This is a genomic window from Polaromonas sp. (assembly GCF_043778355.1).
Lineage (GTDB): Bacteria > Pseudomonadota > Gammaproteobacteria > Burkholderiales > Burkholderiaceae_C > Polaromonas.
Window position 1 is genome coordinate 1 of sequence record NZ_JAYWHI010000013.1, and the last position, 52,328, is coordinate 52,328.

The window sequence follows — 52,328 nt, forward strand, 5'->3', positions numbered from 1 at the left end:
ACGACACCCTGGCCGGCAAACTGCGGCAGTGGCGCCAGTCGCGCGGTGCGCTCAACGTCAACACCATTGCCGCCCGGCCAGTGTTCAAGGACGGTCTGCTGGTCGACCTGCAACCGGACAAGAAAAACCGCGCCAAGGACTTGATCGCCGACCTGATGATTGCGACCAATGGCGCGACGGCACGTTTTCTCGTTGAAAAAGGTTTCCCGTCGATACGCCGCTTTCTGCAATCACCGCGCCGCTGGGACCGCATCGTGGCGCTGGCTGCCAGCCACGGCGTGGAATTGCCCGCCCTGTCCGATGCCATCGCGCTGGATCACTTCCTGAGCGCGCAGCGCGCGGCCGACCCGGCCGGGTTTGCCGACCTGTCGCTGGCGGTGGTCAAGATGCTGGGTTCGGGCGAATACGCGGCGGCCCCGGCAGCAGCGGATGGCGCGAACGGGCTGGGCCATTTCGGCCTGGCCGTCAACGACTACGCGCATTCGACCGCGCCGAACCGCCGCTTCCCCGACCTGGTGACGCAGCGCCTGATCAAGGCAGCACTGGCCGGTGAGGCTTCGCCCTACTCCGCCGAGCAACTCACAGAGATCGCCAAACATTGCACGCTGCAGGAAGACAATGCCAGCAAGGTCGAGCGCCAGGTGCTCAAGGCCGCAGGAGCGTATTTGTTACACGGGCGTATCGGCGATGTGTTCGACGCCATCGTGACCGGCGCAGCGGCCAAGGGCACGTTTGTGCGCATCAGCAGCCCCTTGCTCGAAGGCCGGGTGGTGCGCGGTTTTGACGGGCTGGACGTGGGCGACGCGACGCGCGTCAGGCTGGTGGCGGTCGATGCCGAAAAGAGCTTTATCGACTTTGAGCGCGCCTGAGTCCTGACAGCCCTGCAAATGTAAAACCCTGTGAAAGCCCTTGTGCCAGTGGCAAGCACCGCCAAGTAGCAGTGTCATCGCGGGCAGAGCCTGTCCCGGACCCGATCCGGGAACCCGCAATCCAGGCCCGGCCGCCATGGATGCCGGATCAGGTCCGGCATGACAAAGATGAGCAGTTTTGTGCCCCGAGTCGAATCGGCCCTTCGTACTTGCCTCTTTCAAGGAGATTCCATGTTCAAACGCCTGACTCTGCTGTGGGTACTGCTTCGCGGCGATGCCCGGCAACTGTGGTTCGCCCTGCGTCACCCGCAAGCGCCAAGCTGGCTCAAACTGGGTACGGCGATGATTGCGCTGTATCTGTTCTCGCCCATCGACTTCATCCCGGACATGTTGCCTTTTTTTGGCATTGCCGACGATCTGGTGCTGGTGCCGCTGGCCATCCGCTGGCTGCTCAAGCGCCTCCCTCCCGAACTGGCCCAGGCAGCGGCCAAGCAACGCGCTGCCTGAGGGTCTGAGGGGAAAAACGGCAGGTGTGATCGCCGGCCCTCCGGGCGCACCTTAAACTGGTCAGACAGCCCCTCGCCGTAATAAGGATTCACGCCATGCCCCACCTCGCCCCCATTCCCCTCGCCGACGTCAAGGAAGACGATATCCGCGAGCGTTTCGAGCATTACAAAAAAACCCGCGGCTTCACGCCCAACAGCATCATGACCATGGTGCGCCGGCCCAACATCGTGCGCGCTTTCATGGCGCTGAACCAGGCGGTGTTGTACGAAGGTACCGTGCCCGAAGAAACCAAGATGCTGGTCAGCCTGGCCAGCAGTTATGCGGCCGGTTGCCTGTATTGCCAGTCGCACATGACCAACCTGTCCAGCATCTACAAGGCATCGGACGCCAAGATTGCTGCGCTGTGGGACTTTGAGAACAGCGACTTGTTCAGCCCGGCAGAACGCGCCGCAATCAATCTCGCGCTCAAGGCCGGCGCGGTGCCCAACGAGGCCTCGCACACCGACTTTGACGAACTCAAGAAGTATTACAACGACGAGCAGATCGTCGAGATCGTCGCAGCAATCTCGCTTTTTGGTTACCTCAATCGCTGGAACGACACCATGGCAACGGCGCTGGAGCCGCTGGCTGTGGAGGTGGCAGAGCGGGCGATTGGCGGCGTCGGCTGGGAAGTCGGCAAACACCGCTGACCGGCTCCGGGGACACGTCGCTGAATGACTCTTCTTCAGACCGCCCTCTTCCTGCTCTGCGTGGCGCTGGCCACCTGCGCGCAGTGCCTGACCGGTTTTGCGTTTGCGCTGATCCTGCTGGGCCTGGCCGGCTTGCTGGAGCTGGCGCCGCTGGCCGACCTGGCCAATGTGGCGATGGTGCTGGGGCTGGCCAATGCACTGGTGGCGTTGCGCGGCGCAGCCCGGACGCTGGATGTCCCGGCCTTTCGCGACATCACGCTGGGCGGCGTGGCCGGCATCCTGCTCGGGCTGCTGTTGCTGGGGTGGCTGAGCACCAACGTGACGCTGGCGCTGCGCGTCTTGCTGGGGCTGACGGTGATTGTCTGCGCCGTGGTGGTGTTGACGCAGACGGCGGCGCTGCGCGAGCGCTCGTCGAATAACGTCTTCCGGCTCTGGGGCGCCGCCTCTGGCCTGCTCACCGGCCTGTTTGGCACCGGTGGGCCGCCGTTGGTCTACCACTTTTACCGCCAGCCGATGGCGCTGCGGACTGTGCGCAACACGCTGGTGGCCACACTGGCCGCCAGTGCGTTGTTGCGCTTGTTGATGGTGCTGCCGACCGGCCAGTTCAGCGCCAACGCGCTCAAGCTGAGCCTGCTGGCGGCGCCGCTGGTGTTCGGGCTGAGCTGGTGGCTGGAGCGGCACCCGCCGGGCTGGTCGCGCCCAGCGGTGCTCAGGCTGGTCTGCACGCTGCTGTTGCTCACGGGCATCGGTCTGATTGTTCCGGCTGTGCTGCAAATCCTTCATCCTTGAGCCTGAAGGAAAAAACACAATGAACTACTGGCTGATGAAGTCTGAACCCGAAGAATGTTCGGTCGACGATGTGCTGGCCGCGCCCGACGCCACCGTGCCCTGGGTCGGCGTGCGCAACTACCAGGCGCGCAACTTCATGCGTGACGGCATGCGGGTGGGCGACGGTGTGTTGTTCTACCACTCCAGCTGCGCCGAGCCGGGCATTGTCGGCATGGCCCGTGTGGCGTCTGGCGCTTACCCGGACCCGACACAGTTCGACCCCGACTCGCCTTATTACGATGCCGGGTCAAAGCACGAAGCGCCGCGCTGGCTGCTGGTCGACGTGCAGGTCGTGAAGAAGATTCCCAACATCACCCTTCCGGCACTGCGTGAGCGGCCCGAACTGGCCGACATGCTGGTGCTCAAGAAGGGCAACCGCCTGTCCATCACACCGGTCGAGGCGCAGCACTGGAAGGCGATTTTTTCGACCAAATAGCCCCTTAACCCATGTCCCACGGTCGTTAGCAGCTATTGATTCAATAGCAACAAGCCTTGCCCCCGGCCGCCGCCCGGACGCCGCCATGCAACACGACAAACGGCGCTAACCTGACCCGCAGCGAGCGCGGTTTCCTACAGTTTGCGCGCGCGTTTGCAGCAACACTTGGCCCACAACTGCTGAAAGTTTTTATGGCCATTTCTCTCCTTCCCCCTCGCTCGCGCCTGGCCTCCCGCCTGCTGGCCATCAGCCTGTGCTGCTCCGCGCTCGGTCTGGCCGGCGGCTCGGTACTGGCGCAAACCGCCAAAGCCGGCGCCAAAACATCGGCCAGCACCGGCTTTGACATGGATGCCTTCAACAATGCCAGCGACAGCCCGCTGCTCAAAAGCGGCAGCAAGGGCCCCGCCGTGGCACGTGCACAGATCCTGCTGGACCGCGCCTGGTTCTCCTGCGGCGAGATCGACGGCCGTTATGCCGCCAACATGCAGCGCATGGTCAAGGCCTACCAGACCGCGCGTAATCTGAAGGTCACAGGCACGGTCACCGCCGAAACCTGGAAGTCGCTGCGTGAAGACAGCGCACCGCTCCTTGCCACTTACACAGTCACGGAAAAAGACACCGCCGGACCCTTCGAGAAAACGCCGGCCGACATGGCCGAACGCGCGAAGCTCAAGGCGCTGGTATTCGAGTCGGTCGACGAGGCATTGGCCGAAAAATTTCACACCAGCATGGCCTACCTCAAGCAACTCAATGGCGGCCGCAAGATCGAGGCCGGCAAGGACATCGTGGTGCCCAACGTGACCAGCGTTGCCGCGCCGGCCAAGGCGGCGTCGATCCAGATCGACAAGTCTGAACGCGTGTTGTATGTGCTGGACGCCGAGAAACGGCCGGTCGCTGGTTTCCCGATCAGCATCGGCAATGAAAAAAACGACCCCCTGCCCATCGGCATGATGGCGATCAAGAACGAGGTGAAAAACCCCAGCTTCACCTACAACCCCAAGCTGCTCAAGAACGCGCCCAAAAATGCCGAGAAGGCCGATATTGCGCCGGGCCCCAACAACCCGGTGGGCAGCATCTGGCTGGGCCTGACCAAGCCGCACTGGGGCATTCATGGCACCTCGAATCCGTCCAACGTCGGCCATTCTGAAACCAATGGCTGCATCCACCTGACCAACTGGGACGCCGAGCGGCTGTCCACCCTGGCCAAGGCTGGTTTCAAGGTTGACGTCAAGCTGTGACCAGGACGCACCACCCCCGCCGCTGGCGCCAGGCCCTGATACTGGGTGCGGTGCTGGCCGGGCTTGCGGGCGTGGTCATCGGCACCTGGTTCCGGCCCGCTGCCACCACCACCCCATCCCCTTCGAGTGTGAACACGCCAACGGCCGATGTGGTGGCGGTGATTGCCCCTTCCGGCGCGGCTGCCGCCGAGCCCGCGCCCAACACCGACGCCACCCCCGCGGTCCTCGCGGTGCCGGCGGATGCCTCCGACCTGTCCCGCCTGCGCGCGCGCGGCCTGATGATTCCGGTCAAAGGCTTCAGCGCGCCCCAACTCAGCGACAACTACACCCAGGGGCGCGCCGGTGGTGCGCTGCATGAAGCGCTGGACATCATGGCGCCGCGCGGCACCCCGGTGCTGGCGGTTGAGGATGGCCCCATCGCCAAGCTGTTCTTGAGCAAGCCCGGCGGCATCACGCTGTACCAGTTTGACCCCAGCGGCGAGTTTGCCTACTACTACGCCCACCTCGACGCCTATGCCGATGGCATCGCCGAAGGGGGCTCGGTGCGCAAGGGCCAGGTCATCGGCTACGTTGGCAGCACCGGCAACGCCTCGCTGGATGCACCGCATCTGCACTTCGCGATTTACAAACTGGGCGCAGAAAAGCAGTGGTGGCGCGGTACCCCGATCAACCCCTTCCTGGTCTGGCGCGACGCCAGGCCCTGAGCCGCGTCGCTGGCCTTTATTTCAAGCTAAATCGGCCTCCAGCCCATACCAGACAAGCGCAAGCAGCTATTTATTCAATAGCAAATCAAGGACTTCTTTGAGCGCTGACTTTATGCCGGAACGAACGACGAGTGGTGATCAACAATCAGCCAGTCACTGCCCACCTTGCAATAAGTAAAGCTGAACCGCGCCGGAAGTGCGCGCTGTCGTCCTTCGACCAGCGCGTGCAGGGTGTAACTGCCGCTGTTGATGGCTGTGCCTGCGTACACCCTAACCCGTTGCGCGTCCAGGCTGATGCTGGGCGGCGAGGCGGCTGCGCAATGGCCGTCAAAATACGCGCGCAGGCCTTGCGGCGTGGTGATCATCGAAGGCGCGGTGGTTCCCCACAGCACGGCCTCGGGGTGATACAGCGCACAGATGCCGGCCGGATCGCTGGCATTGAAGGCGCTGATCCAGCGTTGTGTGACCGCTGTCACGTCGTGCAGGTCTTCAGGCGGGGTGGGCATGGTTGTCTTTCTGTTGTCGGGCCGAGGTTCGGCGCTTCAGGCCATGGCCTTGCGCTCCAGCAGCTTGACCAGGGACCACAACACCCGGTTGGCCGGCGTCGCAATGCCCAGCGCTTCGCCGCGCCTGACGATCAGGCCATTGAGGTGGTCGATCTCTGTGGCTTTGCCGCGCGCCAGGTCTTGCGCGGTCGATGAAAACTGGCTGAGCATGCTGCCGGCCAGCTGGTCCACCGCCACATGCACATCTCCCGCCAGTTGCACACCTTCGGCCTGCGCCACCGCCAGGCATTCAGCCACCACGTCACGCATCAGGTCGCGCACGCCCTCGCCCGCCACGGTTTTGCCGTAGGGCAACTGGCTGATGGCCGAGACGGCGTTATAAGCGCAGTTCAAGATGAGCTTGGCCCAGAGCGCACCCGTCACGTTGGGCGAAACCTCGGTGGGCACGCCCGCCTCGATGAAGGCCTGCGCCACGGCGCCGCTGTGTGTCGATGGCTCCATCACCAGATCGCCCCGGCCGTGGTGCCTGACGTGGCCGGGGCCGGCCATCTCGGTCGCCACGTAGACCACGGCGGCGGCCACCGTATGCTGCGGCAACACGCTGCGCAGCCGCCCGGTGTTGTCAACACCGTTTTGCAGGCACAACACCAGCGCATCGGGGCGCAGGTGGGGTCGGATCAAGCTGCCAGCGGCTTCCGTATCCAGCGACTTGACACAGAACAACACCAACTGCGCGCCCTGCACCGCACTGGCCTCGCTGCTGGCGGCCAGTCGCACCTGTTCGTCACATTGGGTGGTCTGCAGGCGCAGTCCGCTGGAGGCAATGGCCGCCACATGTTGCGGCCGCGCAATCAGCGTCACGCGGTGGCCATGACGCGCCAGCATGCCGCCGAAATAACAACCGACGGCGCCAGCGCCCATGACGGCCACGGTGAGGGGTGAAAAACTCATGGCTGCATTGTAGAAAAGCCGCTGACGGTTTCGAAGCCAGCCGCTAAACTGCCAGGGCTGCAGTGGGCAGCATCCACCCGGAGTTTCCGAATGATCACCGGTCTAAAAATTGTTGTTGTGCTGGTCATGGGACTGCTGGTGATGCTGCTGGTGGCGGGCCAACTGGGTCTGCTCAGAGGGCGCATGCCCACCGACCTGGGGGTGAAGAACAGTCGGCTCAAGCCACCCGCCCAGAATCCGAACAGCGTCAGCAGCCAGGCCGCCCTTCACCCCGACCACCCGTTCAAGGCTTATGCCGAGATTGCGCCGCTGGCCTATACCGGCGACGGCGCCGCGGCTTTTGCCCGCGCCGCGGCGCTGGTCACCGCCACCCCCGGAACCACCGTGGTACAGGCAACACCGGGCTATCTGTACGCCCAGTGCAGCACACGCTGGCTCAGGTTCACGGATGACCTGGAGCTGTGGCTGGACGAGGCGGCCCAGGTGATCCACGTGCGTTCGTCAAGCCGCCTGGGTCGCAAGGATTTTGGCGTGAACCGCGCGCGTGTGGAGGCGCTGCGTGCGCGTTTTGTGGCAGGCGCCTGATCTGAAAAATTGAAGGAAATAGGCCCCTATCCCATGCCGGATAAGGGATGACAGCTATTAATTAGATAGCAAGTCCGGGCCGCTCACGGTCCCGCGGGCGGCAGGCCCTGGCGCCGCCGGTGCTGCGCAAAAAACGTCCACAGCATCAGCGTGGCGTCGGGGCCTTCCGGCGCGCTGAACTCCACACTGCCGTCGCCGCCGCTCCAGGCATGGCCCAGGTGGTCAACCGCGCAGGCCACCAGTTGCGGCTTGCGCCCGGCGTACCAGGTCGCGCTTTCATAGGCGTGGCGCGGGTGCCGGCCAGAGCTGCGCGCCGGATAAGACCTGAGCACTGCCGCGTCCCGCGTGATGAAGCCCGCATTGAGGATGGTGAACTGCTCGGTCAGCTGCGTCATGTTGATGCGCCGCACCACGCTGTCGCGCGCGCCGTGCAGCAAGATGGCCGGCATGCCGGGGAAGGCCTGCGCCGCGCTGCCGAAGACCTGCACGCTGTCGCGGTGCGCCGGTCCGGAGCCGTGTTGCATCGCGCGGTAGGCGCTCATCGGCGAATCTGTGGTGCCAAACACCGGCGCCGAATGCAGGCCCACAGCGGCCACCATGGCCGGGTAATGCAGCGCCAGGATGTTGGCGAGCCCGGCGCCGGCCGACAGGCCCGCGACGTAAGTGCGGGTGCGGTCCAGCCCATGTTTGGCCTGCACCTGCGCCACCATGTCTGCAATCAGCCGCACGTCGCCCAGGCCCTGCTGGGTCGAGCGTTTGTACCAGTGCCAGCAGCGATGGGCATCGGCAGCGGCCGACTGCTGCGGGTACAGCACCGCAAAACCCTTGCGCTCGGCCAGCGCATTCATGCGGGTGGACAGCGCGAAGTCAGTAGCGGTCTGCTGGCAGCCGTGCAGCATCACCACCAGCGGCAGCGGTGCGGCCGGTGCACCCGAGGGCAGGTAAAGCCAGTACAACATGCGCCGCGCGGAGGCCACCTGGCCGGCAGCCGGCACCGAGAACCATGACTTTTGCCACTGCCCCGGCAGGCCGGTCAGTGGATGTGCAGGCGAGATCGCGCTTTTTCGAACGGCAGCCGTGGGCCGTGCTTTCGCCACCTTCGCTGGTTTGGCTTTTCGCACGGCCGGCGCACGCGGCGGCTTGGGCACCAGGCTTTGCAGCAACCTGCGGCCCTGCGCCTGCTGGGCCCGGCCCATGCGGCGCACACTTTTGAGCCAGAGGCTGCTCAGGCTTTTCGCCATGGCACCCTGAATCGATCTGAATTACTAAGCATGCATCCATTTTGCTGCATTGCAGCAACTGCGTCCACGCGCCGCTCGCCCGTTTATGTCGTCCTGCGCGCCGCGTATCTGTCAGGACACTGACGGGGGGCAAGCGGCCGCGATAGCCGCCATTGGTCGCCCTTGTTACGATGGGAAGGCCCGCACTGCCTGCGGCCTTGTTTTTGAACGCTTTTCCGCCATCTCTTCCTGCCATGCCCCGCTTTCTGACCGCCGCCCTCTATAAATTTGTCACGCTGCCCGACTTTGCCGCGCTGCAGGCACCGCTGCAGGCTTTTTGCGAGGCCGAGGATGTGCGCGGCACCCTGCTGCTGGCCGAAGAAGGCATCAACGGCACGATCGCCGGGCCCGAGAACGGTGTGCGCGCCGTGCTGGCGCATTTGCGCAGCGACCCGCGTCTGGCCGAGCTGGCGCACAAGGAATCCTGGTCGCACAAGCTGCCGTTTTACCGCATGAAGGTGCGGCTCAAGCGCGAGATCGTCACGCTGGGCGTGCCCGGCATCAACCCGAACCAGATGGCCGGCCAGTATGTCAAGCCGCAGGACTGGAATGCGCTGATCGCCGAGCCTGGTGTGGTGGTGGTGGACACGCGCAATCACTATGAGGTGGGCATCGGCACGTTTGAAGGCGCGGTCGATCCGCACACCCAAAGTTTCTCGGAACTGCCCGCCTGGGTGGCCGAGCAGTCGGCACCTGGCGGCCTGCTGGCCGAAAAAGACGGCAAGAAACCCAAGGTCGCGATGTTCTGCACCGGCGGTATCCGCTGCGAAAAATCCACCGCCTTCATGCGCACCCAGGGCTTTGACGAGGTGTATCACCTTGAAGGCGGCATCCTCAAGTACCTGGAAACCGTGCCGGAAGACCAGAGCCGCTGGCAGGGCGAGTGTTTTGTGTTTGACGAACGCGTCTCTGTCGTGCACGGCCTGGCCACCGGCCACTACGACCTGTGCCGCGCCTGCCGCGACCCGATCAGCGAAGCCGACAAGGCCTCGCCGCTGTACGTGCCGGGGGTCAGTTGCCCTGGCTGCCACGACAAGAAGACCGACGAGCAGAAACGCGGCTTCATCGAGCGTCAGCGCCAGGTGGACTACGCGAATCGCCGGCGCCAGCCGCACATCGGCGCGAAGCTCGCTTCATCAGGCGGCGGCGAAGACCGGGAAGACAAGGCCTGATGGGCGCCCTGCCCGTCCTGTATTCGTTTCGCCGCTGTCCCTATGCCATGCGCGCGCGGCTGGCGCTCGCGGTCAGCGCTGAGCCGCATGAACACCGGGAAGTCGTGCTTCGCGCCAAACCCGCCGAGATGCTGACGGCCTCACCCAAGGGCACAGTGCCGGTGCTGTTGCTGCCTGATGGCGAAGTGATTGACGAGAGCCTGGACATCATGCGCTGGGCGCTGGGCCGCAACGATCCCGCGCAGTGGCTGACACCGACGGGTGTTTCAGCCGAGGAGATGGCCGCGCTGATCGCGAGCAACGACGGCGACTTCAAGCGCCACCTGGACCGCTACAAATACCCGAATCGCTACCCGCAGGAAGCTGCCGGTGATCACCCCGCCTTTGCGCTGAAGCACCGCAGCGAGGCGGCGAACTGGCTGGTACAACTCGATGCGCGTCTAGCAGGCGGCTGGCTGTGCGGCGGGAAGGCATGTCTCGCCGACATGGCCATCCTGCCTTTTATCCGCCAGTTTGCGCACTCCGATGCCGGCTGGTTTGCGGCCCAACCCTGGCCGCGTTTACAAGGCTGGCTCGCCGACTTCGAAGCCAGTACGCGGTACATCGGCGTGATGGAAAAACATGCGCCGTGGCGACCGGCCATGGCGACTACGCGGTCATTGCGGGCTTGACCCGCAATCCATGCTTCGCTTCCAACAAACGCGCAGGCGTGACAGGACACGCGCATGGATCCCGGATCAGGTCCGGGATGACAGCTAGGGCGCCTGAACTTATGCATCGCATCGGCTTCCAGCCCATGACCAACGGGCGCAAGCAGCTATCAAATAAGGAGTACGGAAGGCACCTCCGGCACAGTTTAAATCTCCGGTGCAACCATCTCCGCATACTCATACAGCGCCCCCAGCACCGCCTCGCCGCGCTCGTCTGCGGTTTCGGACAACACGTCAAGCTGGGCCAGGAAGGCATCGACATTGCGCGCGCCACCCTCACCCTCAAGCAGGCGCGCCGCACGGTGGATGTCCCAGCGTTCGGCATGTTCGGGGGACAGCGTCGCCTCGAAGTTGCGCGCGCGGTAGCGAAACACCAGTTCTTCCAGCCGCTCATCGTCGAAGCCGGTGCGGCTGTGCGCAAGTTCTGCGGGGGGCAAGGCGCGCAGCTTGTTGAGGCGGCGCCTGTCGTCGTTGTTGATGAAGCCGCCATAGAGGTCCTCATCGACATCAGGCACCCCGTCTTTGGGCCGCGCAAACACTTCTGGCCAGACCGCGCTCATGTCGGGCAGGCTGGCGGCCTTTTCGGCGTTACCCAGCGCCGCTTCGATGTCCACGCCCCATTTGGCCGCCATCGCGTCGCTGAGTGTCGCGAGCTTGCGCACCACCATCGGCGACTTGTTCAGGTGCACCGACTTGATCGGCAGCCGCGTCATACCTTCGGGCAGGTCGGCACTTTTGCTGAACAGGCGCTGGCGCAAGGTGGCGACATCCAGCAGCGGCAACTCGGCGGGATCATGCGCCAGGTCCCAGGCCAGCAGCTCGTTTTTGTTGGACGGGTGCATGGCCAGTGGCCACATCACGGCAAGGCAACCGCGCTCGGGCGCGAACATGCCCGACACATGCAAGAACGGCTGTGCCGTTTGCGGGCTGGTGGGCAGGCTCAGCTCGGCCGCCACCCGGTCTTTCTTGTGCAGCGACAGGCAGAAGTCGAACAGCCGCGGCTGCGCCGTGCGTATCAGCCGCGCCAGCGCAATCGTGGCGCGCACGTCGGACAGCGCATCGTGCGCTGATTCGTGCAGCAGCCCGTTGGCACGCGCCAGGTCTTCGAGCTTGAAACTGGGGCGCAGCGCGCCAGCCTCGTCGGGACGGCGTTCATCGGGTTTCATCGGCCACTCAAGGCCCTCCGGCCGCAAGGCGTAAGCCATGCGCACCACGTCGAGCAGATCCCAGCGGCCACAGTCGTTTTGCCACTCACGCGCATAAGGGTCGATCAGGTTGCGCCAGAACAGGTGGCGCGTGACCTCGTCGTCAAAACGGATGGTGTTGTAACCGACGCCTATGGTGCCAGGCTGTGCCAGCACGGCTTCGATGCGCACGGCGAATTCATGCTCGGGCAGGCCGCGCTCCAGGCAGAGCTGCGGCGTGATGCCGGTGATCAGGCAGGAGGTCGGATCCGGCAGGTAATCACGCGCCGGCTGGCAGTAGATCATCAGCGGCTCGCCGATCTCGTTGAGTTCGGCGTCGGTGCGTATGCCGGCAAACTGCGCTGGCCGGTCGCGCCGCGTGTTCAGACCAAAAGTTTCGTAGTCGTGCCAGAGAAAGGTGTGAGGTGCCATCGGGTCTGTTCTTTCGCCAGATTTTTGTGCATGGAAAAGGCATCCAGCCCATAGCCGGCGGGCACAAGCAGCTATGTTTTCAGGAGCACATGAAAAAGGCCGGTAGCGCCATGCTACCGGCCTTTTGATCCTGCGTTATCAGATCAGCTGGTTTCAGCCTGCTCTGCCTCGGGCTTGGCCTTGCCTTCTTTCTTGGGCAGGGGCTGGATGTCGAGCTCGACTTCGCCGGTCTCGACACCCTTCTCGTCGGTCGTGACCTTCATGTCCACCGTGAGGCGGCCGCCATCGATCAAGCGTCCGAACAGCAACTCGTCGGCGAGTGCGCGGCGAATTGTGTCCTGGATCAGGCGCTGCATCGGGCGTGCGCCCATAAGCGGATCGAAACCTTTTTTGCCGAGGTACTTGCGCAGCGTGTCGGTAAAGGTCACGTCGACCTTCTTCTCGGCCAGTTGCGTCTCCAGCTGCAGCAGGAACTTGTCGACCACGCGCAGGATGACGGTTTCGTCCAGCGCCTTGAAACTCACGGTGGCGTCCAGGCGGTTGCGGAACTCGGGCGTGAACAGGCGCTTGATGTCGGCCATCTCGTCGCCCGCCTCGCGCGGATTCGTGAAACCGATGGTCGCCTTGTTCATGGTCTCGGCGCCCGCATTGGTCGTCATGACGATGATCACGTTGCGGAAGTCGGCCTTGCGCCCGTTGTTGTCCGTCAGCGTGCCGTGGTCCATGACCTGCAGCAGCACGTTGAAGATGTCCGGGTGCGCCTTCTCGATTTCGTCAAGCAGGAGCACGCAATGCGGCTTCTTGGTCACCGCCTCGGTCAGCAGGCCGCCCTGGTCGAAACCAACGTAGCCCGGAGGCGCACCGATCAGGCGGCTGACCGCGTGGCGTTCCATGTATTCGGACATGTCGAAACGAATCAGCTCGATGCCCATGATGTAGGCCAGTTGCTTGGCCGCTTCGGTTTTGCCGACGCCGGTCGGGCCGGAGAACAGGAAGGAGCCAATCGGCTTGTCGTCCTTGCCCAGGCCGGAGCGTGCCATCTTGACGGCGGACGCCAACACGTCGAGCGCCTTGTCCTGGCCGAACACCACACTTTTCAAATCACGCTCCAGCGTCTTGAGCTTGCCGCGGTCGTCGTTGGACACATTGGCGGGCGGGATGCGCGCGATCTTGGCGACGATCTCCTCGACCTCGGTCTTGGTGATGATTTTTTTGCGTTTGCTGGCAGGCAGGATGCGCTGGGCCGCGCCCGCCTCGTCAATCACGTCAATCGCCTTGTCGGGCAAATGCCGGTCATTGATGTATTTGGCGCTGAGCTCGGCTGCGGCCTGAAGGGCGGCCACGGCGTACTTGACACTGTGGTGTTCTTCAAAACGGGATTTGAGGCCCTTGAGGATGTCCACCGTCTCCTGCACCGTCGGCTCGACCACATCGACCTTCTGGAAGCGGCGCGACAGGGCCGCGTCTTTTTCAAAGATGCCGCGGTACTCGGTAAACGTCGTTGCGCCTATGCACTTGAGCTGGCCCGAACTCAGCGCGGGTTTGAGCAGGTTGGACGCGTCCAGCGTGCCGCCCGAGGCCGCACCGGCACCGATCAGCGTATGGATCTCGTCGATGAACAAAATGCCATTGGGCTTGTCTTTCAGCGCCTTGAGCACGCCCTTGAGGCGCTGCTCAAAGTCACCGCGGTACTTGGTGCCGGCCAGCAGCGCACCCATGTCGAGCGAGTAGACCTGCGCTTCGCTCAGGATCTCGGGCACTTCTTTTTGCGTGATGCGCCAGGCCAGGCCCTCGGCAATGGCGGTCTTGCCCACGCCGGCTTCACCGACCAGCAGTGGATTGTTCTTGCGGCGGCGGCACAGGATCTGGATCACGCGCTCGACCTCGTAATGACGGCCGATCAGCGGGTCAATCTTGCCCTCTTTGGCGAGCTGGTTCAGGTTCTGGGTGTACTGCTCCAGCGGCGAGGCTTTTTCGTTCTTCTCGCCGCCCTCTTCGTTCTCGGCGGCGGATTCGCCGGCCTTGGTCGGCTCGGGCGGGTCGCTTTTCTTGATGCCGTGCGCGATGAAGTTCACCACGTCCAGACGCGTCACGCCCTGCTGGTGCAGGTAATACACGGCGTGGGAGTCCTTCTCGCCGAAGATCGCCACCAGCACGTTGGCACCGGTGACTTCCTTCTTGCCGTTGCCGGTGGACTGCACATGCATGATGGCGCGCTGGATCACCCGCTGGAAGCCCAGCGTGGGTTGCGTGTCCACGTCGTCGTTGCCGGCGACCTGTGGTGTGTTGTCCTTGATGAAGTTGGCCAGCGACTTGCGCAGGTCATCGATGTTCGCAGAGCATGCGCGCAACACCTCGGCGGCGCTCGGGTTGTCGAGCAAGGCGAGCAACAGGTGTTCCACGGTGATGAACTCGTGACGCTGTTGGCGGGCCTCGACAAAGGCCATGTGCAAGCTGACTTCTAGTTCCTGGGCAATCATTGCGTTTCCTTTCGGCTTGCTGCGGGGGTATCGGGTAGAGGTATCGGGGTGCGGCTGATAGGGAAAATATGGGCTGTCTTAGCGATTATTCAATGGGCTCGCACACACACTGCAGCGGATGGCCATTTTTTCGCGCGGCTTCGGTCACCTGGTCAACCTTGGTGGACGCCACGTCCTTGGAAAACACGCCGCACACGCCTTTGCCGTCGAGGTGGATCTTCAGCATGATCTGCGTGGCGGTTTCCCGGTCCTTGTTGAAGAACTCCTGGATCACCTCGACCACAAACTCCATCGGGGTGTAGTCGTCATTGAGCAGCACCACCTGGAACATCTGCGGCGGTTTGGTCTTTTGCGGACGCCGCTCCAGCACCACCGAATCCCCCCCATTGGCGCCATCGGGCTTGAAGGCCGGGGCCTTGGGCGGTGCAGGAGGCTTGGGGGGTTGGGTTGCCATGGAATTCATTCTAGCGAGCGAAATTGCCCGGTGCGGGACATGGGTCAATTGGTGGCGGGAACACGACATTCAAGGACGGGCGATTGACTTTTGTCGGCGCCATAAAAAAACCGCTCCAGCCTGCGCCAGGAGCGGTTTTGCCGTTCAGCCGCCATCTTTACATGTGGTCAATCATCACCTGGCCAAAGCCGGAGCAGCTGACCTGCGTCGCGCCGTCCATCAGGCGGGCGAAGTCATAGGTGACCTTTTTCGACGCGATGGATTTTTCCATGGCGCTGATGATCAGGTCGGCGGCTTCCAGCCAGCCCATGTGCCGCAGCATCATTTCAGCCGACAGGATTTCAGAGCCCGGATTGACGTAGTCCTTGCCGGCGTATTTGGGGGCCGTGCCGTGGGTGGCCTCGAACATGGCGACGGTGTCGCTCAGATTGGCGCCGGGGGCGATGCCAATGCCGCCAACCTGGGCAGCCAGCGCGTCAGAGATGTAGTCGCCGTTGAGGTTGAGCGTGGCAATCACACTGTATTCGGCGGGGCGCAGCAGAATCTGCTGCAGGAAGGCGTCGGCGATGCTGTCCTTGATGACAATATCCTTGCCGGTCTTCGGATTCTTGAACTTCATCCAGGGACCGCCGTCGATCTCGACCGCGCCGAATTCCTTCGCGGCAAGCGCGTAGGCCCAGTCCCGGAAGCCACCTTCAGTGAACTTCATGATGTTGCCCTTGTGCACGATGGTCACGCTGGGCTTGTCATTGCTGATGGCGTACTGGATGGCCTTGCGCACCAGACGCTCGGTGCCTTCGCTGGATACCGGCTTGATGTCGATGCCCGAGGTGTGCGGGAAGCGGATCTTCCTGACACCCATCTCGTCCTGCAGGAACTTGATGAGTTTTTTGACCTTGTCGGATCCGGCCTCAAACTCGATGCCGGCGTAAATGTCTTCGGAATTCTCGCGAAAGATCACCATGTGGGTCTTGTGCGGCTCTTTCACCGGTGAAGGTACACCGGCAAAATACTGGATCGGTCGCAGGCAGACGTAGAGGTCCAGTTCCTGGCGCAGCGCCACATTGAGCGAGCGTATGCCGCCGCCAACGGGGGTGGTCAGCGGGCCTTTGATGGACACCACATAGTCCTTGACCGCCGCCAGGGTTTCTTCCGGCAACCAGACATCCGGACCGTAAACCCGTGTCGACTTTTCACCGGCATACACCTCCATCCAGTGGATTTTTTTCTTGCCACCGTAGGCCTTGGCCACTGCCGCATCCACCACCTTGAGCATGACGGGCGTGATGTCGGCGCCGGTACCGTCGCCTTCGATGAACGCAATGACCGGCTCGTCCGGCACATTGAGCGAGTTGTCGGCATTGACGGTGATTTTTTGACCTTGGTCAGGCACCTTGATGTGCTGGTACATGGACGACAGTCTCCGGGATGTGCTGAATCAGCGATGAAAGCGGCGAAAGCGCTTAGGGGCTTACCCGTAAATTCTAGCGGCAAACCATGGCGCGACCGTTTTTCAGAAGGGGCTTGTCAACCGTATGCGTAGGGCTGCCGTTACGGTGATGCCCCGGCAATTTTCGGGGACCATTACAAACGTATACCAAGAGGAACTCCCATGAACAAAGTTATCGCTGCCTTGATCGCCGGTCTTTTCGCCGCTGGCGTGTTTGCACAGACGCCTGCCCAACCGGCTCAGCCGGCCAAGCCAGCGATGCCGGCAATGCCAGCTACGCCTGCAACACCGGCAACGCCTGCCACCCCTGCCACCCCTGCAATGCCAGCGGCTAAAGTTGAAACCAAAGCCGACAAAGCCGCTGCTGCCAAAGCCGCCAAAGCTGAAAAAGCCGCCGCTGCCAAGAAAGCCAAGGACGACAAAGCCGCTGCTGCCAAAGCCGCTAAAGCTGAAAAAGCCGCCGCCGCCAAGAAAGCCAAGGACGACAAAGCCGCTGCTGCCAAAGCCGCCAAAGCTGAAAAAGCCGCCGCCGCGAAGAAAGCCATGGACGACAAGGCCGCTGCAGCCAAGAAGTAATTCTTCAGGACTGTTTGAAATGCCCGCACTGCGGGCATTTTTCATGGCGCTCGTTTATGCTGTTTGCCTGATCAACCCCTGGTGATTTCCATGCCTCACGTTTCTTTCGCTGCCCATCACCTCGGTCGCATGACCTGTGCCGTTTTGCTGACGGCAAGCGCAGTCTCGGCAGCGGCCCAGGACGCGCCCCAGATGAACCTGCAGCGCAGCACGCTGTCTGCCGGCATGCACCAGATCGACGCGCAACTGGCCATGACCCCCGCACAGCGGCAAACCGGCCTGATGTTCCGCAAGGACATGCCGCAGGGCGAAGGGATGCTGTTCATCTTTGAGGAGCCCGCCAAGCAGTGCTTCTGGATGAAAAACACCCCGCTGCCGCTGACTGCCGCTTTTGTGGCCGACGATGGCACCATCGTGAACCTGGCCGACATGAAACCGCAGACGACGGACTCGCACTGCTCGGACAAGCCGGTGCGTTATGTGCTGGAAATGAACGTCGGCTGGTTTGCCAAAAAAGGCATCAAGGCCGGGAGCCGCCTGCGCGGCGCGGTATTCGAGGGCCGCAAGTAATTCTTGAGCGACACGATTGAGCAAAGAAAAAAGGCGGTCCGCATGAATGCAGACCGCCTTTTCTTTATTCGAAGTCGCCAGCGCCTGCCCCGCAGGTCGCCTCACCCCGCGCTGTTCAAGCCGTGAAAGCCGCCAGCGCTGCGTTCAAGGTCTTGCTCGGACGCATCACAACATCCAGCTTGGCCAGGTCGGGCTGGTAATAACCGCCGATGTCCACCGCCTTGCCCTGCACAGCCTGGAGCTCGGCGACGATGGCCTGCTCGTTGGTCGTCAGTTCCTTAGCGAGCGGCGCAAACCGGGCGGCCAGGGCGGCGTCTTGCGTTTGTGCGGCCAATTCCTGTGCCCAGTACATGGCCAGGTAAAACTGGCTGCCGCGATTGTCCAGTTGACCAGTCTTCGGCGACGGATTTTTGTTGTTGTCGAGAAGCTTGCCAGTGGCCGCATCCAGCGTTTTGGCGAGAATTTTGGCCTGGACGTTGCCGGTCTTGATACCGAGGTCTTCCAGCGACACCGCCAGCGCCAGGAATTCGCCCAGTGAGTCCCAGCGCAGGTGGTTTTCCTCAACCAGTTGCTGCACATGTTTGGGCGCGGAGCCGCCGGCACCGGTTTCGTACATGCCGCCGCCGGCCATCAAGGGCACGATGGACAACATCTTGGCGCTGGTGCCGAGCTCCATGATGGGGAACAGGTCGGTCAGGTAATCGCGCAGGATGTTGCCGGTGGCGCTGATGGTGTCGAGGCCGCGCACCACACGCTCCAGCGTGTAACGCATGGCACGCACCTGGCTCATGATCTGGATGTCCAGGCCCGATGTGTCGTGCTCGTGCAGGTACATCTTGACCTTGGTGATCATCTGCGCTTCGTGCGGGCGGTACGAATCGAGCCAGAACACCACCGGCATGCCGGAATTGCGCGCACGGCTCACAGCCAGCTTGACCCAGTCGCGGATCGCAGCGTCCTTGACCTGGCACATGCGCCAGATGTCACCGGCCTCCACATTCTGGCTCAGCAGCACCTCGCCGGTAGCCAGGTCAGTGATGTTTGCCACGCCGTCTTCGGCGATCTCGAAGGTCTTGTCGTGCGAGCCGTATTCCTCGGCCTGCTGGGCCATCAGGCCCACGTTGGGCACCGTGCCCATGGTCTTGGGATCGAAGGCGCCGTGCCACTTGCAGAAGTTGATGATCTCCTGATAAATGCGGGCGAAAGTCGATTCAGGCATCACGGCCTTGACGTCCTTCAGGCGGCCGTCAGCGCCCCACATCTTGCCGCCGTTGCGAATGGCTGCGGGCATGGAGGCGTCGACAATGATGTCGTTGGGCGAGTGGAAGTTGGTGATGCCCTTGGCGGAGTCCACCATGGCCAGTTCGGGCCGGCCTTCGTGGCAGGCATGCAGGTCGCGTTTGATCTCGTCCTGCTTGCTCTGCGGCAGCGTGCCGACCTTGTTGTACAGATCGACCATGCCGTTGTTGACGTTGACGCCCAGCTCCTCAAACAGTTTGGCGTGTTTTTCGAACGCTTCCTTGTAGAAGATCTTCACGCAGTGACCGAACACGATGGGGTGCGACACCTTCATCATGGTCGCCTTGACATGCAGCGAGAACATCACGCCGGTCTTGAAGGCATCATCGATCTCCTTTTCATAAAAGGCCACGAGCTCCTTCTTGCTCATGAACATCGAGTCGATGATCTCGCGGTCCAGCAGCGCGACCTTGGGCTTGAGCACGATGGTTTTACCGCCTTTGGTGATCAGCTCCATCTTGACTTCGCGCGCGCGGTCCAGCGTGATCGACTTTTCACCGTGGTAGAAGTCGCCGGCGTGCATGTGCGAGACATGTGAGCGCGAGGCCTGGCTCCAGTCGGCCATGCTGTGCGGATTCTTGCGCGCATATTCCTTCACGGCCTTGGGCGCGCGGCGGTCCGAATTGCCCTCTCGCAGGACCGGGTTCACGGCGCTGCCGGTGCACTTGTTGTAGCGCGCCCGGATGTCCTTGTCGGCGTCGGTCTTGGGCGCCTCCGGGTAGTCCGGAATCTTGTACCCCTTGCCCTGCAGTTCCTTGATCGCGTCCTTGAGCTGGGCCACCGATGCGCTGATGTTGGGCAGCTTGATGATGTTGGCCTGCGGTTTGAGTGTGAGCTTGCCCAGCTCCGTCAAGGTGTCGGCGACCCGCTGTTCTTCGCTCAGACATTCCGGAAATTGCCCCAGAATCCGGCCGGCCACCGAAATATCGGCGGTCTCGACCTTGACGCCCGCCGGCGCGGTGAAGGTGCGGACGATGGGCAGGAAGGCGCTTGTTGCCAGCAAGGGGGCTTCATCGGTCAGCGTGTAGATGATGGTGGGTTGCTCGGTGCTCATCGCTTATCTCCAGAACTGTTATGGGAACGCCCCCGGCTGGGTCACAGACCGGCGGACATGATTGGATGGTGCCTGATTCCTTGAGAGAACGGGACCTGCCCTGCCCTGCATTTTATGCAACGCATTGCCACGATACGAAATTTGCCTGTCTGCGATGAACTTTATTTTTCGTTGAGGCAAAAAAAAACCCGAATCCATCGTCGGGCTTTTTTCGGGGCGCGGCGCAGCGACAGCGCCAGGCAGGATCAGGCGAAGTTGGCCGCTGCGAAGTCCCAGTTCACCAGCTTGTCGAAAAAGGTCTCGACAAACTTCGGGCGCATGTTGCGGTAGTCGATGTAATAAGCGTGCTCCCACACGTCCACCGTCATCAGCGCCTTGTCGGCAGTGGTCAGCGGTGTACCGGCCGGGCCGGTGTTGACGATGTCCACGCTGCCGTCGGCCTTCTTCACCAGCCAGGTCCAGCCCGAACCGAAGTTGCCCACGGCCGACTTGACAAAAGCCTCCTTGAAAGCAGCGTAAGAGCCGAACTTGGCGTTGATGGCAGCAGCCAGCGCCCCGGAAGGCTCACCACCGCCGGCGGGTTTCATGCAGCTCCAGAAGAAGGTGTGGTTCCAGATCTGGGCTGCGTTGTTGTACACGCCGCCGCTGGATTTTTTGACGATCTCTTCGAGTGTCATGGCTTCGAACTCGGTGCCTTTTTGCAGGTTGTTGAGGTTCACCACATAAGCGTTGTGGTGCTTGCCATGGTGGTACTCAAAGGCTTCCTGGCTGTAGTGCGGCGCCAGGGCGTCGATAGCGTAAGGCAGCGGTGGCAGTTTGTGTTCCATTTGTTTTTCCTTGTGGGGTGGTGGGGTGATGTGGTGATGTGGGGATGTTGCGATGATAAGGGCGGCTTGTCCCGACCATTGTAAAAAACTAAATCAGCCGCGGTGCTGAAACGGTCAAATCGACCTCGCCGTCGGCAAGGGTAGCGCGCAGGGCCTGGCCGGGCGCGGTATCCGACGCATGGGTCACGGCCTGCCCCTGCATGTCGGCGAGCCAGGCATAACCGCGCTGCAGCACCAGCCGGGGGTCCAGCGGTGCCAGCCTCAGTTGCGCGCGTTCCAGCCTGCGTTGCTGATGCTGCAATGCCTGCCCCAGTGCCTGAGGAAAAGCCAGGCTCAAGGCCTGCAAGGCGTTTTTTTCACGCCGGATGCCGGTCTGCAGCGCATGGCGCAGGCCCTGCGCGTGTGCGGCCAGGCGCGCATGCTGGCGCGTGACCAGGTGTGAGGGCCGGCTGACACGTGCCGCAGCCCAGTCCAGCCGCTGGTTGCTGGCCTGCAACCGCCGCTCCACGCCGTAACGCAACCGGTCTTGCAGGTCGTCCAGTTCTCCCTGCCAGACCTTTTGCGGCTGGGCGCACATCTCGGCGGCGGCGGTCGGCGTGGGCGCTCGCAAATCGGCGCAAAAATCGGCAATCGTGAAGTCGGTTTCATGACCGACGCCGCAAACCAGCGGCATGGGCGCGGCCACGATCAGGCGTGCCAGTTGCTCGTCGTTGAAAGCCCAGAGGTCTTCCATGGCGCCGCCGCCGCGCACCAGCAGCAGGACATCGACCTCGGCGCGTGCATAGGCCTTGCGCAAGGCCTGGCGCAACTCTTCGGGCGCCTGCACACCCTGCACACTGGCCGGGTAGATCACGACGGGAATGTGTGGCGCGCGACGCTGCAGCGCTGTCACCACATCGTGCAGGGCCGCCGCGCCCAGCGACGTCACCACCCCAATCGCTTTGGGTAGCAGCGGCAGCGCCCGCTTGCGGCCGGCTTCGAACAGGCCCTCGGCGTCAAGCTTGTTCTTGAGCTGGACAAAACGCTCGAACAGATTGCCTTCCCCGGCCTGCTGCATGGACTCGACCACCAGTTGCAACTCGCCGCGCGGCTCATAAACACCGAGGCGCCCGCGCAACTCGACCAACTGGCCGTCGCGCGGCGAGAAGTCCAACAGCCCAGCAGCGCGGCGAAACATGGCGCAACGGATCTGACCTTGCGCGTCTTTCAGTGAAAAATAGCAGTGGCCACTGGCCGCACGCGAAAACCCGCTGAGTTCGCCCTGCACCGCGACCGGGTTGAAGCGCGCTTCGAGACTGTCAGCGATGGCGCGCAGCAGTGAACCCACCGGCCAGACACGCACGCCCCCACGTCCGCCAACAGGTCTTTGTTCATCGGAGAAAAACTCAGACACCGGCAAACCCCCTGATTTCATGCGGGTAATACTCCACAGAGGCCCACCGCTTGCAGGCAAAACCCGTGATTTGCTGGGGAAATTCAGACGAGTTGGTGCAAGTCATTGATTTTGAATAACTTTATTCTGCTTATTTTTTCATCGTTCTGTCACATGCCCCATTTGGCGCGGCCTTGCGGCACATCGCCGACCACTTGCTCACAAAGTTATCCACAAGTTCTGTGAGTTAAGTCCTACAGGTGGGTTACCGCGCGTTATCGAGCAGAAGCACATCACAGGGCGATGTTGAGCCTATCGGGGTGGGCCATAATCCACAACAATTATCAGCTTGGAGATTTGCCCTTGTTTTCGATCATACAAGCCGCGGGCTGGCCAATTTGGCCCCTGATCGCGTGTTCGATTTTGGCCCTGGCCCTGGTTATCGAGCGGTTCGCCAGCCTGAAAACCGCGCGAATCGCTCCGCCCAGATTGCTCGATGAAGCGATCACCGTGTCCCGCAGCGGCGTGCCCGCCACCGACGTGGTGGCGCACCTGGAACAAAACTCCCTGCTTGGCGAGGTACTCGCGAGCGGATTTCGGGCGCTGAACATCAATCCGCGTATCAGCGAGGACGACTTGCGCTCGACACTCGAAGGTGCGGGACGGCGCGCCGCCCACACGCTGGAGCGTTATCTGGCGGCGCTGGCCACCATTGCCTCGGCGGCGCCGCTGCTGGGCCTGTTGGGCACGGTGATCGGCATGATCGAAATTTTCGGCTCGCAGGCTGGCAGCGGTGGCGTGGCCAGCGCCAGCGGCGGCAACCCGGCGCAACTCGCGCAGGGCATCTCCATCGCGCTGTACAACACCGCCTTTGGACTGATCGTGGCGATTCCGGCACTGATCTTCTGGCGCTATTTCCGGGCCAGGGTTGATGGCTACCTGCTGACCATGGAAATTGCCTCCGAGCGTTTTGTGCGGCACCTGAACACTCTCCGCAAATCATGAACTTCCGCACAAGCTCCCGCGATGAGCCTGAGATCAACCTGATCCCTTTCATCGACGTGCTGCTGGTGGTGCTGATCTTCCTGATGCTGTCGACCACCTACAGCAAGTTCACCGAACTGCAGATCAAGCTGCCGGTGGCCGACGCCGATCAGCAACGCGACTACCCCAAGGAAGTGATCGTCGCCGTCAGCAGCGACGGCCGCTACATGGTCAGCAAGCAGCCAGTGGACGGCCGCAGCATCGAGGCGCTTAGCGCCGCCCTGACAGCGGCGGCCACGGCCGGCAAGGACAGCGTGATCATCATCAGCGCCGATGCCAGTGCCAGCCACCAGTCGGTGATCACGGTGATGGAAGCGGCCCGGCGCAGTGGCCTGACCCAAATCACCTTTGCCACCCAGAGCGCGGCCCAGGCCGGCGCCAAATAAGCGTGAAAAAGCGGCTGCAGCGGGCCTGGCTGCGGCGCGGCCCGCTGGCGTGCCTGCTTTGGCCTGTGGCGCTGTTGTTCGGCGTGCTGGTGCGGCTGCGCCGAGCCCTGTACCGGGCAAACCTTCTTCGATCCGAAAAAATGCGAGTGCCGGTGGTGGTGGTCGGCAATGTGGTGGCCGGCGGCGCCGGCAAGACGCCCACGGTGATTGCGCTGGTGCGGCATTTGCAGGCCGTCGGCATCCAGGCCGGCGTGGTTTCGCGCGGCTACGGGCGCAGCGGCGAAGGCTGCGTTGAGGTGTTACCCAGCACCCCGCCCGAACAATCAGGCGATGAACCGGCGCTGATTCAACGCGCGACGCAGGCCCCGGTGTTTGTGGCGGCACGGCGTGTCGATGCCGCGCGGGCCTTGCTGGCCGCGCATCCGTCCACGCAGCTCATCATTTGCGATGACGGGCTGCAGCACTACGCCCTGCAGCGCGACATCGAGATTGCTGTCTTCGACGAACGCGGTGCTTGCAACGGCTGGCTGCTGCCGGCCGGACCGCTGCGCGAGCCCTGGCCGCAGCGCGGCGCGAGTATTGACCTGGTGCTGCACACCGGCGCCGTGCCCGCGTTCGGCGGCTTCAGCTCCACTCGCCGGCTGGCCGACCACGCCTTGCGCGCTGACGGCAGCCGCGTGGACTTGAGCAGCCTGGCCGGCACGGCATTGATCGCGCTGGCCGGTATTGCCAAACCGCAGGCCTTCTTCGACATGCTCAAAGCCAGCGGCCTGCCACTGGCAGAGTCACGGGCACTCCCCGATCACTATGATTTTGATAGCTATCCACGCCCATCCGACATGGGCTACACCCTGATTTGCACCGAAAAAGACGCCGTCAAGCTGTTTCCCAGGCAAAAGCACGCCCTCGCCGTGCCGCTGCTGTTTGAACCCGAGCCGGCGTTTTTTGCAGCCTTCGACGCCTTGCTGGCGCGCCGGCTTTCTCCATTACCATCGCCCCATGGACACCAAACTGCTTGAACTGCTGGTCTGCCCCGTGACCAAAGGCCCGCTCGATTACGACCGTGAAAAACAGGAGCTGGTGTCGCGCAGTGCGCGGCTGGCCTACCCGATACGCGACGGCCTGCCGGTGATGCTGGAGAACGAGGCGCGCGTTCTGACTGACGAAGAACTCGGCCTCTGATTTCTGCGGCATGCGTTTCACCGTCCTCATCCCTGCCCGCCTCGCGTCCACCCGACTGCCCGACAAGCCGCTGGCCGACATTGCCGGCATCCCGATGATTGTGCGTGTGGCGCAACGCGCCTTGCTCAGCGGTGCCGGGCGTGTCGTGGTGGCCACCGACAGCCCTCGTATTGCCGAAACCTGCGCGGCCTTCCAGATCGCCTCGGTCATGACCCACGCCGATCATCCCAGCGGCAGCGACAGACTCGCCGAAGCCTGCAATCTGCTGCAGCTTGGTGATGACGAGGTGGTGGTCAATGTGCAGGGTGACGAGCCGCTGATTGATCCCGGACTGATTGACGCGGTGGCGGGCTTGCTCGACGACAGGCCCGACTGTGTGATGAGTACCGCCGCACACGCGATCCACACGCTGGCGGACCTGCACAACCCCAACCTGGTCAAGGTGGTGCTCGACGCACGCAATACCGCGCTCTACTTCAGCCGTGCGCCCATACCTGCCGCGCGCGATGCTGGCGGCCAAGCCTGGTGGGGCGCCGGCAGCACGCAGCCGCCACCGCTGCGCCATGTCGGCATTTACGGCTACCGCGTGGGTTTTTTGCGTGAGTTCCCCAGGATGCCACAGGCGCCACTGGAGCAACTGGAAGCCCTGGAACAGTTGCGCGCCCTTTGGCATGGCCACCGTATTGCCGTGCACATCAGCGCCGAAGCGCCGGGACCGGGCGTGGACACGCCCGAGGACCTGGAGCGGGTACGCCGGCTGTTTGTGTAAGGCTGCGGCAGGGTACGCATGCTATCCTTGAGATCAAGAAAAAAGTGACACCGGCGCTCGCACAAGGCCCGCGTTCACCCGCAGATTCATAAAAATCCGAGGACATCCATGAGACTGATTTTGTTGGGCGCGCCGGGCGCAGGCAAAGGGACGCAAGCGACCTTCATCTGCCAGAAATACGGCATTCCCCAGATTTCCACCGGCGACATGTTGCGTGCTGCCGTCAAGGCCGGTAGCCCCCTGGGCATCGAAGCCAAAAAAGTGATGGACGCTGGCGGCCTGGTCAGCGACGACCTGATCATCAACCTGGTCAAAGACCGCATCGCCCAGCCCGATTGTGCCAAGGGGTTTTTATTCGACGGGTTTCCGCGCACGCTGCCGCAGGCCGATGCGATGAAAGCCGCCGGCGTCAAGCTCGATTACGTGCTCGAAATTGATGTGCCTTTCGAGGCCATCATCGAGCGCATGAGCGGACGCCGTTCGCACCCGGCATCCGGCCGTACCTACCATGTCAAGTTCAATCCGCCCAAGGTCGAAGGCAAGGACGACGTGACCGGCGAAGCGCTGATCCAGCGCGAGGACGACAAGGAAGACACCGTGCGCAAGCGCCTGGAGGTCTACAGCGCGCAAACGCGACCACTGGTCGACTATTACTCGAACTGGGCCAGGACCGAGCCCGCGGCGGCGCCGCAGTACCGGGCCATCAGCGGCATGGGCGGCGTGGACGAAATCACCGCCCGCGCCTTCAAGGCGCTGGCCGACTGAGTTGTCACTGATACAGAAAAATGCCGTCAGCTGACGGCATTTTTTATGCGTGTTGCTGCCGCGCCTTCAGGCCGGGCTGGAGCGCAGGCCGTAGACCTTGCCGTCGGCAAACAGGTACTCGACACGCAAAATCGCCTCACCCTTCTCGCCGGTGAAGGTAAAACCGAGCAGCGCGACTTGCGCGCCGGCCTTGATCTCGGCCACGTTCCAGGCCTGCATGCGGGTCAGAGGCGCCAGTTCGATCTCCCAGCGTTTGTCCTTGCGTGTGGGCACCACAGCCTTGGCCAGCAGCGCCTTGCCATCGACTGGCGCGCTCTGCGCGGGCAGGGCCCGCTGCGCCAGATCGGCAGGCAACTTCAGGGTGGGAGAAACTTCGAGTTCAAGCTCGGCATGCGGGTTGCGCCACATCGACTTGACCACCCTGCCCTCCAGATAAATCGGCCGGTCCTGGTCAAAACTGCTCCAGCCATGGTGGGCCTGGGCCCAGGAGGCAGCACCTGCCGCGGGAAGGGCCAGCGAGACTTTCAGCAGATCACGTCGCTTCATCTTTATCTCCTTTGTCGCTTCAATTTACACATAGGCAATCCATCGGCCACAAGCCACGACGGCCAGCCAGATCAGCGTGGACACCGCCATCTGAGACTTGGCCAGGCGGTCGAGTTTGTCCAGCGAACCACGACCATGAAACCAGGCTGCATTACAACCTGCGGCCAATAACAGCAGCATCTTCAGGGTGAAAGCCCGATTGGCCAGCAGCTCGGCCGGCTGCGAGGCAAACATCAGCAGTCCGGAGGCGGCCACCACCGAGAAGCCGGCCAGCGCGATGCCCAGGCTCAGCCGCGACAAGGCTTTGACCGGCAGTGTCGCGCCCAGGCCAAAGACGCGCACCTCCAGCAGCACCAGGTTGCCCAGCAGCAAGGCGATGCCGAAGATGTGCACCACCTCCAGCGCCGGGTAGGCCCAGACATGGGATCGCAGCGACTCGAACATCTCAGGCCTTAATCATCATTGGCCATCAGCGCCAGCATCAAGGCCACCCGCGCCTTGACCGGGCTCAGGCCCTGCGAATCGGCCAGCACATCCCCCGGTTTTGGCAACACGCGGCCATTCAGGCAGCGCGTGGCCCGGACCACCCGCACCCCAGCGGCCTGCGCCTCCAGCAAGGCCGCCTCCAGCGCATGGTGCAAAGAGCCGTTGCCGGTGCCTGCCACCACCAGGCCCTGCACACCGTCGGCCACCAGCGCGCGGACGGCGCGGCCGTCGGCGCCGACATAATTCATGACGATGTCCACCCGCGGCCAGGGCCGCGCGTCCGCGCCAAACGCTATCTTTTTAATAGCTTCTTGCGCTTGTCCGACAGGGGCTGAGGGCCAATTTCTCAACAGACGCAAGCGCCCCTCCTCGACGTGACCCAGCGGGCCGGCATCACCGGAGCTGAAGGCGTCGAGGCGGTAGGTATGGACTTTCTGAACGTCAAAAGCAGAGTGCACCACACCGGCGCAGACCGCCACCACACCGCGCGCGCCGGTATGCGACGCGACCGCCACCGCATCCAGCATGTTCTGCGGCCCGTCGGGCGCCAGGGCTGTCGCCGGCCGCATCGCACAGGTCAGCACCACCGGTTTGGCGGGGTCCAGCACCGCTTGCAGGAAAAACGCGCTTTCTTCCAGCGTGTCGGTGCCATGCGTGATGACCATGCCCTGCACGTCGGGCTGCGCCACCCAGTGCGCCACCCGCTGCGCCAGCGCGCGCCAGATGCCAAAGTCCATGTCCTTGCTGTCGACCTGGGCCACCTGCTCGCTGAACAGTTCAAAACGGCTGTTCGCCAGCGCAGGCAAGGCGCTCACCAACTCGCAGATACGGATCTGCGCTGCGGTGTAGCCGAGGTTGTCGCCGACCTGGGCGGATGTTCCGGCAATCGTGCCGCCGGTGCCCAGAATCACAATTTTTTTGTTTTTCATCTCGCCAGACACTTGCATTCCTTAAAAAACTGGATGAAAATACAGCTACTGGATATTAAAACAGCTTTAGCCGACTTCAATGTCGGTCGCTGTTCCCAAGGAGCCTACGTCATGAGCCTCACTGACTTTTCGGAAATGCCCAAACTCACTGCGCGGCAGCAACAGATTCTGGAGTTGATCCAGAGCGCCATTGCGCGCACCGGCGCGCCGCCGACACGCGCCGAGATCGCCAATGAACTCGGTTTCAAGTCCGCCAATGCCGCCGAGGAACATCTGCAGGCACTGGCCCGCAAAGGCGTGATTGAACTGGTCAGCGGCACCTCACGTGGTATCCGCCTGCGCAGCGACGCCTTGCGTTCCATCAACGAATCCCGCATCAAACAGTTTTCCCTGCCCTTGCAAAGCCTGGCCCAACTCGCCCTGCCTCTGGTGGGGCGGGTTGCTGCTGGCAGCCCCATTCTCGCGCAGGAGCATGTGGACCACACCTACTATTTCGAAAGCAGTCTGTTCCAGCGCAAGCCCGATTACCTGCTCAAGGTGCGCGGCATGAGCATGCGTGATGCCGGCATCATGGACGGCGACCTGCTGGCCGTGCAGCAAACCAAAGAAGCCAAAAATGGCCAGATCATCGTGGCCCGGCTGGGCGACGAAGTCACGGTCAAACGCTTTCGCCGCAACAAACACCTGATCGAGCTGCTGCCCGAGAACCCCGACTTCAAGACCATTGTGGTCGAGCCCGGCGAACCTTTCGAGCTGGAGGGCCTGGCGGTCGGCCTGATTCGCAACACCATGCTGATGTAGAAGCATCCGCATGCGGCGGACCGGCCCTCGCGGTCGTCCGCAGTTTCTTTCCGCGCAGCAGGTGGCGGGCGTTTGGCCAGGGGTTTGGCCAACACCCTGGTGCAACGGATATGTTTTTTGAATCCTGCCTGTGTTTACCTCTACCTCAGGAGTTTTCATGGGAATCGCCAGTTTTTCACGTTCACCACTGTTGTCTGTGCTGCTCGCTCCACTGCAGGCGCTGGCCACCTTGTGGGTTCCGGCGCAGCCCGCGGCTGCCGAACCGTCCCGCAGCCCGGCCCCGGTCTTCAAGCGTTGTGCTGCCAATGACTCATCTGCTACCAAAAGCATAGCTGGTGGCGCCCGCCATTCATGGGCTTCAGGCTCAAAACCTTGCCAAACTGCGGCCAGATCAACCGCCCCGCGACGCCTGAAGGTGGTGCGCGAGTTTGAAGCCGGTATCAGCCCCTCGTGCGCCGGCCGCATGGTGATTTCAGGCCGCATGGCCGATGTGTGCGCCGAACTCGACCGTATGGCCCAACGGGAAGCCGCCCTGGCACAGGCTGCCTGAGCGCACAGCGTGTCCCTGACAGCGTGTCCTTGACGCCGGGTTTGGCGTTGAAGATGCGTCTCGCATGTTCACGGCGAAGCGCGCTTGAAAGGCACATGAGGCGATGCAGACGCCAGCGCGGCCGCGTCCCATCAATCGATTGCGTTCTGCTACATCTTGCCCCGCCGCCGCCTTGAGGTGGCAGAACTTGCAGGCACAATATCGGCATGAATATTGTGATCCTTGATGGCGGTCTTCTGCAGGGAGACTCGTCAGTTCCACGTGAAACTTACGCCAAAAACCACGCTTCGACCTTCCTCCGTGCTGTGGGCCGGCCAGCCATAGCCAACTTGCCAAATTGCACCAAATCGCAAATCCAATGAAAAAAACCCCGCCAGCGTGAGCCGACGGGGTGTGAACATCACGGCGCTCAAAGCCGGATGGGAGACAACTGCGATGTTCTTACGGCGGCGCCTTGAGCACCTGCTGCGCCCGCACCCACTCCTGCAAGCCCGTCAAACGGGCGGAATTCGTGTGGCAGGCTTGGTAGTTGGCTGCGACGGTGTTGGCAACGTCTGGAGCGGCGACGGCGGCTGCATCAGCGATGCGGGCGGCGTCGGGAACTTCGCCATTGGCAGCGGCGTCGTGGAACACCCTGAAGCCAGGAGACATAGCGCAATCATTGATCGAAACATAGGTGGGCACCTCTTTGATGATGGTCTTGAACACTGTGCGGATTTTTTCCTGCCTTGCCTCTTGCCGGGCTGCAATGGGCGGCGCGATGGCGGCGCGTGCGTCGTCAACAGCTTTGGCTTGTTTGGCGTACTGCGCGCGCACCTGACCCTCGCGCACGTCGCCAATGTGGTCGGCCCAGGCGAAGTAACCTAGCACCAGCGCCGCCAGCAGCGCGCCGATCAGCAGCCACCGGCCAGGGCTGAGCCATGCAAGGAAATTCATTTCAAATACCTCCTGTGATTTGGCCGTTTGTGATGTAGCCGTGCCAGTTGCCACTGGCGCTGCCATCAATCGAGGGTGAAGCGCTCAGGGTGTCAAAGGCCGCTGCATCAATCCCACCGGCGATGGTCCAGCCTTGAGTCTGATTGCAGGGCACCACGGTGAAGTCGTTGTCACCGAACATCCGCTCGGCCACCTCGCGCTGCAAGTTCATCGGTGTCGGCGAAACCATGGAAGTCAGACGATACGGTTGGGACCGTGGGCTGCCGTCGTGACGCTTTGGCTGCACGGGCGACAGGAAAACGAAGCCGATGCGCCGGCCGTCGTGCTCCATCCACTGCGGTTCGAGGTCGACCAGCCTCATGCCACCGCCGTCGGGTTGTTGATCTCGATGGTCACCAGCTCGCCACGGTCGATGGCAGCTTTGACTTGACCCTTGACCAACTTCACGGCTGGCTGTGATGTACCGCCGACCAGGCTGTGGCTGGTGGCAGCCATGCCCAGCAGCGGGCAGCCTTCGGTGTCGGCTGCTGTGTTGCCACCGTGCATGCGTATGGCCACAAAGCCAGGTACGTCGTGGATCGTCAGCGTGTCCACGCCGAACCTTGGGGAGTTTTCCAGCGTGACGCGGTATTCGCCGGCCGGGATGGCCGTGGCGCCCTTGATTTTCCATTCGCTGACTGGCTGGCCCTCGATCTCACGGATCTGGTCTTCCAGCGTGTAGCAGCAGAACTGGCCGTCGATGGCCAGCTTGCCGATGGTGGCGCCGCCCTCGCTGGGCTGGCGTTGAATGTTGAGTTTCATGAAGCATTCCTCGTTTTGATAAGGTACTTTTCAGCCAGAACTTCGATGAACCGGGCGCCTGAAAAGCTGGCCACCACGATCAGGCCCAGCTCGCTCCAGTCGTTCATGTCTTGCGCTTCGGCGGTGATGAAAGCCAGCGCACCGGCCAGCCAGGAGCCGAGCATGTGTGCGCTGGCAAAAAGGTAGGGCCGTGGCAACGCAGCGGCTGGCTGGTCGCGCAGCTCTTTGTCAATGCGCAGGATCAGCGCCGTGGCGCCGGCCAGGGTGGACAGCACACCCACCACGCCCACCACCAGAAAGGTGACCTCTCCCAGCGTCTGGTTAAGCGTGATAACGCTGGCAGCAATCGCCAGACTGGGTGCCCACAGAGCCAACAGCATGACGCGCAGAACGATTCGGAGGTAGAGCGGGTTCATTGTTTTCCGTGCCTTGCAAACAGGTCAAAGAACGCCACAAAGGTGGCAAAAGCGGCGTGCAGCATGTAAAACACATGCACGGTGCTGGGGCCGTAGTTTTTGGCGGTGATATAGCTGATGCTGACCAGACCGAGTGCCAGCGCCATGTACACCAGGTGCCGGTGCCTGAAAGACCAGCGCAAGATAAACCGGTCTGGCAGCAGGTCGTTGACCAGACAGTCAGCCAGGCCAACCACCGCCACCACTGCCAGCGCCTGCATAGCCCACATGCCGGCAGCGCCAGACTCGATTAACACCCGGTGGGCCAGCGTGCTGCTGTCAAAAACGGCCGCCAGGGCCAGGGCCAGTACGTTGGTGGCCAGATAGAGGCGCGTCATCCAGTAGCGCGCTGGCTGGCAGCGCGGCTGCATGGTGTCAACCATGTCGAGCTCCTTTTCGTTCTTTGAAAAAATCTTGTGTGATGTCGCGCCCGATGGACAGGCAGACGGCGGCAAACTGGTGCGGGCCAAACGTCCAGGCTTCGCGCAGAAAGGGGGAGCCCACCCACTCGTTGCAAAAAAACGCAGCGTCGTCGTGCCGGCCCGGCAACCGGGTGGCCAGCGCGCCGCGCCAGTCGTATGGGCGGCCTTTCGTCTTTGCCAGCAAGTCCACCGAGCGGGCCATGTCCCAGAAGCCCACGTTGACGATGCGCCAGTTGTCAGGCTGCAGCAGCACCACCTTGTCGCGCACGCCACCGTCACGCAGGCTGGCGCTGGCGATGGTCACACTGCCGTCGGTGTGCTCAGCATGGATGGCCTCAACGTGCGTGACGTTGCCGAACTCGCCCTTTTGCGTGTTGCGTGTCACCCACCACCCGGCACGCGCGGCCAGGCTGTCGCCCGCGTGGTCGCCGATGTAGAGGGCGACTTTCATGGTCAGAGCTGCGAGGCGTCCAGAAACAGCGCGTCAAGCTGCGCGTCGGTCAGCCCAAGTACGGGCACCAGCGCCTTGACCAGGGCTTTGTCTCGCTGCACCTCCTGGCTGTATTCCCACTCGATCCGGGCGGCAGCACCTTCGACGCCGGGCATCGCGGTAACAGCGTCGTTCACTTTGGTCAAGAGTCCAGCTCGAAGCAGAGCCAGCCGCGCCTGCCGCATGGTGACAGCCAACGGCTTCGGAGTCGCAACCGGGGTGGCAGGCGCTGGCGTATTACCAGCGGAGATCCATGCCGCCACCTCAGGAACAGTAACCAGACCGCTCCAGCCTTTGCCGTCAGTAACGACCAATTGCGATGCATCTGTGAATTTGTAAGTCATAGTTCACATCCCAATCCTTGAATTGTTGCGGCTCCGCCTGTGGCGTACAGCAAAGAGCCGTCACCGGCAGTCAAACCACTTGTACCGCCAAGAATCAAAGAAAGACCTTGCAGTGTTGAGGCGGAACCATTGAGCGTTACCGTCGAAGCTACCGACAAACCACCGATTCCGGTCAACGCTGCAAAGCGGTTAGGGGTAGCTTGAATGCTGGTTGGTATTACTCGCGGCTGGACTTGATATGGCAAAGTAAATTCGGCGGCAGTTGAGGCGTAGCTCAGGCCCGCACCGCCGAAGGATTGCCCGCCAAGAGCGGACCAAAATGGCAGATACCGCTGGCACAGCTCCATCTCATTGGGTCGCCACTCATGCGGTGTATGCACAACCCCCGGCTCAAACTGTGGCCGGTTTAGTTCAAGCGTAGCGTTTTGCGCCTGAGCGCTTTCAGTCCACACAACCAAAATCGCGTTGTTGAGAGCAGACCCCATCACACCGAAGTCGCTGAACTCGCCATACGTCGCGGCGCCAGGGGCGACCGTCCCGGTCTTAATGACGTTCACCGTGGCGATGAAAAAGCCGCCTGGAGTGAAGGATGCGGACGCCCAGTTCAACACAACGTCAGAGGTGACGGCATCTGCCGTGCCCGTCCACTCAAGAATCGCATAGCGCACATTTCCTGCAAACGACGGCTTGACCCGCATGAAGAAGTTCATCGCCACGCTGCGGTAGGCGCGGATATTCTTTGACTCAATGATTTGCGCGTAGCCGAAGGGCTTGGGCGCAGCGTCGGGTTGTGTCAGCCGACGTGCCCACGGCGCCCCTGACTCTGGATCGGTGATCTTGGCCGTCGTCACGCTTCCCGATTCCGTCAGCACGTACCAGCGGTCTGCGTCATAGACATCATCAGCAGCCGAGGTCGAACCGCGTTGGTTTTCGTCAAAGTGTCCGATGATTTTGTTTCGGCTACTGAGAGAGCCTCCGCCAACGCCGCCCGTAAGGGCGTCAAGCTGAACCACGTCAGCGTTCACACCAACAGCTGCGCCACCAGGAGCCGATTGGGAAAGCACCCATGCAGTTTTGGTTCCACTCCCGCGCACTGACACGATATTCATGACAAGCGCGCCAGTGGCCGTGTCGTAACTGGTCACAGTCCCGTACATCTGGTTCGTACTTGGCGCGGCAGTGTCAGCAATTACAAGCCACATGCCGGGCTGGTAGCTCTTACCAGTGGAAACCGTGAACGACTTGACCCCGGTGCCGATAGCAACGCTTGAAGCGCTGGTATCAGTTGTAGCGTTCAAGTTCATCGCTACAGCCGTGGCGTTTGTTTCATTCACAAAGGCAGGAAGCGCGGCGAGCAACGCGTCAGCTTTAACAGCGAAATTAGTTGGATCGCTTGTAGACGGAGCAGCTGGAAGTGCGGTGATGGACATTTTTTTCCTTTTCGGCAAAGAAAAAGCCGCCTTGATTTCTCATGGCGGCTTGGCGGATGGTGGTTTCGTACACGCTCTATATTTCTTCAAGTTCTAGAGAAATAGCGGCGTGATCGGGATGTCTTAGATTTATTGAAAAACGCTTGTAGAAACCGAGAATCAACATTGCTTCAAAGTAACCGTCAGAGCTATTGCTTAGACCCGCCCAGACGGCGGGGGTCGCGGCCAAGTCATCGCGCAAGGCTCTAACCCGGTTTACTCGCGCTTTTTCTACAATGATGCTTTGAATGGTTTTCGGTACGTTGCGGCGCTGAACTATGGAGCTGATGCCACCAAATGAGTCGCGATTTACGGTCGAGAAATTCAATACGTCAGATTCAGCCTCGTACTGCACATCACCAATAAAATCGACGGTCCCAATGACGCAAGCTCCGCACTCAACATCACGGCCATTCGCCGTCAAGGTAACCGTGATAACGATGTCTCCGTATGGCGGAAGATCAAACAGCGCGACACTTTTCTTGGTGAGAAATGGACGAAAGAAATACTCGTACCAATCGTTAATATCGCGATAGGTAAGAGTTTCTGAGCGCGAATACACTTCAACGGCATTGGTGGTGGCCGAGACGGTAACGCTGTCCGCAGAGAGTGCAAGAAGCGCAATCGAATCAACGCGCACACTCGGAGTCAAAACGACGGTGATCGTATTGGCCTTGATCGTCGCCGTGTTACGCAGGGTGTCGAACATCGCCCACTTGTTGGTCGGGCCGATTTCCAGCCAGCGGGCTGGGTCATTTTCGGGCAATGGGGAAGCTGCACTGGTGTGCGCCACAACACACTCATAAATCCGATGAGTGGTTGCACGGATGCGCCGGTCGCCGACGACATATGCAACAGTCGCCCCGCTCCATGCGGTTTCTCCGGTGTCAGGCTCTGCGATGGTGCTACTGGTCAACCTGCCAGCGGTTATCTCAAGCGGTGGGATGACGTTCATGCGGGCTCCGTGACCATTGCGCTGCCGCCGCGCGTTACGTTTTGCAGGGTGTCGGCGGTTGTTCGGGTTGACCTGGCGGTCGCTTCGCTAGAAGATCGCAGGGCGGCGACTTCTGAATGCAGGGCGCGAATTTCTGCGACAAGCTCCGCGTTTCCAGCCGCTGGCGTGTTCAACCTGGCAATCAGTTCGCGGTTGTCGGCTGCTGGGATAATGCGCTCGCCCTGGTGAATGTTGGCAGCCATATCACGCGGCACGTAATTTGTGCCGACAGCGAAAGACGTATCGGGTAAAAAGTAATATCGCTGACCGTCGCTACGTGTTTCGTACAACGGCGATGTTGTCGGCACCGCCCTGGCAGCAGCCTCCGCAGCAGCTCGGGCCGCAGCCTCTGCCGCAGCAGATGCTTGTGCGGCGGCGATAGCAGCCTTCGCCTGCTTATCAGCAAGCCCCGCTGCGGCAGCCTGAGCGGCCTGGGCGGCGGTCGTCGATTTTTCGGCATTCACAGCACCCAGCGCTTCGGCAACAGACAGGATATTTCTATCGATGCCCAAAAGCGCATTAAGCATTTTTTGCTCGATGCTGATTTGTGTATCAGCCAGACCGGCAAGAGTTTCAAGATCAAAGGAGGTCCGCAATTGGTCGCGCTGAAAGTCAACGAACGTGCCAAAAAGGGCCTCGCTCGGCTGCGACAGCACTTTTAGCGCCGACGCCAAATCGGCAGCTTTCGGCAGTCCTCCACCGGCCTGAGCGGCTTCCACGGCCCCTCGAATTTGCTGCTGTGCAGTCGCGCGCGATGGGCCAAAGCCAATACTGCCGAGCGTTGACTTGACGGCATTCGACAACTCAGTCAAACCACTGATAGATGCACCTAGCGCCGTCTTCAGGCCCTCTTTCGCTGCCGTGCTGGACGTAGCTAGCTGTGCGAACGCGCCGGACACGCCGAGAAGCGCCAGATAGGCCTTTTGCCCTGACTCAGTGCTCACATCTTGAGCATCAACCAAGGCGCGGAACCCGGCAATTGTCGGGTCATATAAGCTGCTCGCATCAAGCCCAGAAGCGCCCAATGTCGAGAACAGATTTTTAATGACTTGTGCGCGCTGCTCTTCGGCTGTGTAGAAGTTCTGATAGTAGGTGGCGAGGTTATTTGTCAGAGACTCCAGTCCACCAGCGGCAGCCAGCAGGCCCTCTGCCGCCTCAAAGCTCAAGCTCTTTAGATTTTCAAACGGCAAGGCTTTGATTGCGTCGTCAAACTGCTTTACAGCCACCGTGCGACTGATCGCGCTCTCTAAAAACGACGCATCACCACCCTCAAAAATACTGTTTAGGAAGTTCTTGTACCTTGACTCCAAGTCGGAGCCGCGCAGGGCGGAAAAAGTGACGCGGATCGCCTCTTCTGCCAAAGCCGCCTGCAGCTCCGCATCACTGCGGCCAACATTTTCAACTTGCTCATTGAAGCGCGCGCCACGGTCATAGACAGATTGCCCATTGATGCCTGCCAGAACTTGTAGCTGTGTCAAACTATCACCGGCTGGGTCTGTGGATAAAAACGCGCCGACGTTCAACCTGCTGCTTAATCCTAGCTGCTTGGCAAGTCCTTCAAAGCTCTTTTCAAGGCTTTGAGCAAAACCTAGAGCGGGTCCACCGCCTCTGTTTCCAATACCAAAGCCGCCGCCGCTTTCAGATTTTGGGCCACCTCCGTCTTTGCTCAATAGCGAGTAAACTGCGATAGCTGCGGCCACATAGGGGACTGCCGATGCGAAGCCTGCGGCGGCACCCGCAGCACCAGACCCAACCGCGCCGCCCGCCACACCAGCAGCGCCAGCCGCCGTGGCCCCGCTGGCCGCAAATGTCCCTTGAGCGGCCAAATAGCCCTCAAGCCCAGCGCCTAGTTGCGCAGCGCTGGCGCCAGTGCCGACGGCACCGCCAAGGACTCCCGCGCCACCAGCAAAACCCGCCGAGATGTTGCCAGTGAGGCCGCTCAAGCTGTTTAAGCTGCTCGCATTGCTGAACAGGCCGCCGATGCCGCCACCCTGCCCTTGCCCGCCCAGACCGAGAGCACCCGAAACGGCCTGCGTACCGGTGTTGACCACCGCGCTGACAATCGGCCGCAACACCAGCGTCTTGAACATGTTGACAACGGTGTCGCGCAGGTTCGCGGCAAATCCTTTGCCAGACTCGAAGCCGCGCAGTAGGGCATCGGTGATGCTGCTCTCAATGGCTTCAGAGGTTTTTTTCCATTCCTCCAGATACACGCCGGATTCAGCACTTGCTGCGGCCTTGGCCGCGGCGGCGCGTGCGCGGATGCGCTCTTCCTCGCGCTGGCCTTCGTCAAAGCCGGGGTTCCGGTCAATCGCCTCGATCTGCTTTTTCAGGTCGAGCTCGATCCGGTACTGACGGATTGCGACTTCCCGCGCCGATGCGGTCTTACCGGACAGGCCGATTTCAAATTGGGTTTGAGCGTTCTGTTCTTCAATGGCCTGTACGTAGTCGCTGACGGACTGCCGGCCCTGCTCGCGGGCCTTGCTTTCCGTCACAAAGGCGGCGCTGATTTCCTCGGCGATCTTGGCCCGCTCGGCGTCATTAGCCTTGACGGCCTCGGCTACACGTTTCTGGCGCTCCAGTACAGCCAGTTCTTCCAGCGCAGCAGTTGCAACGGCTTTGTGTGCGGCTGACAACTTGAGTTTGCCGCTCGCCATTTCCTGATCCAGCTTGACGCGGATTTTCTGGCTTTCCGTCAGCGCATTGCCGCCTGCCAGCTCCAGGCTTTCAGACTCGATCTTCGTGCGGATCGAGGAAATAAGGGACTCGTAGGCGTTCTGTTCTGCTGTGAGCGCCGCAGCGGCAGACGAAGTGCCCTTTTTGTCCAGTGATTCTTGCTGTTTTTTCAGGGCGTCGGTGTATTCTTTGCCGACCAGCAGTCCGGCTTGGTTGAGCCGAATGATTTCCTGCATGTCCTTGACGTAGGACTCGGGCACGCCGGACAACTTCAGCCGGACGTTGTTCAGGTCGGTGGCGAGTTTGGACTGGCGTGCGGCCTCGGCATCGTAGGACTGGCTTCGCGAGGTAAATGCGGACTGATCGCGGCTACTCCCGCCGCCGTTGGTTTGTTCATCCAGTTCGCGGAATCGCTGCTTTGCGATGGCGAGCTGCTGGTTGACCCTGTCCAGGTCGGCGATGGTGTTTTTGCTGTAAAACCCGTTCGCCATGCCGTTGCGGAGCTGAGTCGCCTGCTGATCGAGCCGCCGCACCTGAGTGGCGGCCTCACGCAACGCCCCCTGCGAGTTGATTTTTTCCAGGTCGCCGCTGATGAAATCCAGAGCCTTGGAGACGGCCCCGAAAGCGCCAGAAACCGCAGCCGTGACCTTGAGCACGGAATCCATCGCACCAACCAGTTTGATCATGCTGTTGGTGATTTTGGTGATGGACTGCTCGACGGTCGGCGTCATGCGGGCAAACTCAGCCTCGATACCGGCGGCAGACTTTTGCAGCGCGCCAAGCACGGCATCGGCCGTCAACTCGCCGGCCTTACCCATTTCGCGCAGCTTGCCGATGCCGACACCCAACCCGTTTGCGATGGCCTGTGCCAGCCTTGGGGTCTGCTCCATGATCGAATTCAACTCCTCGCCACGGAGCGCACCAGCGGCGAAACCTTGAGAAAGCTGCACCAAGGCCGCTTGAGCCGACGCAGCAGACCCGCCGCTGATCGTCACGGCTTGGCTGATCGTCTTGATGACGCCAAGCAGATCGGTCTGGGAAACTCCGAGGTCTTTGGTCGAGCGTGCAACCTGTGAGTAGGTGCCCGCCAGGTCCACGAAACTGACGCGGGACGACTGCGCCGTGAGAAACAGTTGCCGCTGTACCGATGCAAGCTCTGCCGCCGACGATGTAACCAGGGATAGGCGCGAAGCCACGTTTGTGCTGGCATCTGCCAGCGAAACGAACTCACGGATGGAAACGCCTATGCCGATTGCGGCGACAGCCCTGGCAGCAACAGCGGCAGCCCCGCCCAAGCCGGAAAAGCTCGACGTGAGCTGCGCGTTGGCTTGAGTTGCGCCCTGTGCCTTGGCCTTGGCTTCGTCCAGCCGGTCCAGCAGCGGCTTGAGGACGTTCCCGTCAATGCCGCGCAGGCTGGCGAGCGATTCCTGATACTGGCGCGTACTCTTGCCGCCAGCCTCAAGAGCTGCGATCTGGCGCTGCAGACTGCTGACCATATTCCGGGTAGCGGCCTCGACCTTCTTGGCGGCCTTGTCGCTGCCGTCCCCAATGCTGCCGACGCCCGCACCAGCCTCAGTGCCAGCCTGCCGCGCGGCCGCGCCCAGGCTCGCCAGCGACTTTTTGGCCTTGTTGACGCCCGCCTCAACACCGGAGGCGTCGGCGCCGATCCTGATTTCTGTGTTGAGGTCGTTGGACATAGAGCCTTGAACAAAAAAAGGCCCGCCGAAGCGAGCCCTAGAAATAAAAAACCCGCCGGAGCGGGTCTGTCTGGTTTGCCTACTGGGTAGGCGGTCTATCTTTTAAAAGCGCCAACACATCAGCTCGGAATTTCCGGCTTTCACGTGCTTCGTCATCAATCTGGCCGGCTCGCCACCCCACGTAAGGAATGATTGCAACAGCGCAAGCCATTCCAGCCAGCGCGGCCTGTTGCGGCGCACCGGCCATAAAAAACGAAGCCACAAGGCACAGCACCCCAAGCACCGCACCCAACATCACCATAATTCGCATGTAGCCCCCGTGTTTGAAGGCCAAATGCTAGTCTTTCCTGTTGATAACGGCAAGTGCGGCGGACTCCATCACTTCAAGGTCTAACAACAGGTCATCCCAAGCCTCAGATTCCAGCCCCAGCCGGTCCATCAGAGGGTAGACGGCCTCCCACCGAATGCCGGTGACGCCATTCATACCAACAACCCAGCGAGTACCGATGCGGCTGAAAAGGTTAAAGGCTTGCAGGTTTTCCGGCCAAATCTCGATTACCGCATTTTTTTCATATTGGGCGAGAGCCGCAGCGAATGCGTTACCTTCCGGCTGTTGCCCCCCTGTCTTGTAAAGGGCCGCAGCTATCGCCCTCAGTTTCCCAGGCGCGCACCACTCAAGGCTTCGCTGTACGCCTTGAAAATAGCCTCCGGCGCGTTGGCGTACAGGTCACACATCTGCACCAGCGACGGCTCTGTAAATTCATCCTCAAGATCCCACTTGTTGGCAATTTTGAGGATCAGCGCGGCGGCGAACTTTGCGCGCAATACGCTGATTTCGCTGTCCTTCACCGGTTTGCGCAGGGCCTCGATTGCCGCCTCTTTCGCGTCGCCTTCAAGCGCCTTGGTGTCGGCCTTTTTCTCGAATGCGTTTTCGGCTTCCTTGCGGGCAGCATCGAACAGGGCGCTAACTTGCTTGTTCACAGCATCGACGTGCGCCTCGCGCAGCTTCGCCCACTCGGTCGCCGGGTGGTGCTTGGCCTCAAAGCAGATTTCGTCCTCGCCTTGAGGGGTCTTGATTTTGACGTTGAGGGGGAATGATGCCGGCGCTTTGCCGATCACGAGTTTGGGCATGATAAAACCTTCGCGGGTGTGTTAAAAATCGCCCGTGCCCCAGCCCGCCCACTCCCGCGAAGAAGTGAAACGAGCCGGGATCGGTGCTCAGGACGGGCCTATGCCCGTGAATCAGTAGCTGATGGAGCGGCCAAGCACCGTGATTGCAGCGTCAACGGTGTTGACCTGATTCACGTTCAGTTTTGGCATTTCCGACACGCTCATGTAGCCGAAACCGTAAGTCACAGAGCCACCGCTGATCACTTGCTTGAATGCAACTTTCGACAGGTTGCGGCTGATGCCCTGCATGGTGATGTACGCAGCCTGGGAGGCATCGTGAGCCAGCGTCAGGGTGACAGCAGTGGCATTGAAACCGGTCGGGATTTTCACGCCATTGCGCTTGGCCAACGGGTTGACATCGGTGAAACGCGCATCGCCGCCTGAAGTGCTGATGGTCAGCACCTGTGGAATGGATGTCCAGCCGCTGATTTTCTGCGCCGTTCCGGTGCCGGTGCCGGCAGGGTAAAAGCTGGTGTTGCTGGCATCGAGCCCGGAGATGCTGAACGTGTCTGCCGTCAGAACGGTGATTTTCCAGACGGTATCCGTTGCATCTTCCCAGCCGGAAGTGAGCAGGATTTCATCGCCGGTCGTGTAGCCGTGGGCAACACTGGTAGCGACTGCGGGGTTTGCATTGGTGAGAGCCGTGATGGTTTTTGCAGACGCGAAAGTTTGCGAAAACTGCTGGCTCGACCCTTCGGGGAAGTAGTAGCCCATGATGATTTACCTTTCAATTCGGACGAAAAAAAACCGCCTGTTGGCGGCGGTGGTTAACGCCCTCGCGGGCATGAAAGAGCCGCCCCGAAGCAATTCGATGCGGCTCTTGCTTGGTAGGCTTGCGGCCTATTCGGTTATCTGGTGGACCAGATGGAAAAATCTTGACGGCTGGAAAAAAGCGCTGTGTCTGGCTCATAGCCTGAAATTCGTGCGCCGACTGGTCTGCAGATGATTGAGGCCGACCCAGTGAGCGCCACTTCAACCTGTTTGGCAAGCGTCCTTGATGCAAGCCTGGTTGTCGCCCAGCATGTGATCTGAAATCGCCCGTTCTCTTTGTCGGGCAACGTGCCATCCAGGAACACATCCGCAACACCGCCGACTTGCTGATAAACAATCCGCGGCAGCGCGGCACCAGCAGGCGCAACATCCGGATAAACGCGGCCAGCTACGAAGCCCGTCAGCGTCGAGAAAATTACGGCCTCGGCGCTCATGCGTCTTTCCTTTTGAGGCTGGCCTGAAGAACCTCATTCACTCGCTGCACGGCAAGGCCACGCGCCGCGTCATAGGCAGGGCGCAGAAATGGATTTGCAGGCGCCCGGCTGGTGCCGTACTCGACCATGTAGCCGTAAGGGGCCTTCTGGTGGTTCCAGGAAATCGAGTAACTCGCTGTGCCTGGCCGCTGATCGCGCGTGTTGTAAAACTGATAAATCGAGTCGCGCAGATTGCCTGGCTGGAAGAAGTACCGGACGCCGGTCTTTTTCGAGTTTTTGCCGTAGAAAAAATGCGCCGAATCCGAAACCGGGCAACGCACGCGCGCCTCGTCGTAAAAAACCTGCGCGCCAGCCTGGGCTGCCGGCCGGACTGCCGCCGCGGTGGCTCCGGTGATCTTGTCCAGTTTCAGCAGGATCTTGTTGAAGTCGAAGTCCACGCTGATCACGACACTACCTCACAAGTCACGTCTGTATGCTTCTTGCCAGCCTCATCAGGAAGGACGGCGGTGATCCTGAATTCAGTGGCCCCGAGATACACCCGATCTGCTGTCGTCAGGTTCGTGCGGTAAGCGATGCGGATCGACGCCTTGGCCGTCGCCGTTTCAGCATCGGCCTTGATTGTCTCCACCCCGTTCAGGTAGCGCACATTGGCGCGGACCTGCACCAGATCGGCCCAGACCTGCGTCGGCTGGCCGATGGCGTCCTGGCCGGCGGTCAGGCGCTTGAACTGCACCAGGCGATTGCGGCGGCGCGCGTCCATCACATGCCCCAGACTTTGACGGTGTTCAGCAGCGAGTCGCGGGCCTTTTCCAGCATGTCGCGCTCGGCCGGCGTGTGCGGATTCAGCGGGCACTCGATTTCAATGTGCAGCAGGATCGCGGCCTTGACAGCTTTCGGCGCCGTGGTGTAACCCGCCACAAAGCGCACACGCACGGCGTCGGCGACCTCCTGGGTGCTGGGCCATTCGCCATTTGCGGCCAGGTTCACCCGATTGCCCAGCCCGTAGGCGCTCAGCGCATAGGCGCCGGTCGAAAGCGTCTGCTCGGCGCCGGCCGTGTCGGTGTACTTGATGCTGGTCACGCTGACCACTGGCGGCATGGGCAGGTCGATGTAATCGCAATCCGGGAAGCTGTCCAGCGCGCCCTCCAGCGTCTGCCCGGCCAGCGCGCGGCCTGTGTAATGTTCGGCGAACTCGCGCGCGGCGGTGATCAGACTGGTGATCAGAGCGTCGTGCGTCGTATCGTCTGCGTCAATCTTGCACTGCAGGCGAGCCTCGGCCAGAGTGACGGGCTCGGCAGCAACAGTGGTGACGACTTTAAATTGCATGGTGTGTCCTATGAAAAAAGCCCTCGCAGGGAGGGCTTTTCACGTAGTGGCCTGGGGTCAGGCCTCGGGGTCGGCGGCTGGCTCGGCCAGGCTTTCGGCGTAGGCGACGGCGTCAGGGTGCGCGTCAACTTGGCTGGCCGCGGCTGCGGCTGCTTCGGCAGTCTCGAAAATAGCGATGTCGTTCACCTTTCCGAATTCGCAATCGACCAGAACGCGGGCCTTGATGCCCTCTGCGGCTTGTTTTTTTGCCATGATGGTTCCTTGTTGGAACGCAAGGCCCGACCGAAGCCGGGCCTTGCGATCAGGTTGCGGAGTTGGCGTAGTGCTTGACCGCTGCCGTGTCAACCAGGTTGCCACCGGTACGCATCCAACCGCAGAAGCCGACCTGGCCGTTCAGCGCGAAGGCCGAGTCGTCAAAACGACGCATGATCACGCTGTCCGCCACGTCGCGCACGATGTACTGCGAGAAGTCGCCGAACGCGATGGATTTCGCGTTGGCGGCCATCACAGCCACGTCGTCGTTGGTCTGGACTGGATAACCCAGCAGCATGTCTGGGGCGCCGGCAGTCAACGACGGCTCCCAGATTGGACGGCCAGTGGTTTCCTTCAGCTTGGACACGATGGCGACGGACAGGTCGTTCATCATCCACTTGGCGTTGCGGCGGTAAGCGCGGTTCACCGAGTGCTTCAGGTCGAACAGGTCGTCGTAAATCACCGTCAGAGTCTGGCCGGTGGTGCCGGTTTTACCTGCACTGGTGCGTGCCATCACGCCGAACGGCTGGCCAGTGCCAGTGCCGGTCGTGTAGTGCGCGTTGGTGATGCGCGCCAGGCGCATGGCCAGGCGTGCGGTCACGAACTGCACAACGTCAATGGCGCTGTCGCTGATCAGTTCCCACGGCAGCGCGATTTTCTTCGAGCTGTACTTGTAGGGGTTGACCGCGGCGGTGCCGAAAGTGATTTCGCCCGCGGAGGCAGCGGCGTTTTCCGCAACGATCTCGCCGACTTCGGCCGTGCCGTCGCTGGTCGGGTAGTTGAGTGAATTGCCGCCAGCAGTCGAGATCACCTGGGCGATTTCACGCATGCCGCCGGTCGCCTTCATGGCATCAATGACCATCGCGGCGATTTCTGCCGGGACGGTGTAACCGCCTTCGGTCGTGGTCGTGGTCGACATGGCATTGCGGATCTGGATTGCCTGTTCCGCGGTGACGTTGTTGCCGAAGCGCATGAACAGCGCGACAGCTTCCAGGGCGTTCAGGCTCAGGTCGTCGCCTTGCTTCCCGCCTTTGCCTTCCTTGCCGGCGTTCTCGAAGAACTTGTCGGCGTCGATCTCGCGCATCTTCTCGATGTTGGCGATCTGACGCTTCGCAGCTTCGATTTCGTTGGTGAAGCCGTCGAACTGGGCCTGCTCTTCAGGCGTCCAGGTCTGATCGCCTTTGTTGGCGAGCAGGTTTTTGGCTTGAGTTGCGAGGTTGGCAATCTTCTCGCGCAGTGCTTGGATGTTGGTCATGATTGACTTTCAAATGAAAAAGGGACCCGAAGGTCCCAGTTGTTTGCAGTGACCGACTGCGGGCGGTTCGTAGCGCGAGAAGCGTTACAGAAGGGTCAGGCGCAGGCGGTTGCCGTTTGCGGCTGTCATGGATGGGGTGGGCTCAGGCTCTGGCGCCGGATCTTCGACGGGCTCGGGCGCCTTGAGCGCAGCCGGGGCATTGCCGAAGGCGGCCAGGTTCCAGGTGTTCTTCGCCTTTTTGTCCGGCGTGGTGACGCTGTCCACAAAGCCGGCGGCCAGCGCCTCGGCCGCAGTGAACCAGGTTTCGGCATTCATCATGGCGACGATTTCGGCTTCGCCCTTGCCTGTTTTCTTGGTGTAGTCGCCGACGATGGCGCTTTCGACCTTTTCGAGCAAGTCGGCTGTCTCGCGCATGGCGTTCTTGTCTCCCCACACCAAACCGCTGGCGTTGTGGATCATGAAAAACGCGCCCTCAGACATGCGAACCTCGCCGCAGGCCAGTGCGATGCTGGTGGCGGCGCTGGCGCACAGACTGTCGATGTGGGCGATGCTGTTGCCCTTGAATCGTCCAATGGCGGCCATGATGGCGCGGCCCTCGAACACATCGCCGCCGGGGCTGTTGATGTAGACGTTGAGCGTTTCGGCGTCACCGGCAGCGTTGACGGCATCGACCACGCTCTGAGCGCTGACGCCCCAGTAGGCGTCGATCACGTCATAGATGTAGAGCGATGCGGCGGCGCCGTTGCGGACCAGGTTGACCGGGCGCTTTTCGCGGCCGGCGTTGTCCCTAAGTAGCTGGTGAATTTTCATTGCTGGCTTTCTTCGCCGGGTCTACCGGCACGAATAGCTTGTCGCCGTCAGGCGCGGGCGGGAGGCCCTTTGATTTCCGAACCTCGTTCACCGACATCCAGCCTGGGCCGGTGCCGGGGCCGCCGAGCGCGGCGCGGTTGTATTCGGCCTGGGCCTTGCTGTCGCCCTCGATCAGGTCGCCGAGGTCGAAACGCACAAATTTGCCGGTGTCGCGTGGGAAAAGCTTGCGGTTAAGCTCCTGCTCCAGTCGCTTCAGGTGCAGGCGCAGGGTGTGCATCACGAAATCACGGGCTTGCTGCTCGTACCCGGCGCCAACGGCTGAAGATCCGGACGTTTCCCCGATCATGTGGGGCGGCACGCCAAAGGCGCGGGCGATGTCCACCACTTGGAACTTCCGGGCCTCCAGTAGCTGGGCGTCATCTGCCGATAAACTGATCTCCTTGGCCTTCAGGCCCTGTGTCAGCACCAGCGGCAGGCGGTGGGCGTTTTCGTTGCCGGCGTATTTGCGGGCAAAAGACTCTTGCAGTTGCGTTACCTGCGGGGAGTCCATCTTGGCAGGCGCCTCGATCACCATCGATGGGTGCGCGCCGTTGGCGAAGAACTTGCCGCTGTAGTCGTCCATCGCCAGTGCGTTGCCGATGGCGTTCTTCGCGCCGTAGGCAATCACGCTCATGGAGCGCAGGCCGTCGAAGCCGCTGCCGGGGAAGTGCAGGATGTCGGCAGGGTCAAGCCATGTCGTGATTCCGAACTCGGGCAGGCTGATGTAATAACGGACCGAGCCGTCCGACATGCGCCAAGGTTGCACCGAACCCCAGGGCAGCGGGAACATTTCAGCAATCGAGCCGTTCATGCGGCGCCGAATCCAGGTGAAACCGTCGCCGCGCAGCAGTTGCTCGCTGACTTTGTTCTCCCAGTGGCTGGTCGCCGTGTACTGGGTGTGCGGGGCTTCGTTCAGCAAGTACCAGAGCGCATCCCGCGGCAACTTGACTTCTGTGTCGCCATTAATCTGCAGGATGTCCAGGCGCAGCGTCGAGATAGACCCCGCAATCTTCTGCCGGCACGCCGCCACGGCGGACACGCGCTGGGCTGTGGTGGCCGATACGGTCATGCCGGCGGCGCCCGGCTTCACGCCGAAGGCCTCCTGGATGCTTTCGCCGTAGGTGACGTTTTGCAGGCGCGACTCTTCCCGCTGCCCGGTGAACACGGCAGCGATGCGGGAAAAGATGCTCATAGCTCTACAAAACCTTGTGTGATGCTGTTCGAGACAGGATTCAGCGCCATCAGCGATACAGCGTCAAAAACAGCCATCAGCGGATCGATCTTTCCGGTCCCGCTGACTGCCTTGGTGATCGATATGGCATTGCCCTGCTGCACCGTCCGCGCGTTGCCGACCGTCCAGGCCATCAAGCCTTGACCGCAATGGACAAACTCGCCGCCGGCCACCTTGCGCTCGGTCGTTTTGATGGCCCCGTTGAGCCGCCATCCCTGAGAAATCGCAACGATGTCGCCGCCGGGGTCTGCGTTGAAGTCCCGGCCGGAAAGCTCGTCGACCACATCAGCAATGCCGGCGCCGTCAACTCCGATGCCCTGTTTGTCGGGCAGCAGGCCAGCATCCCGCACGCGGCACACGATGTCAGCCAGCGCCGTCACATCGTCACCAGGTCGATCAACCATCGTCAGATCGCCGTCGCGGGCAAAGTCGGTCAGCCGCGGCGCAATTTCTGGCCGGCGGGTCAGCACAATCTTGTGCGCCCAGGCGTGGCCCCAGTGCAGCCAGCGCCGGGTTTCGCGCTCTCGCCCGATCACCGCCAGGCCCAGCAAGTCATCCAGCCCGCCGCCGTCGATGCCGATCACAGCCACCTCGCAGCGGTCCAGCAGCCAATCAAGCGTCAGGCCGGGCTCTGCAGCCGCCTCCCAGAAATCGGCGCCGGCCCACCGGTCGGTGCGCAGGTTCAACCCGATTTCGATATTCAGGTGCTTTGCCAGGAACTGCTGAAATGCTCCATCCGTCTTCGGCTGGTTTTTCCTCAAGTTGTCTTCCAGCCACTCGGCGCTCACCGACCGCCCGATATTCGGGTTCGTGATGTAGAAGTTGGCCGGGTCCATGTAACCCTTGGACTCGATCAGCGCCTGGGGGAACTCGTACAGCACGCCCAAGGACTTCTTGTCCACAATCTTGCCGTCGCGCACGTCGCGGTAATACTGCAACTTCTCCCGGAACACCCCGGCCGGCGGCTGGTCGCTCTGCGTGGTCAGGTAGATCACCCAGCCCTCTTCGCGCGAAACCTGCCCGCCTGTCGCCTCCATAAACATGGATTCGGCATTGGCCCGCGTGCCGAAAAGCCAGTGCTCATCAATCAGGACCCGGCCGGATTTCTTGCCAGATACTGTGTCGGTGTCGGCGGCGACCACTTTCAGCGACGCCCGCGTCACCCGGTGGGTGATGGTGCGGACATGGTCCTGAACGTGGAACAGGGTAGAAAGCTCTTCGTCGGCCCGGATCATGCCGGCCGCTGGCTTGAAGCTGTTGTCGGCGACCTCTTTCGTCGGCGCCAGGATCAGGTGTTCCTCTTCCTGGCGCCAGCACAGGATCACCGCGGTGAGCATGATGCCGGCCGCGATGGTCGATTTCGTGTTCTTCTTGCTGATCAGCAGGTAGTACTCGCGGATCAGCTGCTTCCCGGTTTCCCCGTCATAGGCGCCGAAGATGGCGGCCACGAAGTCGAAAACCCACTGTTCGCTGCACTCGCCAAAGGTCGGCTTACCGGGCAGATCAACGACCCGCAACTGCTTGAAGATGGCCAGGGCCTGCTCGGCCTTATCCGGGTAGATCGGCGGCGGGATGATGCTTTTACCCGCGGTCAGCCGTTCCGCCCAGTCAGGGCATGCCGTGCTCCAGTCCACCGTCAGCCGACTTTCTTGCCGCCAGCGGCCACCAGCTTCGGCGGTGCGGCGGCGCTGAACCTGCCGGCCACCTTCTGGGCGTCAGCCTGCTTTTGCTCTTTCTTGCCGCCCTCGCCCAGCTTCTTGTGCTCGAAGGGCATCAGGGCTTTGGCCGCATCAATTCGCAGCTTCGGCGCGAGCTCGATGTCGTTCATGGCCGCCAGCAGGAAGACCCGCGGGTCCTTGTGCAGCATGGCGGCGCCCAGGTCAAAGGTCGGGCCCGGCTCGGGCGGGACGGGCTGACCGGTTTCAGCCGAAGTCTTCAGCTTTGCCAGGTAGGCGACCACATCCTTGTCCTTAACAAGTCGGGACCCGGCCGGGCTTGCGGTGGCTTTGCTGTAGCCCGCAGCGATTGCCGCGTCTTTGTTGGATTTACCAGCGAAAACGGCCTCGGCAAACTGCTTCTTCTTGCCTGTTAGAGCCATTAACATCGCCCTCCATGGGAGATTTATTCTGCGCGTGAGGAACTGAGTGGTTTCCAAGGGCGTCGGCCCCAGACTTTGACCTCCCCCCTCCCCTTTGCCCTGTCTTGGTGCGTCAGCCTTCGTGCTGCCCGCATTGGCAGGGAGTGGACATCCATCCGCCTGCTGCCCTCATCCGCGCCTCGCACTTGGTCTTGGCGTCGTGGTCAGTGAAGCAAAGCGGGTTGCCGTTCGTCTCCAGGTCATCCGCACCACCAGCCCACAAGGGGATGCGGTGATCGGGGACCTGGGCTATGTGCACCCTTCCCTGCTTCGAGCACTCGGCGCACAGCGGGTTGCGCTCAAGGAAGGTTGACCGGCGCTTGACTGCTGCGCTGCCTCGCAGGCGCTGCGTCTCAAGGGGCTGCGCTGTCAGGCGCTGGGTGTTCAGGGTGGCGAGCCTGGGCTTCAGGCGTTGCAGACTCATGCGAATGGGCGTATGCGATAGCGTCCGGTGCGCCCTGTGACCAGGTAGCGAGCCGCCAACACAGCAGCCATCCCCACAGAAACACCGAAGCTGCGAGCCACACTGAATGCGTTGCGCGTGCCTTTGATGCGGTTCATGAGGTTCATGAGGTTTCCTTGTTCTGGCGCGCATTTCGACTTGACAGCGATGGTCACTGCTGCGCGACTGCGGTGTTCCGTGCCCTGCAAGCCCCAGGCACTAGCGATGCGGAGCCTGCCCTGGGGCAGCCAGCTATGGGCTTAGCTGGTTCGTGATTAAAGAAGCGGGGCACACGCCGTAATCGAGGGTTGCAGCCTGTGCTCTGCGAGCGGCGGCGCATGGATGGACGGTGTGGGCGGTGCCCGCATTCTGGAGCGGCTTCACGGAATCGAACCGTGCCGTGTCGGCTTGGAAGGCCAACTGCCCCCGTGGACAAGCCGCGGAAACAAAAAAAGCCACCGCATGGGTGGCTCGGGGAATTCTGGAGGCGACTCTGCTACTACGTTCTACCGCTCAGGACGGACCTGATTGGGCGCTTGGCATGTAGTCGAGTGCGAGGAAATCAGCATTTCCTGCAAACCTCGGCTGCAATTGTGCACGAACTGATTATCTTTGCAAGCGCTTTTTGATATTTTGTTGCGCCCTGCTCACGCAGTCGTCCATGTAGTTCGCCAGCCTGCGCCCTGCCTGCCCATGGTGCAGCTTCGATTCGCCGCTGCCGCCGCATGCCTTGCAGGCCTTGTTTGACAGCGCGGGCGTGCCGGGGATCGTCTGGTACTGGCGCCCACGGCAGGCCCGGCAGGACTTGGCCAGCCACCACGCGATGACCGCGGTCGCCACCTCGCCGGGATGCTCCATGCCCCACAGCCCGGCCTGGTGCGTGATCTGGGCATGCACTGCCGGCAGGGTCTTCAGGCCGATCTGCAGCAGCCGGACATCAGTGGCGCTGGGATTGCCAGGCGGAATGCTGCTGCCGTCGTATTCGGTGTGCAGGCGCATCAAGGCGGCGCCCAGGCGGGACGGGCTCCAGCCGACGGCGATCAGCAGGCCCGCCGCACCGTTCGGGCTGTCCTCGCGAACCTCCATGCGTAGGTTTGAACTGGTCACGGCGCTTGAGTAGGTTTCCTCAATGCCCGGTTTATCGGTGGTTTCTGCCATGGCGTCCTTTTATGTTGCTATTGATTTGGTAGCTGCTTGGGCTTGTCTGACATGGGCTAGGGCCTGATTTGGCACAGCCAAAGAGCCTGCGAATCGGTGAAACCGGCCTCCACGTATGCCCGGTAATTGCCGAATGCCTCCTGCGCGACCACCTTCTTGCGGTCCCGCCAGAGCGGAGTGCGCTGTTCCTCCAGTGCGACTCGGATCAGGCGGGCGGCTTCGGCCTGCTGGCGGTCTATGTCTTGCGGAATGGGCAATTTACGCTCCTAGTTTGATAGCTGGCAAATCCCATCCAGCATGGGCTGCATACTCTTTTCGCAGGATTTCCAGCAGATCCCTTTCGGTCCCATAGCGCTGCTCGAACTGCTGTTTCCATGGGTGCCGGCTCACCATGCCGAATTGCAGGCCGTTTTGGTGGTGGCCGGGATCGCATAAGCCAATCGTGTGCAGATGCCCCATGCGGACCCCGCCGCGCAGGATGTGGTGCACGGCAGTCGGGCGCGGGGTCATGCCGTCCAGGCGGCAGGCGATGCAGCCATAGGTGACGATGAAGTCCATCCAGGCGCGTTCGGCAGCCGTCGGGGCGCGCTTGCCCGGCTTCGCGGCTTCGCCCTTCGGCTGCGCGAGCCCTGCACCGTCGCAGCGCGGGGCCGGCGCGAACGACTGCGGGCCCGGCCATGCTATGGGCTTGCGCTCTGGTAGGGGTTGGCGGCGGAAGGTCATGGCCGGTAGTCCTGCCAGCGGGCCAGCGAAAACCGGCAGCCGAGGTCTACCGACCCGAACGCCAGGCACGCCTCGATGTACGCGCTCATCTTGCGGATGCCCAGGCCTTTTGTCGTGCCGATCGTCGTGCTGATCACAGGGCGCTTGCGCCCTGCCACGTAGCTGACCTTCTTCACGCGCGGCAGGAACTGGCGTTTGCACAGCTCATGCCATGCCAATGCGGTGTATTTCTGGCCGCCGATCTGCGCCTGTTCGCTCATTTCCTTGTAGACCACACCCCAGAGGTAATTGCCCTGCTGCACGGTCTTCACGTCTTCTTCGGGCTCGATCTTCACGCTCAGTCGGCCGCAGCCTTCTGCCCAGCGCTGTTTGCAGTACGGGGCGATCTGTCCACGGATCGCCGCCATGGCCTGTGACTCGTCGATGAAGACGGTTTGTAGGGCTTGGCTCATGCACCCTCCAGCACGATCAATTCCAGCTGCTTTGCGATCAGGTGTTCCAGGATCGCCCCGCGCGAAGTCCCCCAGCCCGGCAGCATGTAAACCGCGTCGACGCTTGCTACCTGGGCAACACTCATGCGCATGTATCCGACCCACGATCCGCAGGCCGGTGCCGGGTTCTCGGCTGGGTTGATGACCTCATGGCCCTCGGCGCGCAGCCGCGCG

Annotated in this window: 64 protein-coding genes and 1 tRNA gene (1 of these 65 running past the window's edge); 20 read left to right on the forward strand and 45 right to left on the reverse strand. The window is 61.8% G+C overall.

Annotated elements, in window-relative coordinates; all coding sequences use genetic code 11:
* The 7 genes from ACH2CW_RS01830 to ACH2CW_RS01860 all read left to right on the forward strand — a co-directional run.
* The coding region (locus ACH2CW_RS01830) for an RNB domain-containing ribonuclease (RefSeq protein WP_395055143.1) at positions 1-869 on the forward strand (869 nt) is incomplete at its 5' end.
* Positions 870-1,100: 231 nt separating this feature from the next.
* A complete protein-coding gene (locus ACH2CW_RS01835; protein ID WP_395055144.1) occupies positions 1,101-1,376 on the forward strand; it encodes a YkvA family protein in 276 nt (91 codons plus the stop codon).
* 95 nt (positions 1,377-1,471) lie between these two features.
* Entirely contained in the window at positions 1,472-2,065 is a 594-nt protein-coding gene (locus ACH2CW_RS01840) for a carboxymuconolactone decarboxylase family protein (protein WP_395055145.1), read from the forward strand.
* 24 nt (positions 2,066-2,089) lie between these two features.
* On the forward strand, positions 2,090-2,854 hold the full coding sequence (locus ACH2CW_RS01845; RefSeq protein WP_395055146.1) for a TSUP family transporter: 765 nt from the start codon (positions 2,090-2,092) through the stop codon (positions 2,852-2,854).
* Positions 2,855-2,873: 19 nt separating this feature from the next.
* On the forward strand, positions 2,874-3,329 hold the full coding sequence (locus ACH2CW_RS01850) for an EVE domain-containing protein (RefSeq protein ID WP_395055147.1): 456 nt from the start codon (positions 2,874-2,876) through the stop codon (positions 3,327-3,329).
* A 191-nt stretch (positions 3,330-3,520) separates the two neighbouring features.
* Complete coding sequence (locus ACH2CW_RS01855) at positions 3,521-4,567, forward strand: L,D-transpeptidase family protein (protein ID WP_395055148.1); 1,047 nt, start codon at positions 3,521-3,523, stop codon at positions 4,565-4,567.
* Complete coding sequence (locus tag ACH2CW_RS01860; RefSeq protein ID WP_395055149.1) at positions 4,564-5,271, forward strand: M23 family metallopeptidase; 708 nt, start codon at positions 4,564-4,566, stop codon at positions 5,269-5,271. Before ACH2CW_RS01855 ends, ACH2CW_RS01860 begins: the two co-directional genes overlap by 4 nt.
* 110 nt (positions 5,272-5,381) lie before the next feature.
* Here ACH2CW_RS01860 and ACH2CW_RS01865 read toward each other — a convergent pair whose 3' ends face one another.
* Both ACH2CW_RS01865 and ACH2CW_RS01870 read right to left on the reverse strand, forming a co-directional pair.
* Complete coding sequence (locus tag ACH2CW_RS01865) at positions 5,382-5,777, reverse strand: DUF4440 domain-containing protein (RefSeq protein WP_395055150.1); 396 nt, start codon at positions 5,775-5,777, stop codon at positions 5,382-5,384.
* Between the two features lie 36 nt (positions 5,778-5,813).
* A complete protein-coding gene (locus ACH2CW_RS01870; RefSeq protein WP_395055151.1) occupies positions 5,814-6,728 on the reverse strand; it encodes a ketopantoate reductase family protein in 915 nt (304 codons plus the stop codon).
* A gap of 90 nt (positions 6,729-6,818) precedes the next feature.
* Here ACH2CW_RS01870 and ACH2CW_RS01875 point away from each other — a divergent pair, with 90 nt between their 5' ends.
* Entirely contained in the window at positions 6,819-7,313 is a 495-nt protein-coding gene (locus ACH2CW_RS01875; protein ID WP_395055152.1) for a DUF1499 domain-containing protein, read from the forward strand.
* Between the two features lie 83 nt (positions 7,314-7,396).
* On the opposite strand, the gene ACH2CW_RS01880 is transcribed toward ACH2CW_RS01875, so the two are convergent.
* On the reverse strand, positions 7,397-8,554 hold the full coding sequence (locus ACH2CW_RS01880) for an alpha/beta hydrolase family esterase (protein ID WP_395055153.1): 1,158 nt from the start codon (positions 8,552-8,554) through the stop codon (positions 7,397-7,399).
* Between the two features lie 233 nt (positions 8,555-8,787).
* Here ACH2CW_RS01880 and ACH2CW_RS01885 point away from each other — a divergent pair, with 233 nt between their 5' ends.
* Positions 8,788-9,765 (forward strand): rhodanese-related sulfurtransferase, encoded by a 978-nt coding sequence (locus tag ACH2CW_RS01885; protein ID WP_395055154.1) that lies wholly within the window; start codon positions 8,788-8,790, stop codon positions 9,763-9,765.
* The gene (locus tag ACH2CW_RS01890) at positions 9,765-10,436 is read left to right on the forward strand and encodes a glutathione S-transferase (RefSeq protein WP_395055155.1); all 672 of its coding nucleotides are present in this window, start codon (positions 9,765-9,767) and stop codon (positions 10,434-10,436) included. Before ACH2CW_RS01885 ends, ACH2CW_RS01890 begins: the two co-directional genes overlap by 1 nt.
* A gap of 185 nt (positions 10,437-10,621) precedes the next feature.
* Here ACH2CW_RS01890 and sbcB read toward each other — a convergent pair whose 3' ends face one another.
* The 4 genes from sbcB to icd form a co-directional block, all read right to left on the reverse strand.
* The gene (gene sbcB, locus ACH2CW_RS01895) at positions 10,622-12,091 is read right to left on the reverse strand and encodes an exodeoxyribonuclease I (protein ID WP_395055156.1); all 1,470 of its coding nucleotides are present in this window, start codon (positions 12,089-12,091) and stop codon (positions 10,622-10,624) included.
* A gap of 143 nt (positions 12,092-12,234) precedes the next feature.
* A complete protein-coding gene (gene clpA / locus ACH2CW_RS01900) occupies positions 12,235-14,571 on the reverse strand; it encodes an ATP-dependent Clp protease ATP-binding subunit ClpA (protein ID WP_395055157.1) in 2,337 nt (778 codons plus the stop codon).
* Between the two features lie 85 nt (positions 14,572-14,656).
* A complete protein-coding gene (clpS, locus tag ACH2CW_RS01905; RefSeq protein ID WP_395055158.1) occupies positions 14,657-15,025 on the reverse strand; it encodes an ATP-dependent Clp protease adapter ClpS in 369 nt (122 codons plus the stop codon).
* Between the two features lie 157 nt (positions 15,026-15,182).
* Entirely contained in the window at positions 15,183-16,436 is a 1,254-nt protein-coding gene (icd, locus tag ACH2CW_RS01910) for an NADP-dependent isocitrate dehydrogenase (RefSeq protein WP_395055159.1), read from the reverse strand.
* Between the two features lie 201 nt (positions 16,437-16,637).
* Between icd and ACH2CW_RS01915 the strand changes: the two genes are divergently transcribed.
* Positions 16,638-17,051 carry a hypothetical protein gene (locus ACH2CW_RS01915; protein WP_395055160.1) on the forward strand — a complete coding sequence of 138 codons (414 nt, stop codon included), beginning with the start codon at positions 16,638-16,640 and terminating at the stop codon, positions 17,049-17,051.
* A gap of 129 nt (positions 17,052-17,180) precedes the next feature.
* Positions 17,181-17,621: a DUF192 domain-containing protein gene (locus ACH2CW_RS01920; RefSeq protein ID WP_395055247.1), complete on the forward strand. Its 441-nt coding sequence runs from the start codon at positions 17,181-17,183 to the stop codon at positions 17,619-17,621.
* A gap of 115 nt (positions 17,622-17,736) precedes the next feature.
* Here ACH2CW_RS01920 and ACH2CW_RS01925 read toward each other — a convergent pair whose 3' ends face one another.
* From ACH2CW_RS01925 to xseA, 3 genes are all read right to left on the reverse strand, one after another.
* Positions 17,737-19,974, reverse strand: a complete 2,238-nt coding sequence (locus ACH2CW_RS01925) for an NADP-dependent isocitrate dehydrogenase (protein ID WP_395055161.1) — start codon at positions 19,972-19,974, stop codon at positions 17,737-17,739.
* Between the two features lie 245 nt (positions 19,975-20,219).
* Positions 20,220-20,801, reverse strand: coding sequence for a superoxide dismutase (locus tag ACH2CW_RS01930; RefSeq protein ID WP_395055162.1), 582 nt, complete (start codon positions 20,799-20,801; stop codon positions 20,220-20,222).
* Between the two features lie 88 nt (positions 20,802-20,889).
* Entirely contained in the window at positions 20,890-22,215 is a 1,326-nt protein-coding gene (gene xseA, locus ACH2CW_RS01935) for an exodeoxyribonuclease VII large subunit (protein WP_395055163.1), read from the reverse strand.
* Between the two features lie 321 nt (positions 22,216-22,536).
* Here xseA and ACH2CW_RS01940 point away from each other — a divergent pair, with 321 nt between their 5' ends.
* The 6 genes from ACH2CW_RS01940 to adk all read left to right on the forward strand — a co-directional run bounded on the left by ACH2CW_RS01940 (position 22,537) and on the right by adk (position 26,319).
* On the forward strand, positions 22,537-23,178 hold the full coding sequence (locus ACH2CW_RS01940; RefSeq protein ID WP_395055164.1) for a MotA/TolQ/ExbB proton channel family protein: 642 nt from the start codon (positions 22,537-22,539) through the stop codon (positions 23,176-23,178).
* Entirely contained in the window at positions 23,175-23,603 is a 429-nt protein-coding gene (locus ACH2CW_RS01945; RefSeq protein ID WP_395055165.1) for an ExbD/TolR family protein, read from the forward strand. The genes ACH2CW_RS01940 and ACH2CW_RS01945 overlap by 4 nt, the downstream gene beginning before the upstream one ends.
* Positions 23,604-23,605: 2 nt before the next feature.
* Positions 23,606-24,622 (forward strand): tetraacyldisaccharide 4'-kinase, encoded by a 1,017-nt coding sequence (lpxK, locus tag ACH2CW_RS01950; protein ID WP_395055166.1) that lies wholly within the window; start codon positions 23,606-23,608, stop codon positions 24,620-24,622.
* Entirely contained in the window at positions 24,603-24,785 is a 183-nt protein-coding gene (locus tag ACH2CW_RS01955) for a Trm112 family protein (protein ID WP_395055167.1), read from the forward strand. The genes lpxK and ACH2CW_RS01955 overlap by 20 nt, the downstream gene beginning before the upstream one ends.
* A 10-nt stretch (positions 24,786-24,795) precedes the next feature.
* Positions 24,796-25,554 carry a 3-deoxy-manno-octulosonate cytidylyltransferase gene (gene kdsB / locus ACH2CW_RS01960; RefSeq protein WP_395055168.1) on the forward strand — a complete coding sequence of 253 codons (759 nt, stop codon included), beginning with the start codon at positions 24,796-24,798 and terminating at the stop codon, positions 25,552-25,554.
* A 108-nt stretch (positions 25,555-25,662) separates the two neighbouring features.
* Complete coding sequence (gene adk / locus ACH2CW_RS01965) at positions 25,663-26,319, forward strand: adenylate kinase (protein WP_395055169.1); 657 nt, start codon at positions 25,663-25,665, stop codon at positions 26,317-26,319.
* Between the two features lie 66 nt (positions 26,320-26,385).
* On the opposite strand, the gene ACH2CW_RS01970 is transcribed toward adk, so the two are convergent.
* The 3 genes from ACH2CW_RS01970 to ACH2CW_RS01980 are packed head-to-tail and all read right to left on the reverse strand — an operon-like array spanning position 26,386 to position 28,280.
* The gene (locus tag ACH2CW_RS01970) at positions 26,386-26,865 is read right to left on the reverse strand and encodes a DUF6152 family protein (protein ID WP_395055170.1); all 480 of its coding nucleotides are present in this window, start codon (positions 26,863-26,865) and stop codon (positions 26,386-26,388) included.
* A 24-nt stretch (positions 26,866-26,889) separates the two neighbouring features.
* Positions 26,890-27,309, reverse strand: a complete 420-nt coding sequence (locus ACH2CW_RS01975; protein ID WP_395055171.1) for a hypothetical protein — start codon at positions 27,307-27,309, stop codon at positions 26,890-26,892.
* Positions 27,310-27,317: 8 nt separating this feature from the next.
* On the reverse strand, positions 27,318-28,280 hold the full coding sequence (locus tag ACH2CW_RS01980; protein WP_395055172.1) for an asparaginase: 963 nt from the start codon (positions 28,278-28,280) through the stop codon (positions 27,318-27,320).
* 111 nt (positions 28,281-28,391) lie between these two features.
* Between ACH2CW_RS01980 and lexA the strand changes: the two genes are divergently transcribed.
* Both lexA and ACH2CW_RS01990 read left to right on the forward strand, forming a co-directional pair.
* Positions 28,392-29,081, forward strand: coding sequence for a transcriptional repressor LexA (lexA, locus tag ACH2CW_RS01985; RefSeq protein WP_395055173.1), 690 nt, complete (start codon positions 28,392-28,394; stop codon positions 29,079-29,081).
* 157 nt (positions 29,082-29,238) lie between these two features.
* On the forward strand, positions 29,239-29,631 hold the full coding sequence (locus ACH2CW_RS01990; RefSeq protein WP_395055174.1) for a hypothetical protein: 393 nt from the start codon (positions 29,239-29,241) through the stop codon (positions 29,629-29,631).
* 441 nt (positions 29,632-30,072) lie between these two features.
* Here the strand turns inward: ACH2CW_RS01990 and ACH2CW_RS01995 are convergent, their stop codons facing one another.
* The 32 genes from ACH2CW_RS01995 to ACH2CW_RS02150 form a co-directional block, all read right to left on the reverse strand.
* Positions 30,073-30,567: a hypothetical protein gene (locus tag ACH2CW_RS01995; protein WP_395055175.1), complete on the reverse strand. Its 495-nt coding sequence runs from the start codon at positions 30,565-30,567 to the stop codon at positions 30,073-30,075.
* Position 30,568: 1 nt separating this feature from the next.
* Entirely contained in the window at positions 30,569-30,928 is a 360-nt protein-coding gene (locus tag ACH2CW_RS02000) for a hypothetical protein (RefSeq protein ID WP_395055176.1), read from the reverse strand.
* Positions 30,925-31,368 carry a DUF5675 family protein gene (locus tag ACH2CW_RS02005; protein ID WP_395055177.1) on the reverse strand — a complete coding sequence of 148 codons (444 nt, stop codon included), beginning with the start codon at positions 31,366-31,368 and terminating at the stop codon, positions 30,925-30,927. Before ACH2CW_RS02005 ends, ACH2CW_RS02000 begins: the two co-directional genes overlap by 4 nt.
* A complete protein-coding gene (locus tag ACH2CW_RS02010; protein WP_395055178.1) occupies positions 31,365-31,784 on the reverse strand; it encodes a hypothetical protein in 420 nt (139 codons plus the stop codon). The genes ACH2CW_RS02005 and ACH2CW_RS02010 overlap by 4 nt, the downstream gene beginning before the upstream one ends.
* A complete protein-coding gene (locus ACH2CW_RS02015; RefSeq protein ID WP_395055179.1) occupies positions 31,781-32,206 on the reverse strand; it encodes a hypothetical protein in 426 nt (141 codons plus the stop codon). Before ACH2CW_RS02015 ends, ACH2CW_RS02010 begins: the two co-directional genes overlap by 4 nt.
* Positions 32,199-32,696 (reverse strand): hypothetical protein, encoded by a 498-nt coding sequence (locus tag ACH2CW_RS02020; protein ID WP_395055180.1) that lies wholly within the window; start codon positions 32,694-32,696, stop codon positions 32,199-32,201. Before ACH2CW_RS02020 ends, ACH2CW_RS02015 begins: the two co-directional genes overlap by 8 nt.
* 2 nt (positions 32,697-32,698) lie before the next feature.
* The gene (locus ACH2CW_RS02025) at positions 32,699-33,079 is read right to left on the reverse strand and encodes a hypothetical protein (RefSeq protein WP_395055181.1); all 381 of its coding nucleotides are present in this window, start codon (positions 33,077-33,079) and stop codon (positions 32,699-32,701) included.
* Positions 33,076-34,509, reverse strand: coding sequence for a hypothetical protein (locus ACH2CW_RS02030; protein ID WP_395055182.1), 1,434 nt, complete (start codon positions 34,507-34,509; stop codon positions 33,076-33,078). The genes ACH2CW_RS02025 and ACH2CW_RS02030 overlap by 4 nt, the downstream gene beginning before the upstream one ends.
* 76 nt (positions 34,510-34,585) lie before the next feature.
* The gene (locus ACH2CW_RS02035) at positions 34,586-35,503 is read right to left on the reverse strand and encodes a hypothetical protein (protein WP_395055183.1); all 918 of its coding nucleotides are present in this window, start codon (positions 35,501-35,503) and stop codon (positions 34,586-34,588) included.
* Positions 35,500-39,915: a tape measure protein gene (locus ACH2CW_RS02040; RefSeq protein ID WP_395055184.1), complete on the reverse strand. Its 4,416-nt coding sequence runs from the start codon at positions 39,913-39,915 to the stop codon at positions 35,500-35,502. Before ACH2CW_RS02040 ends, ACH2CW_RS02035 begins: the two co-directional genes overlap by 4 nt.
* A gap of 79 nt (positions 39,916-39,994) precedes the next feature.
* The gene (locus ACH2CW_RS02045) at positions 39,995-40,249 is read right to left on the reverse strand and encodes a hypothetical protein (RefSeq protein ID WP_395055185.1); all 255 of its coding nucleotides are present in this window, start codon (positions 40,247-40,249) and stop codon (positions 39,995-39,997) included.
* A 3-nt stretch (positions 40,250-40,252) separates the two neighbouring features.
* Positions 40,253-40,570, reverse strand: coding sequence for a DUF1799 domain-containing protein (locus ACH2CW_RS02050; RefSeq protein WP_395055248.1), 318 nt, complete (start codon positions 40,568-40,570; stop codon positions 40,253-40,255).
* Positions 40,567-41,046: a phage tail assembly chaperone gene (locus ACH2CW_RS02055; protein ID WP_395055186.1), complete on the reverse strand. Its 480-nt coding sequence runs from the start codon at positions 41,044-41,046 to the stop codon at positions 40,567-40,569. Before ACH2CW_RS02055 ends, ACH2CW_RS02050 begins: the two co-directional genes overlap by 4 nt.
* A gap of 111 nt (positions 41,047-41,157) precedes the next feature.
* On the reverse strand, positions 41,158-41,799 hold the full coding sequence (locus ACH2CW_RS02060) for a phage tail tube protein (RefSeq protein ID WP_395055187.1): 642 nt from the start codon (positions 41,797-41,799) through the stop codon (positions 41,158-41,160).
* A gap of 134 nt (positions 41,800-41,933) precedes the next feature.
* On the reverse strand, positions 41,934-42,290 hold the full coding sequence (locus tag ACH2CW_RS02065; protein WP_395055188.1) for a DUF3168 domain-containing protein: 357 nt from the start codon (positions 42,288-42,290) through the stop codon (positions 41,934-41,936).
* Positions 42,287-42,736, reverse strand: a complete 450-nt coding sequence (locus tag ACH2CW_RS02070) for an HK97-gp10 family putative phage morphogenesis protein (RefSeq protein ID WP_395055189.1) — start codon at positions 42,734-42,736, stop codon at positions 42,287-42,289. The genes ACH2CW_RS02065 and ACH2CW_RS02070 overlap by 4 nt, the downstream gene beginning before the upstream one ends.
* Positions 42,733-43,050 (reverse strand): phage head closure protein, encoded by a 318-nt coding sequence (locus ACH2CW_RS02075; RefSeq protein ID WP_395055190.1) that lies wholly within the window; start codon positions 43,048-43,050, stop codon positions 42,733-42,735. Before ACH2CW_RS02075 ends, ACH2CW_RS02070 begins: the two co-directional genes overlap by 4 nt.
* Entirely contained in the window at positions 43,050-43,616 is a 567-nt protein-coding gene (locus ACH2CW_RS02080; RefSeq protein WP_395055191.1) for a head-tail connector protein, read from the reverse strand. Before ACH2CW_RS02080 ends, ACH2CW_RS02075 begins: the two co-directional genes overlap by 1 nt.
* Before the next feature lie 57 nt (positions 43,617-43,673).
* Positions 43,674-43,868 carry a hypothetical protein gene (locus ACH2CW_RS02085; RefSeq protein WP_395055192.1) on the reverse strand — a complete coding sequence of 65 codons (195 nt, stop codon included), beginning with the start codon at positions 43,866-43,868 and terminating at the stop codon, positions 43,674-43,676.
* Between the two features lie 49 nt (positions 43,869-43,917).
* Positions 43,918-45,123: a phage major capsid protein gene (locus ACH2CW_RS02090; protein ID WP_395055193.1), complete on the reverse strand. Its 1,206-nt coding sequence runs from the start codon at positions 45,121-45,123 to the stop codon at positions 43,918-43,920.
* 84 nt (positions 45,124-45,207) lie between these two features.
* Positions 45,208-45,933, reverse strand: coding sequence for a head maturation protease, ClpP-related (locus ACH2CW_RS02095; protein ID WP_395055194.1), 726 nt, complete (start codon positions 45,931-45,933; stop codon positions 45,208-45,210).
* Complete coding sequence (locus ACH2CW_RS02100) at positions 45,911-47,164, reverse strand: phage portal protein (RefSeq protein ID WP_395055195.1); 1,254 nt, start codon at positions 47,162-47,164, stop codon at positions 45,911-45,913. The genes ACH2CW_RS02095 and ACH2CW_RS02100 overlap by 23 nt, the downstream gene beginning before the upstream one ends.
* Positions 47,161-48,837, reverse strand: coding sequence for a terminase large subunit (locus ACH2CW_RS02105; protein ID WP_395055196.1), 1,677 nt, complete (start codon positions 48,835-48,837; stop codon positions 47,161-47,163). The genes ACH2CW_RS02100 and ACH2CW_RS02105 overlap by 4 nt, the downstream gene beginning before the upstream one ends.
* Positions 48,838-48,839: 2 nt before the next feature.
* A complete protein-coding gene (locus ACH2CW_RS02110) occupies positions 48,840-49,358 on the reverse strand; it encodes a terminase small subunit (protein ID WP_395055197.1) in 519 nt (172 codons plus the stop codon).
* Positions 49,359-49,413: 55 nt separating this feature from the next.
* Positions 49,414-49,764, reverse strand: a complete 351-nt coding sequence (locus ACH2CW_RS02115; RefSeq protein WP_395055198.1) for an HNH endonuclease — start codon at positions 49,762-49,764, stop codon at positions 49,414-49,416.
* Entirely contained in the window at positions 49,761-49,910 is a 150-nt protein-coding gene (locus ACH2CW_RS02120; protein ID WP_395055199.1) for a hypothetical protein, read from the reverse strand. Before ACH2CW_RS02120 ends, ACH2CW_RS02115 begins: the two co-directional genes overlap by 4 nt.
* Before the next feature lie 242 nt (positions 49,911-50,152).
* Positions 50,153-50,223: transfer RNA gene (locus ACH2CW_RS02125), tRNA-OTHER, on the reverse strand.
* Positions 50,224-50,388: 165 nt separating this feature from the next.
* The gene (locus ACH2CW_RS02130; RefSeq protein ID WP_395055200.1) at positions 50,389-50,940 is read right to left on the reverse strand and encodes a hypothetical protein; all 552 of its coding nucleotides are present in this window, start codon (positions 50,938-50,940) and stop codon (positions 50,389-50,391) included.
* 56 nt (positions 50,941-50,996) lie between these two features.
* The gene (locus ACH2CW_RS02135; protein ID WP_395055201.1) at positions 50,997-51,197 is read right to left on the reverse strand and encodes a hypothetical protein; all 201 of its coding nucleotides are present in this window, start codon (positions 51,195-51,197) and stop codon (positions 50,997-50,999) included.
* Between the two features lies 1 nt (position 51,198).
* Complete coding sequence (locus tag ACH2CW_RS02140) at positions 51,199-51,663, reverse strand: Ref family recombination enhancement nuclease (RefSeq protein WP_395055202.1); 465 nt, start codon at positions 51,661-51,663, stop codon at positions 51,199-51,201.
* Positions 51,660-52,115 (reverse strand): hypothetical protein, encoded by a 456-nt coding sequence (locus ACH2CW_RS02145; RefSeq protein WP_395055203.1) that lies wholly within the window; start codon positions 52,113-52,115, stop codon positions 51,660-51,662. The genes ACH2CW_RS02140 and ACH2CW_RS02145 overlap by 4 nt, the downstream gene beginning before the upstream one ends.
* Positions 52,112-52,328: the 3' portion of a DUF4406 domain-containing protein gene (locus ACH2CW_RS02150; RefSeq protein WP_395055204.1), read on the reverse strand. The gene runs 71 nt beyond the window's last position; only the last 217 of its 288 coding nucleotides appear in the window; the start codon falls outside the window, past its right edge; its stop codon occupies positions 52,112-52,114. The genes ACH2CW_RS02145 and ACH2CW_RS02150 overlap by 4 nt, the downstream gene beginning before the upstream one ends.

Bases quoted from the DNA above. Each gene is read 5' to 3' on its own strand.
- ACH2CW_RS01995 (WP_395055175.1), bottom strand. From the start codon at position 30,567: ATGAATTTCCTTGCATGGCTCAGCCCTGGCCGGTGGCTGCTGATCGGC.
- sbcB (WP_395055156.1), bottom strand. From the start codon at position 12,091: ATGGCACCTCACACCTTTCTCTGGCACGACTACGAAACTTTTGGTCTG.
- ACH2CW_RS02020 (WP_395055180.1), bottom strand. From the start codon at position 32,696: ATGAAAGTCGCCCTCTACATCGGCGACCACGCGGGCGACAGCCTGGCC.
- ACH2CW_RS02075 (WP_395055190.1), bottom strand. From the start codon at position 43,050: ATGGACGCGCGCCGCCGCAATCGCCTGGTGCAGTTCAAGCGCCTGACC.
- ACH2CW_RS02065 (WP_395055188.1), bottom strand. From the start codon at position 42,290: ATGAGCGCCGAGGCCGTAATTTTCTCGACGCTGACGGGCTTCGTAGCT.
- ACH2CW_RS01990 (WP_395055174.1), top strand. From the start codon at position 29,239: ATGGGAATCGCCAGTTTTTCACGTTCACCACTGTTGTCTGTGCTGCTC.
- ACH2CW_RS01850 (WP_395055147.1), top strand. From the start codon at position 2,874: ATGAACTACTGGCTGATGAAGTCTGAACCCGAAGAATGTTCGGTCGAC.
- ACH2CW_RS02100 (WP_395055195.1), bottom strand. From the start codon at position 47,164: ATGAGCATCTTTTCCCGCATCGCTGCCGTGTTCACCGGGCAGCGGGAA.
- ACH2CW_RS01845 (WP_395055146.1), top strand. From the start codon at position 2,090: ATGACTCTTCTTCAGACCGCCCTCTTCCTGCTCTGCGTGGCGCTGGCC.
- ACH2CW_RS02040 (WP_395055184.1), bottom strand. From the start codon at position 39,915: ATGTCCAACGACCTCAACACAGAAATCAGGATCGGCGCCGACGCCTCC.
- ACH2CW_RS01970 (WP_395055170.1), bottom strand. From the start codon at position 26,865: ATGAAGCGACGTGATCTGCTGAAAGTCTCGCTGGCCCTTCCCGCGGCA.
- ACH2CW_RS02060 (WP_395055187.1), bottom strand. From the start codon at position 41,799: ATGGGCTACTACTTCCCCGAAGGGTCGAGCCAGCAGTTTTCGCAAACT.
- ACH2CW_RS01915 (WP_395055160.1), top strand. From the start codon at position 16,638: ATGAACAAAGTTATCGCTGCCTTGATCGCCGGTCTTTTCGCCGCTGGC.
- ACH2CW_RS02015 (WP_395055179.1), bottom strand. From the start codon at position 32,206: ATGGTTGACACCATGCAGCCGCGCTGCCAGCCAGCGCGCTACTGGATG.
- ACH2CW_RS01945 (WP_395055165.1), top strand. From the start codon at position 23,175: ATGAACTTCCGCACAAGCTCCCGCGATGAGCCTGAGATCAACCTGATC.
- ACH2CW_RS01975 (WP_395055171.1), bottom strand. From the start codon at position 27,309: ATGTTCGAGTCGCTGCGATCCCATGTCTGGGCCTACCCGGCGCTGGAG.
- ACH2CW_RS02000 (WP_395055176.1), bottom strand. From the start codon at position 30,928: ATGAGGCTGGTCGACCTCGAACCGCAGTGGATGGAGCACGACGGCCGG.
- ACH2CW_RS02005 (WP_395055177.1), bottom strand. From the start codon at position 31,368: ATGAAACTCAACATTCAACGCCAGCCCAGCGAGGGCGGCGCCACCATC.
- ACH2CW_RS01865 (WP_395055150.1), bottom strand. From the start codon at position 5,777: ATGCCCACCCCGCCTGAAGACCTGCACGACGTGACAGCGGTCACACAA.
- ACH2CW_RS02085 (WP_395055192.1), bottom strand. From the start codon at position 43,868: ATGGCAAAAAAACAAGCCGCAGAGGGCATCAAGGCCCGCGTTCTGGTC.
- ACH2CW_RS02030 (WP_395055182.1), bottom strand. From the start codon at position 34,509: ATGTCCATCACCGCACTTCCAGCTGCTCCGTCTACAAGCGATCCAACT.
- clpS (WP_395055158.1), bottom strand. From the start codon at position 15,025: ATGGCAACCCAACCCCCCAAGCCTCCTGCACCGCCCAAGGCCCCGGCC.
- ACH2CW_RS01835 (WP_395055144.1), top strand. From the start codon at position 1,101: ATGTTCAAACGCCTGACTCTGCTGTGGGTACTGCTTCGCGGCGATGCC.
- ACH2CW_RS01930 (WP_395055162.1), bottom strand. From the start codon at position 20,801: ATGGAACACAAACTGCCACCGCTGCCTTACGCTATCGACGCCCTGGCG.
- ACH2CW_RS02025 (WP_395055181.1), bottom strand. From the start codon at position 33,079: ATGACTTACAAATTCACAGATGCATCGCAATTGGTCGTTACTGACGGC.
- xseA (WP_395055163.1), bottom strand. From the start codon at position 22,215: ATGAAATCAGGGGGTTTGCCGGTGTCTGAGTTTTTCTCCGATGAACAA.
- ACH2CW_RS01890 (WP_395055155.1), top strand. From the start codon at position 9,765: ATGGGCGCCCTGCCCGTCCTGTATTCGTTTCGCCGCTGTCCCTATGCC.
- clpA (WP_395055157.1), bottom strand. From the start codon at position 14,571: ATGATTGCCCAGGAACTAGAAGTCAGCTTGCACATGGCCTTTGTCGAG.
- ACH2CW_RS02080 (WP_395055191.1), bottom strand. From the start codon at position 43,616: ATGCAATTTAAAGTCGTCACCACTGTTGCTGCCGAGCCCGTCACTCTG.
- icd (WP_395055159.1), bottom strand. From the start codon at position 16,436: ATGTACCAGCACATCAAGGTGCCTGACCAAGGTCAAAAAATCACCGTC.
- kdsB (WP_395055168.1), top strand. From the start codon at position 24,796: ATGCGTTTCACCGTCCTCATCCCTGCCCGCCTCGCGTCCACCCGACTG.
- ACH2CW_RS01875 (WP_395055152.1), top strand. From the start codon at position 6,819: ATGATCACCGGTCTAAAAATTGTTGTTGTGCTGGTCATGGGACTGCTG.
- ACH2CW_RS02140 (WP_395055202.1), bottom strand. From the start codon at position 51,663: ATGACCTTCCGCCGCCAACCCCTACCAGAGCGCAAGCCCATAGCATGG.
- ACH2CW_RS01885 (WP_395055154.1), top strand. From the start codon at position 8,788: ATGCCCCGCTTTCTGACCGCCGCCCTCTATAAATTTGTCACGCTGCCC.
- ACH2CW_RS01870 (WP_395055151.1), bottom strand. From the start codon at position 6,728: ATGAGTTTTTCACCCCTCACCGTGGCCGTCATGGGCGCTGGCGCCGTC.
- lexA (WP_395055173.1), top strand. From the start codon at position 28,392: ATGAGCCTCACTGACTTTTCGGAAATGCCCAAACTCACTGCGCGGCAG.
- ACH2CW_RS02035 (WP_395055183.1), bottom strand. From the start codon at position 35,503: ATGAACGTCATCCCACCGCTTGAGATAACCGCTGGCAGGTTGACCAGT.
- ACH2CW_RS01855 (WP_395055148.1), top strand. From the start codon at position 3,521: ATGGCCATTTCTCTCCTTCCCCCTCGCTCGCGCCTGGCCTCCCGCCTG.
- ACH2CW_RS02120 (WP_395055199.1), bottom strand. From the start codon at position 49,910: ATGAACCTCATGAACCGCATCAAAGGCACGCGCAACGCATTCAGTGTG.
- ACH2CW_RS02145 (WP_395055203.1), bottom strand. From the start codon at position 52,115: ATGAGCCAAGCCCTACAAACCGTCTTCATCGACGAGTCACAGGCCATG.
- ACH2CW_RS01920 (WP_395055247.1), top strand. From the start codon at position 17,181: ATGACCTGTGCCGTTTTGCTGACGGCAAGCGCAGTCTCGGCAGCGGCC.
- ACH2CW_RS01840 (WP_395055145.1), top strand. From the start codon at position 1,472: ATGCCCCACCTCGCCCCCATTCCCCTCGCCGACGTCAAGGAAGACGAT.
- ACH2CW_RS02095 (WP_395055194.1), bottom strand. From the start codon at position 45,933: ATGAAAATTCACCAGCTACTTAGGGACAACGCCGGCCGCGAAAAGCGC.
- ACH2CW_RS02090 (WP_395055193.1), bottom strand. From the start codon at position 45,123: ATGACCAACATCCAAGCACTGCGCGAGAAGATTGCCAACCTCGCAACT.
- ACH2CW_RS01955 (WP_395055167.1), top strand. From the start codon at position 24,603: ATGGACACCAAACTGCTTGAACTGCTGGTCTGCCCCGTGACCAAAGGC.
- ACH2CW_RS02130 (WP_395055200.1), bottom strand. From the start codon at position 50,940: ATGGCAGAAACCACCGATAAACCGGGCATTGAGGAAACCTACTCAAGC.
- ACH2CW_RS02010 (WP_395055178.1), bottom strand. From the start codon at position 31,784: ATGAACCCGCTCTACCTCCGAATCGTTCTGCGCGTCATGCTGTTGGCT.
- ACH2CW_RS01980 (WP_395055172.1), bottom strand. From the start codon at position 28,280: ATGAAAAACAAAAAAATTGTGATTCTGGGCACCGGCGGCACGATTGCC.
- adk (WP_395055169.1), top strand. From the start codon at position 25,663: ATGAGACTGATTTTGTTGGGCGCGCCGGGCGCAGGCAAAGGGACGCAA.
- ACH2CW_RS01925 (WP_395055161.1), bottom strand. From the start codon at position 19,974: ATGAGCACCGAGCAACCCACCATCATCTACACGCTGACCGATGAAGCC.
- ACH2CW_RS02115 (WP_395055198.1), bottom strand. From the start codon at position 49,764: ATGAGTCTGCAACGCCTGAAGCCCAGGCTCGCCACCCTGAACACCCAG.
- ACH2CW_RS02055 (WP_395055186.1), bottom strand. From the start codon at position 41,046: ATGCCCAAACTCGTGATCGGCAAAGCGCCGGCATCATTCCCCCTCAAC.
- ACH2CW_RS01880 (WP_395055153.1), bottom strand. From the start codon at position 8,554: ATGGCGAAAAGCCTGAGCAGCCTCTGGCTCAAAAGTGTGCGCCGCATG.